The organism is Succiniclasticum sp., from assembly GCF_056977735.1.
Genome location: NZ_DBMCWA010000002.1, coordinates 1 through 57,053 on the forward strand (window position 1 = coordinate 1; position 57,053 = coordinate 57,053).

Genomic DNA, 57,053 nt, shown 5'->3' on the forward strand with positions numbered 1-57,053 from the left:
TTAAGAAACGGTATGAAAGAATATGAAGCGGGTCGAGTTGGAAATGCTGTCTTTGAGTGGAAACTTAGTTTTAACTCTCATTGGGGTCAGCATGTCGTGGATGCTCTCAGGGCATTGCATGCTGTCAGATGTCGATAAATTAAAATTTAGCTCAGAGGGATTCATATACGATTCTTCTTGAAGGGAGAAAAGCGAGCATGATCGTCCGGCAGACAACTAAAGAATTACTGGCGGCTTCCATTATAGAGCTTGCCAGGAATAAAACTGTAGAAAAGATTACGGTGAAAGAGATTGTGCAGAACTGCGGTCTGACATCCACCACCTTTTATCATTATTTTCAGGATAAGTATCAGCTGCTGGCCTGGATATATAATCGTAAAGCGGAGGCGTTATTTGCGGAAAAGAACATTATCTATACATGGCCTCAGCTTTTGAGGGCTCTTTGTACACCGTTACTGGAACATCCTTCGTTTTATGCAAATGTGTTTAAAAATACCGCAGGACAGGATTCTTTCAGCAATAAAACGATGGAGTACGCGCTTGCATTGATGAAAAACCGGCTTCGGGAAGACAATGGGGGGATGGAACTTCCATCGGACATCCAGTTTTGTTTACGGTTTTATTTCCGGGCGATAGCACGAACCGTTAACGAATGGTTTGTGGAAGGAGAACCGATTCCTTTGGATGAGTTTGTCGGTTTAATGGATGCTGCCATGCCAGGTCCCCTTGAAGCGTATTTGAGAAGATAGAAGTTTATAAAAACCGAAATTCGTAAACATTGTTTATAAATTTCGGTTTTTGTTATTTTTCGTAATTAATATTATTTGATATAATAAAAACACAGTATTAGACAAAACATGCAAAATTAGATAAGCCAAAAGTTAATATTCATGAACGGTGAGAAGCAAGTACAGGCATACGAAACCTGGAGATTTTTAGCGACGAGCAGCTATATTGATACCCGCATCAAAAGTCTTGAGGAACAATCCAGCCATTTAAACGAATTGGAAGAAAGGATTTTCGGAGGTAAAAAAGTAAAAGCTGTTCAAGGAATTAGCAGGGAATTAATGCAAGATTTGCAAAACGATATTAAAGAGAATATTGATAAGTTATTGGGACAAAAACGTGACCTTTTATGCTTGATGAAAATGATGCCGAATTCTGAAATGAGAACTGTGTTAAGTTTAAGATATCTGAATTCAGAGAGATGGGAAGATGTAGCAAAAACAATGAACCGCCCATTGTGGGATGTGTTTGGAATCCATTCGAAAATAATAGAATTCCTGGAAAACAAATTTTCATATTAAAAATATAGGAAACGGGGAGCAAATATTAAATCCATAAAACGCGTTCTGGCAATCAGCTTTGTCAGAACGCTTTTTTTGTCTCGTTTTTGACAGGCCGTGATATAATGAAGTGTAGTCAAAAACGAGAGGGTGATAAGATGGACACGCCGAAGGTAAAAAGGATTGCTAAGATTCCGGAATGGTTGAAAGAGCTGAAACTCCAGAAAGCGGGGAGGATAAAGATCGTGGTGGTGAAAAGCATCCAGCGTTTCGGCAGGAACACTGTGACCGTAATGAGCGCCATAAATGACATCCGGCATGTCCCATGATTTTGCGCTGCTTCTTCCCGAAATGCAGGACAGCATTGATTCACTGGATGAAATTGCTGATTTCGCAAGCCGGTATATGAAATAAAATTGATTCAGATTTCGAATTAAATACATCGCAAAAATGAAAGGAGCGGAAAAATGAAAAAGATAATGTTAGCATTGGCAATGACGGCAGCTTTGGGCTTTGGCATGACGGTCTGTGCCGGCGCGTCGGAGGCAAAAACGGCAGCGCCCGCCGACACGGGGAAAGTGACCGACTATTCGCAGAAGGACTGCTGGTATCAGATCCCCGAAATTACCAGGGATGTGGATACGTTCTACGTCTACGCAACGGAATACATCATGGGGAGTCTGGCAGAGGGCGTTCCCGATTACGCGACGCTGGACAACGCCGAGATGCGGGAGGGCGTTGCGACCGAATATCTGCTGCACGCAACCGCGTATGCAGATTCTACCAACGTGTTCGTTCCCTACTATCGCCAGGCCGGTATGCAGTACGCGGGGGACGTCTGGAAGAAGAACGGGAACATTGACGCAGCGCTTTCCGGGATGCCCTACGAAGACATCACCTCTGCGCTCAACTACTACTTCGAGCACTTCAACAACGGCCGCCCTTTCATCATCGCGGGACACAGCCAGGGTTCGGCCATCATTCGCCTTGTGCTGAAGAAATACTTCAAGGAGCACCCCGACTATTATAAGCGCATGATTGCGGCTTACGTCATAGGCTACTCCATTACGAAGGACGACCTGAAAGCCAACCCGCACATGAAATTTGCGGCGGGCGAGACCGACACGGGGGTCATTGTCAGCTGGAACACCGAGGGCAGGAAGAATATGGAACAAAATGCAAAGACCGCCGTGCTGCTGCCGAACGCAATCAGTATCAATCCGCTGAACTGGAAGCTGGACAACACATACGCACCAACGAGCATGAATCTGGGTTCGTATATGCCGAACGAGAAAACCGGCCAGCTGGAGATTGGTGATTTCGGCGCGGACGCGCAAGTGTTTCCCGAACGTGGCGTGGTGGTGACGAACGCCAAACCCGAGGAAATGCCCGAGGACGTCGCCAAGGTGGCAGCCATATACTTTGGGCCGGACGGTCGGCACGCAGACGACTACTCGTTCTACTTCAACAACATCAAGGACAACGTGGCAAAGCGCATCGCTGCTTACAAGGCAAATCGATAGAGGCAGATACGAAAACGGGCCTCTCTTTGACGTTATTAGAGACTGATGAAACAAAATTCCATTTTTCCAACAGCCGTAGATTTTTCTGCGGCTGTTTTGTTATAATTAAATAAATCAAAGTTAATTATACAAATCGGAGTTTGTCAGGCTGATTTATTAAGCATTTGCAACGTACAAATTCTGGTTTATGAGAGATTGCTATGGATATTGTAAAAACAGAGAATTATTATAAAAAACTAAATAAAAACAGTCTTTGTTCCTGTGATTATTGCAGAAACTATTGTTTAGAGATTAAGAAAACATATCCTATACTGTCAGATTATTTAACAGGGATGGGAGTCGATATTGAAAAACCATTTGAAACAATGCCTCTTGACCCATATGAAGGAATTATTGAATATATTGCTGTCCAATATATAGTCATGGGAAATCACTCCGATTTTAAAGCCGCAGTTGTTTCTGGTGTTGATATCGACATGGCTGATTCGCATCCTGTGACTAGTATAGAGGAGGAACATTTCGAGCTCCCATAAACTGGATTCATTGAGGCCAATCAGCCACGGGCTCGGTCTCAATCCCTTTGAAAGTTTTGCAGCGCTTCTTATTGTGGTTTGCTCGGTCCTTCTGGCGGCGTATTGCATTTACCGGTTCGACCTATTCATTTTAAAACGCGCCGGGCTGTCAGAAGAACAGGGCCGCAAATCGGCTTTGTGGCTGGCAGTAGTGACAGCTCCCTATTTGTTCCTGCTTCCGTCGGAACTGCTGTTCCGGTGGATGTGAGGGGGAAAAGCATATAAAATAATATAAGAACAGCGCTGCCATGTTTCAGGCAGGTTGCGAATTGTCAGTTCTGTCATTTATGCTGTAAATAAAAAACTACAGCCGCGTTCCGGTACAAAGACTACTGGAAAGCGGCTGATTTTTTGTTGGAATCTTGTGGGTAAATGATTGTAGCGCGTTTTTTCCGGGCAGACAAAGAAAGGATGAGAACCCCTCTGTTTTAAAACACATTTTGCGACTATTTTTAGTTGCGTTTTTATCCTTTGTGTGATACAGTATAAGCAGGGAGGTAACTCAGTTTGGGACAAAAGGAAAAGCTTATTGCAAAATTGAAAGCAAACCCGAAGTCGTTTACATTTAATGAAGCAGAAACTTTGCTTGGTTATTTTTCATACTACAGAAGCAATAAAGGAAAACAAGTGGATCACGCATCATGTTTGTGAGCGATATTTATAAAACAAAAATTTTGCTTCATAAACCACACCCGCGCAAAGAACTTTTAGAGTATCAGATAAAACAACTTATCGAGCAGTTGGAACAGGAGGGCTTGTTATGAAAAACACGATGGAATACAAGGGTTATGTAGGCAGCATAGAATTTTCCGAGAACGACAGGGTGTTTTTTGGAAAGGTGCAGGGAATCCGCTCTCTGATTTCTTATGAAGGAACTAACGCAGCTGAATTAATTGCCGATTTTCATGGCGCTGTTGATGATTACCTTGACTTTTGCGAAAAAGAGGGTCAGGCCCCGGAAGCTGCATATAAGGGAAGCCTGAATGTCCGCCTTGGCAGCGAACTTCATAAACGTGCTGCCATTTATGCTATTTCCCAACAACAAAGTTTGAACAGTTTTATTGAAGAAGCTGTAAGAGAGAAATTGATTGCGGTTAATGCGTAAACGAATAAAAGAGAAGCCTAAATGAAATATCGTTGATGTAATGAATATTTCATTACATAGTCGATACAACTGGCGTTAACTTTTAATTCAGGAGGTATTGAAAAAGTATGTCAGTTCCTCGATGAAGCTCATGTGTACTATCTTGCAACGGTGGAGGGGGACCAGCCCCGTTGCCGCCCCTTCGGTACTTCGCTGCTGTATGGCGGCAAACTCTATATCCAGACCGGCAAGGTAAAGGATGTTTCCAAACAGATTGCTGCGAATCCGAAAGTGGAGATCTGCGCGTTCAACGGCGGGAAATGGCTCCGCGTCGCCGGCGAGCTGGTGAATGATGACAGCCGCGATGTGAAAGCTGCCATGCTGGAGAAGTTCCCCACTCTGAAAAATATGTACAGCGCTGACGACGACAACACCCAGGTGCTGTATTTCAAAAATGCGGTGGCAACGTTCTCTTCCTTTACGGAAAAACCGGAAGTCATTACGTTTTAAGCAGCAGTTCTTTAGTTAACTCTGCATTATAGCGGTAACTTTGAATAGTTGGCCGAAAGTTACCGCTTTTATTTTGTAAAAAATCAGCACAAAAAAACAGGGCCGCTTTCGTTTTACAACGGCAGCGTGCCCTGATTTTTTATGTTGTGACAGTAATTTTTGCGAACTCCAACGCGCTGTGGATTAGAAGTGGCCGCCGTTCGCCAGCCAGCGGTTGGCAGTTTCTTCGGAAAGGTAAGCGGCTTCGATATCAATGTAGTTGTCGGCAGAGTGGGTGTATTCGTCCAGAATCCTTACTTTGCCGGTATCGGTGAGGAATCCGTTAACCGCTTCGATGGCGTTGCTGGCTTCCATGGGTTTGTCGGCCACAAATTCCAGAACGCTTGCCACGGAGTAACCTTCCTGGGTGAAGATGACCATTTTCAGACCATCCCTGGTGTTGCGCATTTTAGTAATGCTGCCGACCTGCACGGCGCCGAACTGTCCTTTGTTTGACAGCCAGCGGTTGGCGGCTTCTTCCGTCAGATGGGTGTATTCGATATCAATGTAGTTATCGGCGGAGTGGGTGTGTTCGTCCAGAATCCGCACTCTGCCGGGCTGTGTGAGATAGCCGTTGATGGATTCGATTACGTTGCGTTCTTCCATGGGTTTATTGGCCACAAATTCCACAACGCTTGCCACAGAGTAACCTTCCTGGGTGAAGATAACGATTTTCTGACCGTCACTGGTGTTGCGCAGCCTGGTAATGCTGCCGCCGGAAACGTCGGCAAAAGCGGAGCCGCAAAAGAGCATCAGGAACAGGGTAACGAGTGCAATCAGACGTGTTTTCATAATAAAGAACCTCCTGGATAAAAAATGATTGAATCTGCACCGGGCAGAGTGATTGCCTGTATTAATTATATAGGAAATTCCGTGAAATGAAAAGAAAATTTGCCGTAAAAATATTTAACTATGCTGGGAAAGTATTACCGTAAAAAGTTCTGCCGTGATAATGAGCTGCTGACGGAAAAAAACAATTTAATTTTCCCGAAATTTCTTTTATAATTAGGATAAGCGGTAAATATTTGTTAACAGGAAAGGATGACTGATATTATGAAAAAAGATTTAGGCGTGATGGAAGCAGTATTCCCGATGCCGGTGCTGATAATCGCGACGTATGATGAGAACGGCACGGTGGATGTGATGAACGCGGCCTGGGGGCAGATCTGTGATTATAAAAAGATTGCGCTCTTTTTGGACGAAGGCCACAAGACTTCGGAGAACATTTTGAAAACGAAAGCGTTCACCGTAGCGCTGGCAGATCAGGCCCATATGGTCGGGGCGGATTACTTTGGCACGGTCTCCGGCCACAAGGTGCCGGACAAATTTGCCCGTTCGGGTTATACCGCGGTGAAGAGCAAACATGTCAACGCGCCTGTTATTGAAGAGTTCCCGCTGGTCATGGAGTGCGAGCTGGCCGATGTGCTGAAGAAGGATAGTTTTTTCTGCGTGGTCGGGCAGATCGTGAATACGGCGGCGGACGAGCGGATCCTGGATGAAAACGGTAAAGTGGATGTGACGAAACTGAACGCGCTGATCTATGACACGTTCCGGCACGGGTATTATGTGTGCGGTGAGAAAGTGGGCCAGGCCTTTAAGGAAGGCGCGGCGTTGGCGAAAAAATAAAATCTTCCAACGTTATGTCAGAGAGAGCTGTTAAAAGTCTGAAAGAAGCAAATGTAAAGGAAACGACATGAGCCATAACAAAGCATTGGACGATCTGACGCGGGAACAGCTGACCGAACTTTTGGAGATTTATTCCAAAAACTGGCTGGCTGCGGACGGCATCTGGTTCCAGTCCGTGGAGAAGAAGCACGGCATGGAAGAGGCCATGTACCACGATGTGGAAATCTGGAAGAAGTTTACGGTCGTGGAAGCCCTGAAACTGAAAAAGTTTTTGCGCCTGCCGGAACGGCCCGGTCTGGAGGGGCTGGCAAAGGCGTTGTCCCTCCGGTTCTATGCCAACATTAACGACGACGAGATCCGCATCGAAGGGAACACGTTGTTGTACCGCATGGTGGACTGCCGCGTGCAGACGGCGAGGAAACGCAAGGGCATGGAGTTCCATCCCTGTAAGGCCGTGGGGATCGTGGAATACGGGGAATTCGCCCGGGCTATTGACGACCGCATCACCTGCGAGTGTGTCAGCTGTTACCCGGAGATTACGGACGAAACCTGCTGCTGCAGCTGGAAATTTACGTTGAAAGAGTAAGGAATTTTCGCTGACGGAGTAGAGCGGAACGGAATCCCGCTGAGTTGTTTGTCAGGCAATCGATCAATCTGAATATTTTATTGTGAACCGAAGGAGGATACCATTATGGCAAACGCAAATCGCGATTTTATTGTGGAGAAAGTGAAAGAAGTGTTGGCGGCGCCCAGCTGCTGCCCGGAATTAAAAGACGCGGCGCAAAAATATCTGGCGGCGCTGGATACAGCGGACGAAAAAGATGCAGGGAAAAATTTAATTGCTGAACTGGAAGAAGACGTACAGAGCATAGATAATACGCTGGCGTTTTTCAGCTCTGATGCGGCAAAAGAAATTTTTGGCGCAGAGACTGCGGCGAACATGGCGGAAACCGCGAGAAAAGTTAAGGCAGAAGGGGGCAAGATCTGCTTTTGCCCGGCCTGCACTGCAGGCAAAGCCATTCTGGATAACAAGGAAGTGCTTTTGTAACGATGCGGTGGATCACAGCCGGGACGTTATGGGGAAGCAGGAGATAAAAATTAACAGCGCCTGTCGCATTGAAAGGCGCTGTGTTTTTATGAGGTGGGGTAAGACCGTTACGTGGCCTTTTTGCCGCGGCGGGTATAGTTTTCCCTCCTGTCTGAGAAGCGATGTCCGGGCCGGGTGGATTCCACCGGTGGTTCGCTTTCGCAGGAGAAGGGCCGGACCATGGCAGGCGCTTCCCCGTTTACTGTCTGCCGGGTAATAAGTACCCGCTGGTTTGTCTTGCCGGAAAGTTCGTAGTAAATCGGGTAGGCGATGTCCCCGATGATGTTGCGAAGGCCACGGACACCTGTCCGGAGTTTTTCCGCCTGTTTTGCGATTTCCATGAGGGCGTTGTTGGTATATTCAAGGTTGTTTTGGGTCCGGCGGAACATTTTCTGGAATTCTTTAGACGGGGAGATGTCGGAATCCCGGAGGATGTTGTAGAGGATTTCCGCGGTGATGGGGTTGTACCGGCAGCGGAGGGTGATGCGGCCTACCAGTTCGGGGATGTACCCGAATTCGATGAGGTCTTCCGTTGCCGGGATAAGGTCTGAGGGCGGTTGTGGTTTTTATACAGTGAGCCTTTGCCCCTGCCCGTCGATACGGCTGCCGGGCTTTTTGGGGGACAAAAAACTCCGGATCAGGCTGCGCCGGCAAACTCCAAACTTACATCTCTGACAGGAATGGTCGAATTAAAACTATCGGTTGCGTATCCACCCGGACCGTTGCCGGGTGCAGAAACATAATTTGAAGCGTTCGGTGTAACCTGATCCGAAGTCTTCCAGTTGGCTTTTTGGGTTCGAACACATTGGTATTGTACCACAATGCCACGAACCCGTCAAGCACTTATTTTATTTTTACGCAAAAATATTCAATTGCCGAATTATCATTCTCTTAATACCGCACTTTATTACGCGATTTTATATAAAGGCGATAAATTTAGATAGTTTCTCTTAACGGACGGCTGCCACTAAAGAGGGGGAATATTTTTTAAATATGAATTGGTTATGTGATATAATTTAAATAGCCGTTATAGAAAGACTGAATTTATTAAGAGAAGTTAAATTATGGAACGCTGGTTAAGAAAAGAATTGCTGGACCGGCAAAGAGACGATGACATAATTAGAAACACTGATTAAACAAATCTTTGAGATTCACAGGAGGTGTATGGAATGAAAAAACTTACCGGTATCCTCGTCGTGTTATTTCTGATGATCTGCAGCATGGCAGCGGCTGCCCAGCCGGAATTCCGGTCTGACGTAAGCGCTTCCAAATGGCTGCGGGTGAAAGACAGCGTCATTGATGTGACGGATAAGGACGGGCTTATACTGAAGGTCCAGTGGCCTGTCTTTTCTTCCAAAGACGATTCCCATGGGCACCTGATCGCATCGCTCAAAAAAGAGAGTGACCAGCTCCGCTCCTTCTTCGATAAGGACATGCGGGAATCGAAAGAGCTCGCCGCCAAAGGGCACCGGGACATCCGCAACAGCCGCTGGCTCGTTTTCGTGAAGCTGCAACGCGATGACGCAAGGGTGCTGAGTCTTCTGGAACAGTCGTTCCACCTGGATCTTGCCGGAGAACGATGGGGCTATGAAGGCCTGAACTATGATGCAAAAACAGGAAAAAAATTAAGCAGCCTGGACGTGTTCAAACTCTCGAAGGAAGAACTGGCCGATACGCTGTTGGCAAGGCTGACAAAGAAATACGGCAGAAGAGTCCTGGGTGACAGGCCGAAAAGAATGATTCTGAGCAAGATCAATGAAGATGCGGACATGGAATTCCTGCCCTGGGTCATGACCACGGAGGGCGTGACGGTTCATTTCCGGAGCGGGGACTTCCATGACGGTTCCAGACCGCTGCCGGTCGATATCTCCTTCCGTGATGAACCGGAACTTTTCAATAAAAAATACATGCTGACGTATTGAGACGGAGAGAAAATTCCACCCAATTTGTAGTATAATATACATGCAGTGAGAACTGCCAAAACTTTAATATGAAATCCGGAAACGGATACCAATTGACCATAGAGAGTGCGCGAGAGACAAGCTCGGTGACCGCACAGCAACCTGGCCGGAAGGGCTAAGGTGCTAAAGCTTGTATGATGGGAAGTTGAAATAACAGCCCATCATGCCGATGGGCTTTTTCTTTTGCCTCTTTATGATCGCAGACAGGAGGCGAAAGAAAATGAAATCTATCAAACTTGTTTCGGCAGCGTTACAAAAATGTAAAACCTGCTTGCCCGCGTTTGGAAAAACAGCGGAACAGCCGCGGGTCATCGTCCACATTCCCCACAGCAGTACGAACATCCCAAAAATCTTTCAACAGGAGTTTTTGCCGGAAAAAGAAAAACTGCACAGTGAACTGCTGTGCATGACCGACTGGTACACGGATGAACTGTTTGGCTGCCCGGGCTGCCTTGCTATCGTTCATCAATTCAGCCGGCTGGTGTGCGACCCGGAACGGTTCCTCGATCCGGAAGAGGAAATGATGTGGCAGCAAGGCATGGGCATGTATTACACGCGTATGTCAGACGGCAGCTTGCTAAAACGCAGTCCGCTTTCTTCATCGGCAGGGTTACGGGCTTACGGCAAAGCGCTGAAAATCTATCAGCAGCACCACAGCAAGTTGGCAGATGCTGTGCAGCGCCAGCTCACACTTTTTAACAAGGCGCTGCTTATTGACGGACATTCCTTTTCGGCATCGGCGCTGCCGTATGAGAAAAACGAAAGCCTGAGACGAAAACGTCCGGAGATATGCCTGGGATCAGATCCTGTTTTTACCCCGGACGATCTGCTGGATATAATTTTTTACTAAAGCCGGATTCGATGTGGCCGTGAACACGCCCTTTGCCGGAACCATGGTACCGGAACCTTTCTATTCCTTACAGGACAAGCGGGTGCAGAGCCTGATGGTTGAAGTGAACCGCAGCCTGTACATGGATGAAAATAATGGAAAGAAGAGAGAAACCTTTGAAGAAGTTAAATACTGTCTGCAGGAATTTTTGAAAGTTGCGGAAGGCAGATTGAAGTGAAAACCTAAATGATAAAGTTATTGCAGCAAAAATTCATGCAAGACAGTTGTTTCAGTTGTCGCCCGGCAAGCGACCATTTTTTGTGAAATTGATATATAATATATAATATAAGTAAAAGAAATGGAGGTATACTACTATGTTAGGCGCCATTATCGGTGATATTGCAGGCTCCCGGTTTGAATGGGACAATATAAAATCAAAACAATTCGAATTGTTCAACGAAGACTGTCATCCCACAGACGACAGTATCATGACACTGGCAATCGCCAGGGCAATTTTGGCCAGCAATGGTGATTTAGCAAAACTGGAGCAGGAAACCGTAACATGTATGCAGAAACTTGGCCGACGCTACCCGCTAGCCGGATACGGCGGAAATTTTTACGACTGGCTTTTTGAAAAGAATCCGAAACCGTATCACAGTTTTGGCAACGGCGCAGCCATGCGGGTCAGTCCCTGCGGGTATGCGGCCAAAACGATGGAAGAAGCAATTTCCATGTCACGGGCCGTTACCAAAGTCACCCATAACCATAGGGAAGGGATGAAAGCAGCTGAAGCTGTGACAGTGGCGATCTTTATGGCAAGGAGCGGCAAAAGTTTGGCAGCGATCAGGGAACACATTGAAAATAAATATTACAAAATCAATTTTACCTTAGACCAAATCCGGCCAACCTACCAGTTTGACGTAACATGCCAGGGCAGCGTGCCTCAGGCCTTTGAAGCGTTTTACGAGTCCACCGGTTTTGAAGATGCGATCCGCAATGCCATTTCCATTGGCGGGGACAGCGATACCATAGGATCCATTACCGGCAGTATGGCTGAAGCGTATTATGGCATACCGTCTACTATTTTGGAACGTGCGTTAGCATTTTTGGATGATGACCTTCTGAAGATTGTGCATGAATTTGAAAAGAAATACGGAACGGTTCAAAAATAGAAAGTATCATCGCGTAACGCAGGGCGTTATGATGATGAAATTGCATGCAGGTGACAAAGTAACATCAATAGCCGCCGTGAAAGCATGTAAAGTAGGTTCAATGAGGCGTAAGTATCGCGATGATGTACGTGGGGATTGTGATGGTATGCCATGGGGGCAGAAGGTAAAAGTGACACTGATGGCGAATATAAATGGGTCTGGTTACTGTAGATTTACATGGCAGCTTTCGAGTAACGAATGAAAGACTTATGATTTTTGTAATTTTGTCCGAAATATGAAACAGGAAAACTAAGGAGAGACATTTGTGATGAACAACATAGAAGCGCTTGTGCGGATTCTCAGTGAAAGCAGGAACCTCGTCTTTTTCGGTGGCGCAGGGATGTCCACGGAGTCCGGGGTGCCGGATTTTCGAAGCGCGAACGGAATATACAGCCAACGGTTGCATCAGGAATTCCGCCCGGAGGAGATGGCATCCCACAGTTTCTTCGTGAACCATACGGAAGCGTTTTTCGATTTTTACCGGGAACACCGTATCATCCGGAATGTTCAGCCCAACGCGGGACATAAAGCGCTTGCCGAGCTGGAACGGCGCGGCATCCTGAAAGCGGTTGTTACGCAGAACATTGATGGGCTGCATCAGATGGCAGGCTCAAAAACAGTGTACGAGCTTCATGGATCCATCCTCCGGTGGCCGTGCATACAGTGCGGCAAGATTTATTCCGTAGATTACGTTCTGCGGGATGAAAAAAAACCGATTCCATATTGCGAGGATTGCGGCGGGATCGTCCGTCCGGGCGTGGTCCTTTACGAGGAAGGCCTGGATTCCGAAGTTATGTATAATGCGATTCACGCTATCAAAGAGGCGGATACCCTGATTGTCGGCGGAACCTCGCTGGTGGTCTATCCGGCTGCGGGGCTGATCGATTATTTCCGGGGAGGGCACCTCGTCCTCATCAATAAAACGGAAACAAGGGCGGATGCAAGGGCTGAGCTTGTCATACGCGACGCGATCGGTAAAGTGTTATCGGCAGCGGTAGCCGAACAGACGGTAAGCTTTATGTAATAATGTGTTTCCATAGCTAATCGGCGTTTCATTTATTCGGAAAACGGGGTAATAATTTTGTTTGGACTTTTGGAATGGAATTGCATTATTCCAGGTAAAGAGATTGAAAATGTAAAACAAGACCATAAAAACAGCAAGCGGATTGAACGCTATGAGGTTTCAGGGAACGCGATTTACTTTGAAGGGAAGTATCTTCCAATTTCCCAAATCAAAAGTGTGCGCAGCCAGCCGTCGGCATATAGGCCGCACGGATGCTGTGGTATAGGCATCCCGGTTTTTAAAATCAGGGTGGATTATGGCGCAGAGAGACCTTTGGTTTTGGTTATAGAGCGGGAAGAGAAGGCGGAAGAACTGCTTAACATGGTTTGCGCATCCAACCCGGGTATCGCATTGGAATATTACTTAAGCCCTCATACTGGATTGAAGCCTGAAAAGATATCTCCGCCATTGTATTGAGCGTGAAAAACACTGGTATGATTATTTATGGATAGCAGAATATATGCTTTGGTGTAACACTGATGAAGGATGCAGGACCGGACTTGATGAAGAAATTGTCAAAAATATAATGAAGAGGATGTAAAGAAACCATGAATTACTTTGTCATTGACTTTGAATTTACATTTTACAAAAAACCGGTGGGAAGGCCCCGGGGCTTTTTCAATGAAATCATAGAGGCCGGCGCTGTTTTGCTTGATTCCACCGGAACCGAGACCGGCAGGATGCATGCGTTTGTAAAACCGCATTTTTATCCGAAACAGGCGAAAGACGCCTATGAATTTTGCATGATTACGGAAAAAGAAATGAAGAGCGCAATTGAATTCCCGGAAATGGTCGCGCAGATTTCCGCTTTATTCACACCGGGGAACTGCTATTTCGTTACCTGGGGCAACGAAGATTTCAGAGTCCTGGATATCGGCTGCCAGCGTCACGGCATTGAGAACCCCGTGCGCCGGGAGGACTGCCTTGATCTGGCGCTGGCCTACAGACTCTGGAAAGATGACAGTTATACCACAGGCCTTAAAGCAGCCGCGGAAGCATTGGAGACCGACTCGGAAGGACTTTGGCATACTGCGTATGACGATGCATGCAACACCGGCAAGGTCCTCTTCAAAATGTTGGATAAAGGCTGGAATCTTGAAGATTTCCTGGCAGCGCAGGCGTTGAAAAACCAATAGACCACACAATCCTTTCGCAGCGTCTGCCGAAACAAAGGCAGGCGCTTTTTATGTGTAAAAAATGCGCATCGGTTTCAGTATAATTTAGGCAGCACAAAAGTTTTGTTTTAATTTCCGATGAAAACGACATTGCGATGTTGATTTCATCGGAAGATTTCCGGGGCGGCATGCCGGATATTGTAACCGGCGTATCAAATCGGGAGGTCTAGCGGAATACTTTGGTACGACTACCGGTAATTTGAACAGGGCTATGAAGCGTAATATAAAACGTTTTCCTGAATCTTTCTGTTTTCAGCTTACTGCTGATGAAATATTGAGATACCAAATTGGAATCCCGATGCAAAAACGTGGTCTTAAAGGTGGCAGAACATATTTACCCTATGTTTACACAGAGCAAGGCGCTTTTTTTATTTCTCTTCATCAAAACTTCATAGAATGCACCTGTAAACTATGCTATAATACAGTTGCGGAAGGATCGTGCCGGTCGGAAAGACAGGTGCCAATTTGAAAGACTTTGAAATAATTGATTGGGATTCTTTGACCTTCGCCAACAATTACGTATTCCTGGAGGTAATGAACAACAAAAGACGTTGCCAGTATCTGATAGAAAAGGTTTTGCACATACCCATTAAGAAAATCTTGCAAATTGTCGCGGAACGCCATACAAGCAGTCCGCGGATCAGCAGCAAAAGTATACGGCTTGATGTGTATGTGGAAGTTCTTGACGGAACGGTTATCGATCTGGAAATGCAAGTGACAGGAAAGGGCAGCACGATTTACCGGGATAAAGATGAAGAAAAGGTAGAACGTTCACTACCGCTGCGTACCCGGTATTACCAGAGCCTGATCAGCATGGACATGCTGCGCAGGGGGATGGATTATACGGAACTACGCAAGTCCTACATAGTATTTATCTGTACATTTGACCCATATGGGAAAGGTTTACCGGTTTATCATTTTACGAATCGATGCAGGGAAGATGAATCACTGGAGATGGGAGATTTGACAGAGAACATTTTCCTGAACGCGAAGGCTGCGGAAAAGACGGACGATACGGAACTGGCGGCGTTTTTGCAGTATGTGAACAGCGGTCAGATCCAAAATGAATTTACGCAGGAAATCGATAACGAGATGAAACGTGTGAGACGGGATACAGATTGGAGGGAGCGCGTCGTGACTTGGGAAATGGATTTACGTATTTTGAAAAAGGAAGCCCGGGAGGAAGGAAAGCAAGAAGGTAAGAGGGAAGGCATGGCCCTTGCCAAGCAGGAAATTGCGGAAGCGTTGCGCAAAAAGGGAATGTCTGAAGCCGAAATTGCTGAGGTGACAGGTTTGCCCGAAAAGAAAAAAACGCGGAAATAGCAGATCGCTTTTTGATTAGCCATTTTTAAATTTGAATTTATAGTTTTACTCAGAAAGTTTATTGCATAAAAATAACAGACCACACAATCCTTTCGCAGCGTTTGCCGAAATAAAGGCAGGCGCTTTTTATGTGTAAAAAAATGTACATAGACTTGTATATAATTTACGCAGAACTGAAGGATAACAAAGAGAGGTGAGTCGAGATGACGGCAAATAATAAACCGGAACCGGAAAACTATGATTTTCCGGAATCATTCTTCGATGATGAATTTGATATGGGATGGGATGATCTAACCTATCTGCACAAAGCGGCGGAATGCGAAAGATGGGCAGAACGGGCAAGAAGCTGCGGCAGGGATGATCTGGCGATACTGTATGAAATCAAAGCTGAAGAATGGTTCTCTGCGTACAAAGAGTCAGAGGAATAGAAATTATTTAATTGCAAGCAGGAAGAAAAAACAAGCTTGACGAAAAACTAATAAAATAATTGTGAGAGGAAAAGATCATGTTTGCAACCGGAAACAAAAAAATGCTGAATATGCTGATCCTGGATATTCTGGAACAGTATTCCGATGAGGATCATCACCTGACCCAGCAGGAAATCATCCGGCATCTGCGGGCGCAGTACGGAATGGAATGCGACCGGCGCTCCGTGAAGAACAACATCGACGCGCTGAAAGAGCTGGGCTTCGATATTGTGACGAACAACAAGGGCGCGTTCCTGGCGGAGCGGAAGTTCGATAACGCGGAACTTCGCCTGCTGATCGACAGCGTGTTGTTTTCCAAAGGCATCTCCCAAAAACGGGCCAGGGACTTGATTAACAAACTGAAAGACTTTGGCGGGCGGCATTTTTCGGCGAAGGTGAAGCATGTGTGCAACCTGCCGGAACTGCAGCACACCGACAACAAGCAGACCATGTACGCCCTGGATGCCCTGAACGATGCTATCGACAAAAGGAAGAAGGTCAGCTTCGTTTATAATACCTACGGAACGGACTTTCAGCTGCATCCCAAGAGGAAAGAAGCGTACATCGTGAACCCGTATCAGATCGTGGCCAACAACGGACGCTATTACCTGATCGGCAACTACGACAAGTATGATAATGTTGCGCATTTCCGGATTGACCGCATGACTTCCGTGTGCATACTGGACGAAAGACGCAAACCAGTATCCCAGGTGACGGATTTCAAAAACGGCTTCTCGCTTCCGAAACATATGGCGGAACACATCTACATGTTTAGCGGAAAAAGCGTGAACGTGCGCATGATGGCGAAGAAGCACCTGATGGATGAGCTGGTGGACTGGTTTGGCAAAGACTTCAAGATCCGCAAAGAGTTTGAAGAGGAAATGCTGGTTGACGTGAAGTGCAACAAATCCGCTATGAAATTTTGGGCGCTGCAGTACGGACCCTATGTGGAAGTGCTGGAACCGGCGGAGTTGAGGGAAGAGATTAAGGAATGTGTTAAGGGGATGTGGGAAAAATATTGTGATTAGTTAAACATAAAGTAAATAGTTGAATTAATGCTTTAAACTAATTGTTTATGATTAAGGGGGTCATTGGTTATGAATCTATATCGTATTCATTTAAAAACAGATGCTAATATAAGAGAAAAATTAATTGATTTCTGTTTGCATACAGAATCGCCTAAAATTGCCATAGGGTGGTCTTACTTACATAGTAAGTTTTCTGATTTGAAGAATGGATATGATTTAAGTGAAGCGTATAAACAAGATAAAGAAAAGAATCCAAAAGGTAAGACAAAAAGGCCCTTGGCCTGTTTTGCAAGGTTGAAGAAGGATGATCTTGTTTGGACTAGAGATTTGAATGGGATTTATTATTTGTGCAGGGTAACTTCAGAACCCAAGGCAGAATGCAATGTTGCTTTAGATATTGGTGCAACGGCTACTGTAGAGTTAATTAAAGTTGATACAAGTATTCCTGGAGGTATCATTGCGAGATTTACAAGACCCCTTAGCCCTACAATTGAAACTATTTTGGACACTAACTGCATAGAATACTCAAAGTTCCTTTATAACAAGTTAACAGGAACCAAGAAATATGAAACCACCCCATCTTTTGAATTCAACTTAATAAAAATGCTTCCGCCTGCTGATATGGAAGAACTGGTGATGGATTACATTCAGATTAAATATGATTATTATTTATCCAAGAATTCTGTTGCACCATCAAGTACAACTGTTAAAATTGAATGTGAATTCTTCCCACGTAAAGAAGGTTTACCACCAGCGGTTTGTCAGGTATCTTATCAAGGTAGTGGTGAAAAATTCACATCGGAATATTATCAGGATTACGTTAATGCAGGAAAACGTGTATTCTTGTTTTTTGCTGAACACGAATATGATGAGCCGAGGGAAGGAATTACCTACATCACTAAATCAGAAATAGTTAAATTCGCGCATCAATACGAAAAAATATTACCACCTTCGATTAAGATTTGGATAGAAATGTGCAAGCAGTAAAGGGTGCTTTATGAAAAACGAAAAAGTATTAAAATTTGCACAAAGAAGTGGTTATGCTACGGTTAACTACTTAGGAAAATATAAAGAATTTGATTTATATAAACCGCTTTATGACGATCCTGATATAGCAACTGGCCTTCCTGTTTATATCATTGTTAAGGACGGAAAACCGGAATTCGTCAGGGGCAAAGCAGGTCTGGAAATTCAAAAATATAGAGTTCAACAGAAAAATACAGTACAATAATTATGTCAAACAATTGCTAAGGAGAGATTTATCATGACAGAGGAAGACAAAAAATTTATGGAAGAGCAATTTAATGCCATCCAAAAACGCTTGGATTCCATTGAAAAAGAGATGAAGGCGCTTAAAAAAGTTGCAAAATCAACTGAAAGCAAAGTAGATAATTAACAAAAAGTAGTAAAGGAACTGGAGGGGAATTTTGAATTAATTGAAGCAGATATTGCGAACGCAGAAGCCAGTATCATGGATACTATTGATGAATGCACACGCTCTTAAAACTTAAAACATATAACTGAAAAATATGTACGTCCCCGGCGCCTGCCAATTTAACCGGGCAGGCGCTATTTTTATGTGTAAAATAATGCACATCGCTTTCTGTATAATGCATTTAGAAACTGAGCTGCAAAAGCAGGAACAACAACAAAATGTACATTACAGAGAGGAGTATTACGTATGAGTAAGTTTGACAAGGTAGTAGGATATGAAGACATTAAAGCGGAACTGATCCGCATATGCGACGTGGTGAAAAACCCTGAAAAGTATGCCAGGCTGGGCGTCCATATGCCAAGAGGTATTCTGCTGTGGGGCGAACCGGGCCTGGGGAAGTCGCTCATGGCACAGTGTTTCATTGAGGAAAGCGGATGCAAATCATTCACGGTAAGAAAAGATAAACCGGATGGCGAGCTGGTCAGGGTAATCTGTGATGTTTTTGCCGAAGCAAAAGCAGAAGACCGGGCGATTGTTTTTCTGGATGATCTGGACAAATTTGCCAATGAAGACAGCCAGCATCCGGATGCGGAGGAATACGTAGCCGTACAGGCCGGTATTGATGCCTGCAGGGACTCGGACGTATTTGTCATTGCCACGGCAAATGACAGGGACTGCTTTCCGGAATCCCTGCTCCGTTCCGGCCGCTTCGACAAGGTTATCGAACTGAACTGCCCGAAAGGGGAAGAGGCTGTAAAAGTGGTCAGGCATTACCTATCCCGGAAAGAGAGCGTGGGTGATGTGGACGCAGTTGAAATTGCAAAGATCATGGATGGGAACTCCTGCGCAGCGCTGGAAGCGGTAGTGAATGAAGCAGGTATTTTTGCCGGCTATGACGGAAGAGACAAAATCAGTCACCGGGATATGCTGCGGGCCTGCCTGCGCATGCTGTTCGACGGGCCGGAGTGTGTTGCACAGGAAGAATATCAATTTGTTAAGGACTATGCTGTTCACGAAGCCGGCCATGCTGTTGTTGCCGAAGAACTGGAACCGGGAAGCGTTATTCTCGTGTCCGTTCTGGGTTACGCGGGTAAATGCCGCGGGATTACGAAAGTCTGCAGAAAGAACGAGCGTGAATATTCGAAAACACGGATGGAACATGATGTGTTATGCAAACTGGCAGGAAAAGCCGCGACGGAATTGGTTTTTGGAAAGACAGATGTTGGCTGCACGAATGATTTGGGCAGGGCGTTTCATATCATCGACAGGCTTGTGGATGACTTATGCGCTTTTGGCTTTGATACTTACACAGGGCCCGACTCTTCAGAATCTGTAAAGGGAAAAAAGGAACAGATTTTATCAATAGAAATGAACAAGTATTACCAACAAGCCAAGAAGATTCTGGCAGAGAACCGTGTATTTTTGGACAAACTGACAACAGCATTAGTGGAGAAAAAACTGCTGACCCGGAAAGAGATACAAGAGATTAGGGAAGTCAGTTTGCTGAATAACGTCCGACGAGCTTGAAATAATTTTTTGTGTTATATGATTATCTGGTCAATAAAAAACGTGCTCAATAAAAAGAGTCAGCAAACTTTCTGAGTCAGCTATTCGCAAACTTGCCAGGTCTATTGGCGTAGCAGTACGTTAAGTCATAATCTTCTCACCGGAAGTATAACAACGTCCGGCTTTTTTAAAGTTTTCCATGAAACTTTTGATTTACCGCAAAACGCTAATACAATACGGCGAAAATGCAGCCTCGTATCAAATTACAAAAAACAGCATTCGTTTTCATCCGAATGCTGTTTTACTTTTTTCCCATCTCATTCATCCCGCCATCGCTTCATCGAGCCCGATGAACTTAGTGCAGTCGCTTTTAAAGAACAGATCGATCTTGCCGGTGGGGCCGTTGCGGTGTTTGGCGATGATCAGCTCCGTGGGCTGGATGCTTCCGCCGCCCGCGTGTTTGTAATAGTCCTCCCGGTACAAAAACATCACGATGTCCGCGTCCTGTTCCAGCGAACCGGATTCGCGCAGGTCGCTGAGCATTGGGCGTTTTTCCTGCCTGTTCTCCACGCTGCGGCTTAACTGGGAAAGGGCCAGCAGCGGCACGTTCAGCTCACGGGCCAACGCTTTCAGCCCCCGGCTGATGGCCGATACTTCATGCTGGCGGTTTTCAAAGCCGTTGCGCCGGAAGGGGCCGCGCATTAGCTGCAGGTAGTCGATGACGATCAAATCCAGCCCGCCTTCGGCTTTCAGCTTGCGCGTTTTGGAACGCAGCTCCTGCAGCGTCAGGCCGGGCGTGTCGTCAATGAACACGCTGGCGCCGGCCAGTTTGTCCGAAGCCAGCCACAATCGGTTCAGCACATCCATTTTGTCCTCCGCATCCACGTCCGCTTCGGTGCGCAGCATGCGCTGCACCAGCTGGTTACAGTTCATCTCCAGGCTGAACAGGGCCACCCGTTTTGGCGCCTCTCCCTCTTTGGCCCCGCGAAGGGCCACGTTCTCCGTAATGTTCAGGCCCAGGGACGTTTTGCCCATGGAAGGGCGGGCCGCCAGGATAATAAAATCCGACGGCTGCAGGCCCCCGGTCAGGGCATCCAGCTGGGGGAACCCGGTGGCCAGCCCGGTAACCGTTTCGTTTTCTTCCAGCTGGCGGCTCAGGTTGTCCATGTTGATGCTGACCGCGTCATGCAGGGGCACAAAACTTCTGTCAGCATTGTGCGTGGCGATGCGAAGCACGCGCTGCTCCATAAGATCCAGCAGCTGCCGCGTATCCTCGCCGTTTTCTTCATAAGCCATCGCGGCGATTTCGGTGCAGCTTTCCGCCATCTGCCGCCGCATCGCCTTGTCCGCCACGATCTGGGCGTGCCATTTCACATTGGCTGCCGTGGGAGCGATGGAAGCCAGCAAAGTGACAAAGCCCACGCCGCCCACATCGTCCAGCTTGTTCCGTCGTTTCAGTTCTTCCAGCACGGTGACCAGATCCACCGGCTCCTCTCTGGCGCGCAGCGACAGCATGGCCCGGTACATCGTCTGGTGGGCGATGCGGTAAAAATCTTCCGGCCTCAGGATCTCCGAAACCGTGTCTACGGCCCTCCGGTCGATCAGCATGGCGCTGAGCACATTTTGCTCCGCTTCAATATTCTGGGGAATCAGTCGGTCCTGCATCAAGTCAGCTCCTTTACTTTCATTTGGCATATCTTTTTGCACATATTTTGACATATAATCTGGCATATCATTTAACATACGTTTTAAATTCAGTTAATAAATATGGCACAACACAAAACGCCGTAACGGTTTTTAATCGTTGCGGCGTTTTTTTTGCGAAAGCGTAACGGAAACCGTTTGCCCTCATGCTGTCGGAAACGGAAAAAAATTTTGCAAAAATAATAAAAAAAAGTGGTTTCAGATTTTTAATTTTTGCGGATATAGAAATGTAAGGGGAACACAGAAAAACGAAAAGGAGTGATTGTTTATGTTAGTGGAAAACCCCGTTGTGATTACCGAAGCAAAAATCAAAAAGCTGGCGAAGCAGGCGAGAGGCCGCATCACCACCATCTACCTGCACTGGACGGCAGGCCGTTACGGCCAGGTGTTTGACGACTACCACCTGTGCATCGATCAGGACGGCACGGTGTACGTCACCTGCGACGACTTCTGCGAGCGAAAGTCGCACACGTGGCGCCGCAACACCGGCACCATCGGCATCGCGCTGTGCTGCGGTTACGATGCGGACTGCGAACTGCCCACCGCCATTCATGCGAAGGCGGCATGGAGCGCGGTGAGCCCCGGCGACTACCGGGACCCGTACGAAGCGTTGATGGACTACGGCAGCGCGCCGCCCACGGAAAAACAGATCGAAGCACTGGCGAAGGTGGTGGCCATCCTCTGCAACGAGCTGAACCTCACCAACAGCTCCGACCGGGTGATGACCCACTGCGAGATCGCCTTCCGGGACGGCTACGGCCCCGGCAGCGGAGACCCGGAAACGAAATGGGACCTGTGGTTTCTGCCGGACAGCGCCCGGAACGGACGGCTGGAACCCGGCGGCTGTGTGATCCGCGGCAAGGCGGCCTACTACCTGTGGGATATGAAGCACCGGAAGAAGGCAGCGTAATGTACGAAGGACGGCAACGCAGCGGGCGCATCCGTGACCAACCGGATGCGCCGGGAAAACGGTTTGACCTGCGGTGAAAGGCAATTTGCTGAATAACCGCAGCGCAAATACAGCGGGCGCGCGATCCGGCATGCGGCAGAATCGTATGGCCTGCAGATGTAAGCCGGCTGAACGGTAAGCCCCGCAACCAATTATCCGAAGAAGGGAGGTGAAAGTATGGCAGCCATCATGAACGTGATCAAGCGATCCTTATCCATTGCCATTTCCCGCGGCGAAGACGCGGACGGCAACGCGGTATCCAAAAGCTACGTCTATTCCAACGTGAAGCCGGACGCGGAACCGTCTAAGCTTCTGGCCGTAGGCAAAGCGCTGGGCGGTCTGTTCGACAACGACGTTACCGGGCTGGTAGTGGTAGAACGGGCCGCGCTGACGGAAGAGTGAGGACACGAAAAAAGGGCGGACGGCGGTGACAGCCTCCGCCCACTGAACCGGTAAGAAAAAATTTGTAAAGAGTAAGGAGGGAGATAGTTATGAGTTCTGATACGGATCTGGACCTGGTCTTCAAAAACGCCGCAGGCAAAAAGGTGACCCTCAACATCGAGGAACCCAAAACAGGCATTACCAAGGCGGAAATCGACGCCGCCATGCAGGTAGTGGTGGACAACAATGTGTTCAACACCAGCGGCGGCGACATCGTGGAAGCCGTGGAAGGCCGGCTGCGCACCGTAACGCTTGACACCGTCGTTGCGTAAGGGAACGGGGTGGCAGTATGGAGACTACGGAAGTGTTCAGCTTTATTAAAGACTTCGGCTTCCCTGTAGTGCTGAGCTGGTTTCTGCTGGTGCGTATGGAAAACAAACTGGCAGGCCTGACGGACGTAATCAGGGAACTGAGCTGCAACATCGCCGCCATGCGGGGCGACGTTGTGAAAAAATGAAAACGGCGCGCTGAAACAGAACAGCACACCGCATTTTGAGAGACACCGGGCGTGTAACAGCGTCCGGTGTTTTTTATATTTGTCGCCTGGGAAACGACCGCAATTTTGCAAAATGTATTATAATAGTATTATAAAAGATTCCTGAACCAGGGAGGGCAGAGCGTGCGCAACTTTTTTCCGTTTATGACGACAAACCCGGAAATCACCGGCATACGCGCGGATCTCATTTACGCAAACTATATCATTGCGTGCCTGCTGCCGCTGTTTGTCATTTTCCTGTGCATCCGCATGGTAAGCAGCACAAAAAAAGCCGGCGCAGTAACCGTTCTGCTGACGGTTGTATTTGTGCTGTTTAACCGGGAAGAAATGATTACCGTATTTACCAATTTCATACACAGCATTACATCCGGCCCTCTGGCGATCCCGGGTACGATTCTGGGATGCGCGGGGGCTTTTGGCTTATTCAAAGGATTGTACGATGAAGAACAGAGCGAGGAATATGTTCACAAGCGGGCGTATTGGTATGGGATCATCGCGATGATATACGTGGGGATTGTAATGGCGTGTCATGGGAGCGGGTGAGTAGGTTAGCGGTGAAGAGTATGATGATTAAAAAAAGAAATCTCCCGGCTGTCGGATGCTGAAAGATTGAAATGAAAAACCGTCATTTTTGTCAATGACAGTTTTCCAAAACGAATTGCCAAGCGTGCAATAACGCGTCTGGCGATTTTTTGCGTAAAAAAAATGCAAGACTTCCAAAACCAGCACAGGGACTGGCGCGCGGTTCTTCTCCAAGTACGTACAAATGGACTGGCAAAATATTACAATATAAGTAGGCCGGGCTTTAAATGAAAAACTTATTGCAACAAAAATCTTTCTTTTTTGATAAAACTGTTGCAATAAGTTTTGCAAAGAATGAAGAATACAAGGAGACCAGCTATGAAAAGAACCTACGCCTGGCTTCATCCATCGCATTATTTGTTGTGTTCTATTTATGGAAATATCAGTAAAGCGGGGAGCCGATTATGAAACTTTTTTCTGTGACATGTCGGGCATGGGTGATGGTAATAATCTAATTCAAATTATTTAAAATGACAAAAGGGTTTTGCAGCTTGCTTAAAGAATTATTATGCGAAAAGAAAAAGCTGAACGGAATGTGGCTAAGTGTTAAGGAAAGGACTTTCAATGGTTTGTGATTGCGTTTGAAAGGCTTGCAGACTTGGCAACCGAAAGGTATGAAGAGTAGGGGGCAATTATGGCTGAACAGAACGTTACAGAAAACCTGGAAAAAATAGTAGCGATACTGGATGTGCTGTTGTATCGTGTCCGGAAACTGAAGAGGGCCTGTGAGAATGACGCAACGCTGGAAGCGGATGCCAAAGAGCTAATCATCAAATCGGTTGACGGTATTATCAGCATGATAGAATTGGAACGTAACCACTTTGAGGACGGAACCCAAACTGTACCGGCAGACTACCCGGAAGACAGGGCGGTAGGTTATGCGGAATATATCTTGCAAATGGGAAGGCAGACATTATCTGAAACGCCCGGAATGCCAGAGTGCAACCGGACGAAGGTATTAGACGTATTTGCTGCGGTAGAAAAGCTGATAGCAGACCTAAAGAAAGAACGTGGACTGGAAGATGTATTGATAACGCAAAAAGAAAATACTGTGGCAGGAACGGTCCGATTCAGTATCAACGACTTTGAAATTCCGAACATACCCATGTCTTATGATGACTGCGTGGGCAAAATTGCGCAGATCGAATGGATTGTTTCCCATTACGAGGGGATAGGATACGAAAAACAGTACCTTACAGAACGGTTACCGGAATGGTATAAGTTGAAGGAACGACTAAAACAGTAGGCTGACGGTAAGCAAGAAGTTTTACTTTTAACCTGTAAATATGACGAGGTGTTCCAATGACAGTTTTGCAGCTGTTTCTTGTGCTCGCTATAATTTGCGTCTTTTTCTGTATTTCGCCATTAATATGTACTGTTTTTATTTTTGGTGGGATGTTTCTTTACGCAGTCTTTCGGCCTGAAGAAAAAGAAGAACATAATTTAGTAGAAGTACAACTGCCGCCAGAAGAAGATGAAATAATACCACCATCGCTGGATGATGAAGATGATTTCCCGGAGCCGGATTTAAGTTTTCCCGGTATGGTTCCCGATCCTCATACCTGCCTGGCCTATGTCGCAGAATATGAAGATTTGGCAGAGCGCGCCCGCAATCGTGGCCTTGATGATTTGGCGGATCGGTATGACGAAGCCGCGGCGCATTGGCATAATCTATATGAAGAAGCCGAGGATGAGGAAATGGAATGGTAAAATACTATTTGAAGACGTATGGAAAAATTAAACGAGAATAGAACATGACAGGATATAATCATGAAATTAGTTAGTATTACATGCCCGCATTGCGGCGCAAAATTACAGGCTACCCCAAATGCAAAAATGCTTACCTGCGATTACTGTAATGGTGATTTTATGATCGATGATGAAGTGAAGCGTATTCGCTTGCAAGACGCGGAGCAGGCAGGGTATGAATTTGAAATGGGCAGACAGCGGGCGCTGAAAGAACTGCGCGAAGATGAAGAGATGATAAAAAATATAGGGCCGTTATCTTAGCCCAATGGTAATTTTATTATGAAAGGAGAGCTTGATTTATGAAGAGGATTTTATTAATGGCGGTTATGTTACTGGTTATGGTATTGCCAGCCCAGGCAAGGATCATAGTAGAAACCGATAACTTTGCTGATACCATAAGTTACAGGACATACAAAAACATGGGCGTGTATGGAATCCGCGAGTATTCATTTATTAAGCAGATTGACCGGGATGAAAATGAAAAATATTTTTTGCGCCTGATTATTAATTTTACCAATCATTCCAGCGCTTCTTCCCGTTACCTGTTGGAGAAGGAAGCGGACTTTACAGTGGACGGAATAACCTATAAAGCACCGAAAGCAGTGAATACGCAACTGCCGCGCTCGTTTCAGCGGATCAACATGTTTGACATGTGCTACTATAGCATTCCTGCAGAATGCATTCAGGCTATTGCGAACGCAAAAAAATCGGTCAGCTTTACAATTTATGTGCCGAATCGGAAGCCAGATACAATTACATTCAGCGAAGAAAAACTGCCGGAGATTAAAAATATAATTGTAAACGGACACTTTGCAAATTATTTGGAAGATCTTAATAAAGAAAAGGAAAGATGAAAACAGCAAAATAAACATAGCGCAGCTTAACATATTTTGTGTTTTGGCTGCGCCTTTTTTATGAGCAGATATATAAAAAATGTGATATAATTTAAGGATATAATAGGTAAAGTATTGCTAAATGTGAAAGCTGCAGTTTAGTATAAAAAGTTATGTGAAAAGCAAAAGCCATGTAACTGGTTGTATTACAAATAAACACAGGAAGTGTCAAAATGGGACAAGACTTGAAAAGAACTGAGCAAGACTTCCTTTTATGGTTGCCTAATAATGTTTCAGCCAATTCGTTAGAAGCGATAAAAAAGTCTTATCAAATTGTAAGTGCGATGCTGCTACAAAAAAAATTGTTGCCAACATTTTTATGTGGTGTAACGCAAATTGAAAAGATTGAAAATGCTTTGCGTGAAGTTAACAATACTTTTGCAAACAAACAATTGCGTTACAATGCCAATATTTTACTCAATGCTTACACAAAATTTCTGAGAGAAAAAGAGGATGTAGAGAAGAAAATTAAAGGTGAACCAAATTCAATTGTTGTTAAACAAGAAAATTGGATACGTTTTGACTTTACTAATGCGAAATCGTTTGAGAGAACTGTGCCGGCTTATTGCAATCTGAATGGAGAAACAATAATTGGAAAAAATTGGGCGCGAATTCTTATTGCTATTGCTGAAAATGAAATTGCAAAACAAAATCCATTGTTAGACGATTTATATAATAACTCTTTGCTGCGAAATCGTAAGGGGAATCCATTCTTTTTGAAAAATAAATTAGAAGGGCTTAATTGTACCGAATTGAAAAATGGCTATTGGATTAACGTAAACCATAGCATACCGCGCTTAATGGATTTAATTGGCGAATTGTGTATTCATTGTGGTTACCAAAAGGGCCAAGTCACTATTTATGGTGTCGCAAAAAGGAAATATGCAGTTGAAGAAAATGGAAGAACTGAAGGAAAGGCATACTCCAATATTGACGATAACGAAGAGATTAAAGTTCCCTATAAGACAGTTGTTAATACCGATTTACAAAAGGATGTTGAAAAATTAATTCTTGAAGCAGACCTTGAGGGGATTACGTTGGAAAGTTTAGCAGAAAAACTTCCCTTGGCATCAATAAAAAGTTTAAAGATTATCAGGGATAGTTCTGAAAATATTATTGCTTTTTACGGTTATATGCTTCATAAGGATGCGATAGTAGATTTGGAAGAAGCTGCTGAAAAATTCCATGTAATAATTGAGAGCTTGTTAACAAAAAATGATGGTTACGTGTCATCGGCGCAGTTGTTTGACTTTGCTCGTGTTAAGATGCAAATGTTTCTTAACGATAATAATATTTTTGATGAGCAGAAAGTTTTTTGTGTTCTTAAATTTCTATTTGATAAAATTAACTGGCATGGATATCATTATAACTTTTCATCTGGCAGGCATATTACACGATGCGGTAGTGAAACAATCAAGTCAAACATGGATGTCTTTGAAAAGTTTGCACGAGATCAAGGTGGGGTTTTTCAATGGAACGACCTGCTAAAGTATCTTGAAAAAGTTGGTATAAAGCCTAACAATCTACGAGTGCAGATGGAGATTGGTAACAAACCTATTTTCTTCTACTGCACTTCTGAGGTGTTAATTACTGCTGAAAGTATGCAGATTGACAATGAATGGATAGAAAAGGCCAAAAGAGCTTTGAATAATCTTTTTAGTGATGTTGGCGATCATATAGTGATACGCGATATTGACTCATATTGGTATGAACAACTGCCGGAATTACCCAAACGGATAGGATGGACACCATTATTATTGCAATATGTCATTCGTTTTTATGGCGCTAAATTAGGGGCGCGAACAATTCGTTCTGATTTGGCAAAGCAATATGATTCAATAGACACTTTTTTAGTTAGAGAAAATTGCGAGCTACAGACATTTGGTGATGCAATAATTGCCTATATGATAGATAACAATATTGGGGCACGTTGTTTACAGGCAGAACAACTAAGGCAGATTTTGGTCGATGGGAAATTACTCGGAGAATACGAATTGATAGGAAATTTACCTCGCGCTATCGGTAACGATCCTCGCTTTGCATGGGATGCAATAGGCGAGAATGTTAATATACGAATCTAAGGACGGGTGTGTGCCATGTATGGATATGAGTGGACAGAAGAATATGGCATTTTCCGTTTGAAAATTGATGCCAACATACAAAAGGAAATTAGACCTGTTTTTCACGAGGAATTAGACTTTTTCGGCATGGATCAGTATTGGGATTATCCTAAAGATACAGAGGCACCACTTCTTTGGGCAGAAGGAATTAGGCGTTATGTATTTAACGGGACGTGTATTGCAGAGGCAAAGGGCGGCGGCTTTTATTCAAAACCGGTAATTCAACGTACAACAGAGAACCATATTTGCTTGAAACCTATTGATATTGAAAGGCTTTATGAGATAAATAGACCATTGCTATTATCTTTAGAGCAAAAGGCGATACACTTTATACAGGAACAATATGAGAAATATTCAGTGTCAGGATTTTCATTTGTTTGTGCATTTTCTGGGGGGAAAGATTCTCTAGTTTTACTAGATTTATGTGCTAAGGCTTTGTCCCCGGATGATTTCTATGTTGTGTTTAGTAATACAGGTATGGAACTTTCTGACACTATTAAGGCAGTTGAGCATGCTAAGTTGCTTTGGCCACAACTTCGGTTTGTAGAAGCTAAATGCCATATGGCACCATTGGAAACTTGGGATATATTTGGTCCGCCTGGAAGACGTATGAGATGGTGTTGTACAGTACATAAATCTGTACCAACTCTTTTAAAGCTTAGAGAAATTCTTGGCAAAAGTAATGCAAAGGCTGTGGTTTACGATGGCGTTAGAGCGGAAGAAAGTTCACGACGTGCTAAATATGGAGATGTAAGCGAAGGCGCGAAAAATATTAGCCAAGTAAACGTTAGCCCAATCCATAAATGGAACACAGCCGAAATTTACTGTTATCTCTTACATAATGGTTTATTGTTGAATGCTGCGTATAGAATAGGTTTATTCCGGGTTGGCTGTATGGTTTGTCCTATGTCATCTGAGTGGTGGAATGGCATTACAAATAATTATTATTCAGAAGAAATGAAACCACTTCTTAAAAAAGTTGAGCAATATGCAGAGAGAACGAAGCCGCCTAAAGAAGTTAAAAAATATATAGAGGAGAGCGGATGGACTGCGCGCATGGGTGGTAGAGGACTATGTAACGGTGGTAACCGTGTTGAAGAGCAAGTCCAGGGTGATACGATTACTTTTTCTATAACACCGCATACACAAAAATGGGAAGATGTTGCACAGATTCTTGGTATAATTACTGAAGATAGTGGTAAAAGTGGCGTACAAAAAATAGCGGGAACTAATTATGAATATAAAATTATTGAAGAGGCAGGACTGCTAAAAGTAACATATAAACCTTTTCATTTAATGGACAGATTTGTAATTAGCCATCTTCGGGGAATTGCATTTAAAACTGCTTTTTGTAAAGGTTGTAAAGCTTGTGAAGTACAATGTCCCACAGGTGCTTTTGTGATTCTTCCTGACGGGAAAATACATATACGGCAGACAAAATGTATACATTGTTCTAACTGCTTAACATTTTGTGATAAAAGTTGTTTGGTGGCTAAATCGCTTAGCATTACTGGTGGGGGAGGAAATCGCATGGATATGAAAGGAATAAATCCGTATCAGCACTTTGGTCTACGTCAAGCTTGGCTCGAACATTTTATGAATGAGGGAATTGATTGTTTCAGTCAAAATATTTTAGGGAATCGGCAATATGATGCCTTAAAAGTGTGGCTTAAGGAAAGTCAGGTGATAACTGTAGATAAAGATAAGACACTGAAAATAACTGCTTTAGGAAATAAACTTATCAAATTAGGACCTTATAATCCATTGACGTGGGCAATTATATGGGCGAACCTTTCATATAATTCGGTTATTTCAAGATGGTACTGTATTAATGCTGAAATTGGTGCGACATATGAAAAAGGTGATCTGGTAATGATGCTTGGCGAAAATTATACAAAATCTACACGTGATAATGCGATTACAGCTTTGACTGAACTATTGAGGCATTCACCAGTTGGCGCGGCTATACAACAAGGAATACCTTTAGAACTTACCAAAAGTTCATATGCATATTTAAGAGCAGGATGGGAAATACCACATGCAAGTGTCTTGCTCTATTCATTGTACTTATACGCAGAGCATACCGGAAAACGTTCGTTTACATTCAGTGAATTAGTTAATGTCCGTAATAATCCGGATGCAAAAGGAATGTCCCCATCCGATATCTTTGGTATTGACGTGAAGGCATTCCGTGAACAAGTACAAGGGCTTGCGATTAGTTTTCCGAAGTTTATAAGAGTGTCTTTCATTTCAAATTTGGACAATATAATCCTGGAAGACTATACTTCTTTGGATGTTCTTGATCTTATAGAAGAGTAACTAAGGGGGGAAAGAATCATGCAACAGAAGTATTCAAGTTATATTGATGTTAATCCGCTGTTTGAGTCCGTGGTTGATATCGATGCTGACCAAAGAAATCCGAAACTGTGGCAGGAATATATTGTTGGCAAGGACATGGAAAATTTGATAGATTTTCTATGTCAGTCTTTAGGAAACGAAACAGTTGACGGTAGGCGGTCATTTTGGGTACATGGCTCTTATGGAACCGGCAAGAGTTATGCAGCTATTTTTGTGAAGCACTTACTGGAAGAAAAAGCGGAAGTCATTGATACCTTTATGGCAAATCACCAGATGCTGTCAAAGTATCGCAAACGTTTTAACAAGTGCCGTTGCAACGGTGATTACCTTGTGATTTGGAAAACCGGTTGTACTGGCATACGGACTGGCGACATGATGCTTCTGGAAATGGAGAAGGCTGTCAGAGATGCATTAATAAAAAAGTTTGGCGACAAAGCGGATTTGGGCTCTGGTTCACTACAGGATGCAATCAGCGCCAAGCTTAACGATAATATGATCAACTGGAATAACGTGCTGGATAGTACAATTCTGGGTGATGATTATAATTCTATTGATGAACTAAGGGACAAGGTAAATAATGGGGACATAAAGGCTCTCCAACGCACCGCAACAGTTATTCGGCAACAAGGGTGGGGCCTTTTAGATAATCTTGATACTTTTAAAGCCTGGATTTCTGAAATCATAGAGGCTAATGGCCTTGGCAAAAGCGGAATATTTTTTATATGGGATGAGTTTACCGAGTATGTGAATCATTCGGATGATCATACTGTTATGCAACAGATATCTGAATTCTGCAAAGTCAAACCATTTTTCATGCTTTATGTGGTACATCGGTCAGATGAGATGGTTTCCAGTATGGGAGAAGACCGGTACCAGTTAATTACGCATCGTTTTCATACTGCGGAATTCCATATTAGCGTAGACGCAGCATATGATTTGATTGCCGGATCATTTGGACCGCGAACCGGCATGGATGAACATTGGAAAGAGGAACGTAGACAAGTAGTTAAAACAATAAAAAAATTTATTCCCGATATGGAAGGATTGGATGATAAAATCAGCGAAAAAATTGAGCTGCTATGTCCTATGCACCCCATGACAATAAAACTGCTGACCAGAGTGGCAGAAAGTTATGCGGCTGCGCAGCGTACATTGTTCCGTTTTATGAAGGATACGGTGCAAGAGTTGGGGTTTGTGGGCTTTATACATAAATATGGTCCTGATGAAGAGATTTGCTGGCTTACACCGGAATGGTTGTGGGATTACTTCTTTACCCGTGAAAGTGATTTTAGTGACAAAGACACTAAGGCTGCTGAGTTTATCCGCCACTTTGAAGAGAACCGCCATTTAGTAGAAGGCGACGAAAATACTTTCCGAGTATTCAAAGTCGCAATGCTGTTACTAACAGTTATGTCTTCGACAAAAGGTATTTATGGCGGTGTTCGTTCACAGGGAGGTATTTCGGCAACTGTTGAATGTCTTGAGAGTTGTCTGGCTGGAACAATGTCGCAGCAGCTGATACAGGATAAGTTAGATATTCTTGAAGATGACAAAATCCTTAATAGAGATGCGCATGGGGGCGTTACCCGTCTGCAGTTACCGTTCAAAGCTGTGACAGGCGATGAATTTGCGAATCGCTTTAAAGATAATGATAAAAAATATAGCCGTTATCAAATGTTTGCTAAGGATGGCATTTTTTCAACAGCATTTGAAAAGCGTGCCTTGGACGAAAATAATGCGTCAAGTAAACGTATAAAAGTTGCGGTATGTTGTGCAGAGACACTTTCAATTAAAAACAGGCATGCAGAAATACAGAAGGAACTGGAACGCTATCCGTTCAAATTGGGACTTTTGCTAGTTACGGTGAAAGATGATACACAAGCATTATCGATTCATGGCGATCTCGAGAAGTTGGCAAGAGAAGGTGACGAACGTTTAATAGTAGCATTAGTAAAAACGGCATTTACAGACGAAAAGCGAAAAGAATGGCTGACCCGCCTCACAAAAAATGAATTGGCGTCAGACAATCAGCAAACTGCATCTGCAAATAGTTTCAAGATTGAAATGGAACAGATTGTTGCTACATGGGTAAACCAGGCAGTTGCTGGAAGCAGAATAACTGCATGGAATGGCACGCAGGTATTTAATAATCAATATGGAATGGCGCAGTTAAGGAAAACTATTGAAACAAACGTGTTACAAAAGCTTTTCCCGTATGCACCAGAAACGATTGTAGTTACCGGTACAGCATTTAAGGGTTGTAACGATCCGGCGCCGTTGGCTGGTATCACAAAAACAAGCAATAATTCACAGCTAAGATCAGTTCTCGATGGGATTAAAGCTGCTGAAATAATGGACGCACAAACACTTTCTGAGCTGTCTCAAAAAGATGGAACAAAAGGCGCAAAATCCATTGCTGCTGTTGCGCGTCTTGTCAAGGAACAAATGGAGACCGGCCAAAGAGTCATAATAAGCGAACTTTGGGAAAAGCTACAAAACAAACCTTATGGTTATTATGACACGATTGCTTGCGGAGTTCTTCTTGGCTTTGTATTTTCATTTTACAAGAACAGCGCCTTTAGCTGGACAGATAATGCCCAGAGTACACATGTCCTTGGCGAGTCAACTTTAAAAAAGATGGTATATAACATGTGCAAAGGCAAAATGTCTACAGATTATCTTTCGGCCGGCACTGTTACGTTCCAGAATTTCCGTGATTATGCCAAACTTATCTTTGGTTTGGCTGATGTTCAAGTTGCAAATGAGACGGAATGTTGGAGAAATATCCGTGAAGCCATTACAAAGAGCGGTTCCCCATTGTGGGCTATGAAGTATTTAGAAGACAGAGCTTACATTAACCTTAGCTTTAAAGAAACTACAATGCAGTTAATTGATAAGCTTCAAGAATTTGTTATGCGTGAGGGTGACCGTGAAACAATCATGAGTGACTTCTTATCGCTTATGACTGGTCACGGAAAGTGTCGTCTTATACTCCAGAAGGCTTTCCAGGATAAAACAGTTCTCACATCAGCATTCCGCAGATTTCTGTTCGGTTCTTCACCGGACTTAGAGGCAATAGCAACAAAACTCAGTTTGCAGCCGGAGCCTTTAAGCGATAAGCTGCATCAGGTTATGCAAGGCGCTATCTATACTTGGACTGAGGAACAGGTAAAAGAAAAACTTGTAAATGTAGTGCAAGAGTATTTATATTTGGATACGCTTAATGAAGTAATTGGGAAAAAATGTCACAGTGTTGAAGAAGCGCAGAAAGAGATTGAGAATCTTTTCAAATTCTTCCGTATATCTTCGGTGGCTGTGGAAAAACTGAATCCGTCATGGTATCCGGCTATGAAAATTATGCATAAAGTCTCTGCTGCTGGAGTAATGCATATGGCTGCTGATGAACAAACGGCTGACATAGTTATTCTTAAACAGACTGGTAAGGATGCTATGGGCGCACTGGCAGATGCAAAGCCTGTGCTTGGACAGCTACTTGAAGCAAGAGGCTTAGAATATACGCCTGGAGAACTTGACAATATTTATTTGGGCCTAAAAGATTTAACTTATGAGACTAGCATAAATCAATTTGAGTCAATATTAAAAAATCAAATAACAAAAATCAGCCAAGCTAGAAATAGAAGAATGCTCCTGGCAAGATGGAATAACTTAACAGGAGAAGATACAGTTAAAGCATGGTGCGTAACGCACAAAGTACCTATACGGTGGGTTATACCCAAGAAATATGAGAAAGCAATTGTTACATTGATAGAGGTACAGCAAGATAAACGAGTCTTGGATCAGCATGTAGTCGAAGCCATTAATGTACTCAATACGATAGATGTTGCTTTGATATGTGATGATCGTGTGATTGAAGAAGAATTGCTCTCCTCAATTGGTAAAGAGAATAGGGAAGTGTGGCGGGAAGAAAAGGAAGTATTTCTTTCAAAAGCGCGGCAGAAATTAGGCGCGGATATGTCTGAGTGGGGGATTCATGAATTGAATACCGTGCGGGAAATGCTTAGTGAAAAAGTAAAAGAAAAAGCTAAAAAAGAAAAATTGGATGCGGCGAAAATAAGTGTCCGGAATATGGCTGAAACAGCATTGAAGAATCGTATTAACGACTTCCTAGAGCGGCATCCTGAGTATTGTGATGTTTTCATGGAATAAGGTGTGTTACTATGACGGTACAGGAAGTTATTGAAAAAATTAAGAATGAAAAGCAGCAACAAGTGCCAGCTCGTTTTCATTGCCGTGCGATTATGGTACGGGATGTTCAACAATATAAAGAATTACTTGCGAAGTTAAAAAGCTTGCCCGACACTAAGGTTGTACCTATTGATATTCTCTTTTCAGGCGCTGACGTATTGCCGAATTATGAAACTCTTGTAAATAAAGATTATCAAGACGAATGGTTAATTCTTCCTGGTGTTAGCGAGTATTTACGCTTATTTCATGCAAGCGAGGAAAATAATCAGCGGTTTGGTTCATTGTGGCATCACCAATTCGATTCACTTTCCAAAGGGCGGATAATTATTCCATTATGGGGTTGTAAAACGCTTTGGTTTGATAATGCATTACACTTGAATGATGATATGCGGCAGGCTGACGATTTTTTTGATTGCAGCGATGGCGCTGAGACGGCACAGAAGATGAAGATACAGGTTTTTTCTGACGTCTTTCTGCAATATGCAGATCAATTTATACCAAGGCGCAAAAGTGTTTTCCGTGGGATAAGAGAATGGTACTGGGCTTGGTATAATCCACCGGCTGATATTGAGGAACAAATACTATTAACACGAAGGTACGCAAGTGTGAAAGCTACCGAAGGTGATATTTGTATCCATGTCATACCAGACATATTATCTTTCGTACAGGATAAGTTTTATACTGACGCACAACTTACACATGATAATTGTCCAACGGATGCACAAAAATATTTATTTAAGGAAGCTCTAAAGGATATAACTCTTGATAAGGCGATATTGAACGCACTTAACGTCTTAGAAATCAAACCAATAGATGTTATGAGCAAATGGACAAGTCTGTCAGTTGGCCAAAAACAGATTGTGTTCTTATGGTATCGTCAGCATTCTGACGATACCTATTTAAGCCATTGTGTTGCATTATCAAAAACTATTGAAGATTTACCGAACCGTCTTTTGATGGCTATTTTTCAAGTGCACAATAGGAAACCAAACTGGGTAGCGGAATCACAAGCCCTTGTTGATGCAATACCGTTGCAGAGAACGGACGAATATTATCAGGCATTAGAGGAAATTCCATCTTATGAAGAAAGGTTAAATTATCTTTCTGGAAAAGACAGCAAAGAAAGAATTTACATTTTACATCTTGTAGGGTTGTGGTTGCGTGAGGAACCAGACGCTGTTCGTCAATGTGAGAGACTTCATGATATATACCCTTCTCTTTTAGCATATTTAAAAAACGACTATCCTGATGAAGCTCTTAATGCTTATTTTAGTAAGTATCGTCTTTATAAGCTCTCAAATACTTTGCCGGTTGATTTGGAATTGTACTTTAACGATTTTGATGTTGAGGAGTATAAATACCGCTATCCGGTTATAGCAGAAATGGCAAACGATCAGACTTATGTGGTGTGGGTTGATGCGCTGGGAGCAGAATGGGTACCGCTTTTAAAATGGGCATTAACTAAATGCTGTGACGGAGATATTATTGGAACAGAGATAGTTCAGGCGCAGTTGCCTTCTGAAACTTGCTTTAATGAACAGTGGAAACAAATGAATTTGCCCTATGTCAAATATGATAGATTAGATAAATTGGCGCATAAAGGTGTAATAGATAACAAAGACTATTACGCATGTATTGAAGAACAACTTAGATTTGTATTTACCATAGCTGAAAAAGTAAACAGCCTTTTAAAAGAATATCCAAGGGTAATTGTTGCGGGAGACCATGGGACAAGTCGCCTGGCAGCGCGTTTCTTCCATAAAAATGAAGGCCTGGATGTTCCAAAGCAAGCAACGGTTGGAAGTCACGGGCGTTATTGTAAAGTTAGTAAAGATTGCAATTATGTTTTGTCTACACAAAAGGCGTTAAAAGAAAATGATGAAACATATGTCGTTTTTGAAAATTATGATCACTATAAACAGCCGGGATTTGCAGCAGGAGCGGATGATGACGTTCCTACTTATGGAGAAATACATGGCGGTGCATCACCGGAAGAAACGTTGATACCTGTAATTACCATAAACAGTCGGCATGAAATACCGCTTACAGGAAAATGGGACATGGCAAACAACACAACTAAGATTACTAATAGGCGCGTTAAATGCAAGATTCAGTTTTCGAAGCCCGTAACTTCTGTACAGGCTAAGATAGAATCGTATATAGCTGATTGTGATGCCGATGTAAAACCTTCAAAAAATTGGATTCTGGTGTTTAGCGGCATTAGACTGGAGAAATCAAAAACATTTGATGTAACGGTAATTGCTGAAGGTAGGTTGATTAATATGGACCGCATAACTATAATACCAGCATTAGGAGGCTGTGATCCATTTTGAGGAAAAGCAAAGTATGTTGTGATTGCGGAAAAACGCTCAGCAAGGATGAAGTGGCTCTTTCTAAAAAATTAATAGACACTGAAACAGAAGAATTTTATTGTCTATCTTGTATGGCAGTGAGCTTCGGCTGCACAGAAGAAGATTTGCTAATTAAAATACAAGAGTTTAAGGAGCAGGGATGTACACTGTTTCTTTAAAGGAGATTTGCTATGGAAGAACAAAAACTCAGAGAAGTATTTGCAGATATGATAGTCTTAAAAAATCCGCAATGTACAGGCTTTTTTAAAGACTTAAAGATGCCTTCGTTCATGCGCGACTGGGTTGTTATGAAATTTTCTGATGATGAAGGCAATATTGAACAGGAACGTGTACAGAATTATGTAAAAAGATATGTTCCAAGCAAAGAAGATTTTGAGCAACTTAAATTTCAACTTACCAATGGCGAAACAGTAAATATTCTTACTCGTATACGCGTATCTGTTGATATAAAAAGTGGTGAAACATTGTTTGAGATGCCAGATTTTGGAGATGCAAAATCTGGGGCGGGGGGTATTGTAGAAAAACAGGTCGTTGAGCAGTGGCAGGATACCTTACTTAAAGAAAGTGAAAACTGGGGAATTGTAGAATTGGTATGGATGCAAGACTTTACAAAGCGAAAGTCAAATGGGTTTATAAAAATGACTGATTATAAACCATTTTGCCCCTATACGGTTGATTTAGAAGATTATAAAGAGGGAAGGAAAAGCTTTACGACTGAAGAATGGATTAATGTTCTTATTTCTGCGGCGGATTATAATTACCGTGGCTTTGATGATTATGCGCAGAGATTAACATTCTTGCAGAGGCTTTTACCCTTTGTAGAAAAAAATCTGAACATTATTGAGCTTGCGCCTCCGGGAACGGGGAAATCATATTTGTTTGGCCAGATTAGCCGTTTTGGATGGCTTGTTTCTGGTAAATCAACACGTGCGCAACTTATCTACAATAAAATGAACAAAAGAGAGGGCGTTGTAGCTTATAAAGATTATGTTGCGTTAGACGAAATACGTGAAGCTGACTATATGAAAGATACTGAAATGCACTCATCACTACAGCAAATTATGGAAAATGGAAGTTTCAAAGCTGATGATGGGCACCAAGTTAATGTTGATGCAGCTATGGTATTTCTCGGAAATATTACCGGCTCAAACATGAATGAGAATAAATTTATGTTTGCCGAATTACCAGAACCCTTTCATAGAGCGCCGTTTCTGGATCGTCTCCATGGCTTTATAAAAGGTTGGGAGCTTCCCAGAATGAATGATGATATGAAAGCAAATGGGTGGGCACTTAATTCTGAATACTTTTCCTCTATTTTGCATGAACTTAGAGATGACACTTCTTATCGCAGTATTGTTGAAGAAATGCTTTATATTCCGCCAAAACCAGATGCACGTGATGCAGAAGCAATTAGGAAAATTTGTACTGCATTTACTAAATTGATATTCCCGCATGCGACAAAGCCTGAGGATATCACACCGGAAGATTTTGATACTTATTGCCTACAGCCGGCAAAAAATATGAGAAGTATTATTCGTGAGCAAATGGGATTTGCTGATACCAAAGAAGCTGGTAAAACTGTACCGGATATTAGAACTATTGGTTTAGGGGAGTAAATAGCTAATAGATGAAACATTTTATCTATGCTGATCACGCAGCAACAACCAAATTAGATATTGAAGCATTTGAAGCAATGAAACCGTACTTACTTGGCGAGTACGGTAATGCTTCACAATTGTATTCGTTTGCCAGAAATCCTAAAAAGGCGTTGCTGGAAGCCAGAGAAAAAATAGCTGCTTGTATTAACGCCGAGCCGGAAGAGATTTATTTTACCTCTTGCGGAACGGAAAGCGACAACTGGGCACTAAAGGGAACCATGTTTGTGCGGGATTTTGCAGGGTACTTAATTACTACTGAGGTGGAGCATCATGCAATCTTGCACAGTGCTGCAGCGCTTGAAAGGATGCGGTATCCGGTTCGTTATCTTCGGGTTGATGAAACTTGTACAGTGCAACCAACAGACCTTGAGTTGATTATGAAAGGCATCGAAACAAAATTAGTTTCTGTAATGTTTGCCAATAATGAAGTTGGTTCAGTGCAACCAATAAAAGAACTGGCCAGGATTGCGCACAAGCATCAAGCGTTATTCCACACGGATGCGGTGCAGGCTGTCGGCCATTTGGAAATTGATGTCAAAGAGTTGGGCGTTGATATGCTTTCGTCGTCAGCCCATAAATATAACGGTCCAAAAGGAATTGGCTTTTTATATGTAAAAAAAGGTGTGCAACTTAATTCGTTTATGGACGGCGGCGCACAGGAATTTGGCAAACGCGCTGGCACAGAAAACGTAGCGTTAATTGTTGGTATGGCTGTTGCGTTGGAAAATAACTGCAAAAAAATCAATGAACACAGAAATCATTTGTTGCATTTGGAAAATGTTTTGCGTGGTGAATTGCGTCAGTCTGATATTGATTTCATTCGTAATGGTTCTGAAAATCACGTGCCGGGCAATATCAGTTTATCGTTTAAGAATTGTGAAGGCGAAATGTTATTGCATCGCCTGGACTTAAAAGGAATTTGCGTGTCTACCGGTTCTGCCTGCAACAGTAAGGAAACTAAAATTTCGCATGTGTTGGAGGCCATGCATGTGCCGTACGAATATGTAAGGGGAACAATTCGTATTTCGCTGGGAAAAGATAATACAGAAGAAGAAGTACGGGCGATTGCAGCAGCGCTAAAGGGGATATTGGATAGCAAGTAGAGAGGTAACATAATGGGTTTGCCGACAAATATAAAAACCCTGCTCGCCGGTAACGTGGTAGAGTGGGCGAGAAACGAATTACCTCCATTTTTGTGCATGAGGCGTTCCGGGTGATGGGGAATGACACTGTAAATGATATTGTAAATGGCACTGTAAATGATACTGTATATAAAACACTTCCAGTAACATTGGATTTTGCTAAAGTGTTAGCACGTATGTCAAAACAAAATGAAGCAATTTTCGATAAGGCATATGATTTTAGATTTTTTATGTAAAGTGTTTATGCGTTTTATTATAACAGCATAAAGGACCACCACCATGCAGCTTCCAAAATCAGAACAACTGAATATTGCAAGCTTGTCCCGCCTCTTCGATAACAAGGCGGAATGCTACAAGCTGTTCTGGTTTCAGGCGATTTTGAATCATGTCTGCAAGGGGCAGCAGGAGATTCGTTTTGAGGAACTCATCGACGATATGATCGCCAACGCCTGGTACATGGTGACGGAGTATCATCTCAACCTGGGCCCCGGGAGCGGAAGCTGGAGAAGGTGAAAAAATATTGGAAGCTGCTTTCGGAGCTGGCGCCGATTCATGAAATCTACGGGGAGAATCGGCTGGCGCCGGAGAACATTTCCATCGATCACTTTGTGCCCTGGTCCTATGTGGCCCATGATGAGTTTTGGAATCTGCATCCCACGACCCGGGCCATCAACAGCAGCAAGAGCAATCATCTGCCGGAGTGGGAGTTGTATTTCCCGCGCTTTGCCGGTCTGGAATATTTGTCGTATCAGATGATCTGGAAGTATGAGGCGGTGCGGAACGAGTTCAAAAAGTGCGCCAGGGAGCATCTGAACAATCCGGAGATTGAGCACCGGCTGTATCGTGAGGGGCTGGGCGCGGAGGATTCGCTGCCCTCGGGCCGGGAGCAGAAGTGGCTGAATGTGGTGTTGGGGAAGAGGTAGTAGCAAAAGAGGTTTATCCATGAAGGATTTTAAAATTTCCATTCGTTTTTTTGATGACGCGCCGGTCCGCTCGGTCTGGGATGATGCAAGCGCAAAATGGTGGCTTTGCGCAGTGGATGTGGTGGCGGCTATAGCGGATACTACAAATCCGCGGATATACTGGTATACGGTGAAAAGAAGAAATAATCAGTTGCTTGCAAATTGCAAGCAACTGAAATTGCCGGCCAGTGATGGGAAAAAATATAAAACAGATGTGATTGATGAAACAACGCTGAATTCATTAATGGCGGTAATTCGCAGCAACAAAAAAGGCGTTTTTATCAAATGGCTCACATCTGTTAATAATTCAGTTGATGAAAAAAGTAAACAGAAAGCCTATATGTTATTTGAGAGTGGCCTGATCCAATCTGTTGAAGTGGGTACGGTTCGCGGCTTGCAGCAAATTCATGCAGCGTTGTTTGACGGACTGTATGATTTTGCCGGGCAGATTCGGTCAAAGAACATCAGTAAAGGCGGGTTTGAATTTGCCAATGCTCAATTCTTATGGGAGACTCTTCATAAGATTGAACAAATGCCTGAAGAAACGCTGCAGGAAATCGTTGCCAAATATGTTGAAATGAATATTGCTCATCCCTTTATGGAAGGCAATGGACGCAGCATGCGCATCTGGCTCGACTTGATTTTGAAAAAGAATCTGTCTTGTTGTGTGGACTGGAGTAAAATCAACAAAAAGGATTATCTGGCAGCGATGGAAAAGAGCGTGCTGGATGAAATGCCTGTTTTGGATTTGATACAGGACGCGTTAACTGACCGGATTGATGATAGGGAAATGTTTATGAAGGGAATTGACTATTCCTATTATTACGAGACGGAAGAATAGATAATCTTGCATAGAGGTAAAGGTTCTTATTTTGTTTTTGTCCAGCATTTTTCTTTCAGGAATTTAGTAATGGAAGTTGCGTCATTGGTTTCGTAAAAAGTTACCAGCAGTTTTTTAAATTCCGGTGACGGCGAAAAATTTGTAGGGAACTTTCTTGAACAAATTATACAAAAAAGTTCCCTACAAAACAGGAGAAAAATTTGTTGAGCTGTTGATTCGTTTAAAACATAACTGTTTGAAATAGATATGCAAACAGAGCTATGATAGCTTGCGAAACCAGTGGACACCGGGTGTTGGACGATTTTCCTGAGGTCAGGAAAATCGTGGAAGCTGGGGCAAGGGAGTGAGGGATTGTTGGATCTCGGAGTGTATCTTTCCGGTCTGCCGGCCCATGCAGGACCGATGGCATGCGTCTTTCTGGCAGCGTTTCTCCAGTCAATCACCGGCTTCGGTCTGGTCATGGTTGCGGCGCCGCTCCTGATGTTTTTTTATGAACCGAAGCTGACGATTGTGATTATGTTCTTTTTGGCAACCTGCGGAAACAGTACGCAGCTTCTGCTGGTTTGGAAGCAGGTCCACTGGCAGCGGATTTTGGAGCTTGGCTGCGGGGCGCTTGTTGGCATACCGTTGGGGTTAGTGGTATTTCGCCATCTGCCGGGCGATGGATTGAAGATTGTTGTCAGTGTGGTCATTCTTTTTACGCTTACCGTCATGGAATGGAAACGCAAGCGGTTTGAGGAAACCCGGAGAAATACGGTTCTGACGGGTGTGCTTGCAGGTATCATGGCGATGACGACAGGTATGGCGGGTCCGCCGCTGGTTCTGTATTTTGCTTACTCGTCTATGCCGCAGCCTGTATTCCGGGCTACTTGCATTAGTTATTTCTTTTTCAGTAATCTGTGTTCTCTGGCCGCTTTGTGGATGACAGGCGTTTATCTGGGTGATGCGGCAGGGGAATTTGTTTATCTGTTGCCGGGGCTTGCCTGTGGAATTGCATTGGGACACAGGGTGTATTCTTTTATGCCTCAACTGTTGATACGGAAAGTGATTATTATTCTGTTATATGCGGTTTGTTTTTATAATATCTGGAAAGCGGTGTGACTGCGATGGCGGAGTGACGGGTGGCGGAGGATTCGCTGCCCTCGGCCCGGGAGCAGAAGTGGCTGAATGTGGTGTTGGGGAAGAGGTAAGTTGCAAACAGAGCTGGGAGAGTGAAGATGGATAAAGATAAAAATGTTGTAAAAGATAATAATAACGTACCCGCAAAGAATGGAGTGCTGCTTGCGGATATGGATGTTTTGTATATTGCGGAAGAAGAAGGCTTGTAAATTTGAAAACAGGTAAGATGGAGTGTTGAAGTCTTACGTTCGGAGGAAACCATGAAACAGGAAACCATAGACAGAATCCGGAAATTTACGGAAGACCGGGACTGGGATCAGTTCCACACGCCCGCCAATCTGGCTAAGTCTATCTCCATTGAGGCCAATGAGCTGCTGGAATGTTTCCAGTGGAGCGATACGGAGTATGATTTGGCCCATGTAAAAGAGGAACTGGCGGACGTGCTGGTGTATTGCAGAAATATGCTGGATAAACTGGATTTGGATGAAGATGAAATCGTCAACGAAAAGATGAGTAAGAACGAGTCTAAGTACCCGGTGGATAAGGCCAGAGGAAAAGCGGATAAGTATGACAGGCTGTGAGTAGATATAATACCCGCCTTATGCTTCTTTGTAATGCTATGGTGAATCTGTACATGAGTAATACCAATTCAATGAGTATGAAGATGTAACAGAACCGGTAAGTGGAAATGAATGCCGAAGTAAAGAGGCTGTAAAAAATGTTGGGGGAAATCTGATGGAATTAAAAGCAAAGGAATACAAAAAGTTTGAGGATATAAAGAAGGTTCGGGAAGATGGGTCTGAATATTGGAGCGCCCGCGAGTTGGCTAATGCGCTTGATTATACGCAGTGGAGAAATTTCCAAAAAGTAATTAACAGAGCTATGATAGCTTGCGAAACCAGTGGACACCGGGTGTTGGACGATTTTGCTGAGGTCGGCAAAATCGTGGAAGCTGGGGCAACGAATAAAACAATCAAAGATTATGAACTGTCGCGCTATGCCTGTTATCTTATCGTACAGAACGGTGATCCGAGAAAAGAAGTGATCGCGCTCGGGCAGACGTATTTTGCCATTCAGACATATCGTCAGGAAGTTGCAGACCGGTTTAATCAGCTTGATGAAGACAGGCGTAGGCTTGTAGTCCGGGGAGACATTAAGCAATGGAATCAGCTTTTGGCGGAGACGGCACATGAAGCCGGCGTGATAACGAATGAAGAATTTGCAATTTTCCAAAATGCGGGGTATATGGGTTTGTATGGTGGACTTGATGTAGAAGATATTCATGCAAAGAAACAACTTGAGGTGGGACAAAAAATTCTTGACTATATGGGTAGTACGGAGTTGATTGCCAATCTGTTCAGAATATCCCAGACTGAAGAGAAAATCCGCAAAGATAAGGTGCATGGTGCAGAAGCTGCAACGAGCGTTCATTATAATGTTGGCAAAGAGGTCAGATCTGCTATTGCGAATATTGGCGGTACAATGCCGGAGGATTTACCAACGCCGGAGAAAAGCATACAGCAGATTGAAAAAGAACAGATGGCAAGGCTTAAAGCAAAAGCGAAAAAAGGGAAGATTATGTTAGATGAATGACCAAGCCAAACAAACCCATAAGTAAGTGAAAGTATAAAGCTTTAATGATAAAAGCATATAGGAAAAGTGGAAAGAAGAAATACTTTGAATATAGTTGTAGCTAAATAGAGGTGTTTCAGCATCATGAATGGAAATGAGTTGATAGCTTTATTATCAAACAGTTTGCCTGTTATTAATTCTTGTGTAGGAACAATTACGGGTGCGTTGATAGCAGCTTTCTTTTTGAGAAGGAATACTGAAGTTCAAGAGTTTGAAAAACTTAAGGCAGGTAAATTTTCAGAAGTAGTTAATGATCTTCTTGATTCTGGTAAAATGACATATTAAGTCTATCGAGTAACTTTCGAGTAGCTTTCGAGTAGATAACGGGTAGCTCATTTGAGGGAGGCAAATTGAAGGCTTTGCAGTGAAACAATGAAACGCCACAGGTAAAGTAACTAATTCGCCAATTAGGCTGGCGAGTTTTATGCAACTGCTTATACAATTAAAATTACGGAAACAGTTGAGGAAAGTCTTGCATTAGTTGAGGATTCGGTTGAGTAAATTGCAAGTTTGTTGCAAGTTTTGTTGCAAGTTGATATCGAAAAGCCGCATGGTTGACATGTTTTCAATATGTTGCAATAATTGATTTAGTTGCAAGTTTGTTGCAAGTCATTCTTCAAACATGGTCACAAGATGATAGTTGTCGGTTTAATAAGTCAACAACGGAAAGGGTTAACTAAAATATATGGAAGATATCAAACAAACGCCTAACAACGTACCCAAGCACCATAGAGGTCGATATGGAACTTTTGGCGGCACGAACAAGAGTGGTGACTTTAACCGCTATCTGTTTCTTGCCAAAACCCATGATTATGTTCTGTTCTTTACCAATAAAGGACAGGCCTATATGCTGCGGGGGTATCAGATTCCGGAAGCCGGCCGCAAGGCAAAGGGGAGCGCCGTAATTAATCTGTTGCAGCTGGGTCCGGACGAAAAGATTACGGCGGTAATCAATATTCCTGGATTTGAAGATAAGAAATATCTGTTTATGGCTACCAACAAAGGAACGGTAAAACGCTGTAAGCTGACGGATTTTTCTTCTGTCAGAAAGAACGGGCTGAAGGCTATTGTATTGAACGATGGCGAAGAACTGATCAGTGTAAAAATAACGGACGGAAGCAACTCCATACTGTTGGCAACCCACGATGGCATGGCGATACATTTTGACGAGCAGGATGTTCGCTGCATGAGCCGGGCTGCCCATGGAGTGAAAGGCATCAGTCTGCATGACGGCGATTATGTCGTTGCCATGGACGTGGTTTACGATGAATCCCTTGATGTGCTGTCGGTAACGGAAAACGGGATCGGCAAGCGGACGAAAATTTCCGAATACAAAAAGCAAAGCCGGGGCGGGAAGGGACGGATCAGTTACAGGCTGTCCACGAAAACCGGTTCTGTTGCGGGTATGTGCATTGTGCATCCTGACGATGAGCTGTTCCTGTTTACCGCGAAAGGCTATGTTCTCTGCGTGGATGCGGATGAACTGAAGAATTGTGGCCGCTTTGCCCGGGGCGTAATTGCGATGAGATTGCACGATGGGGATAAGGTTACGGCGATTTGCAAGACGAGTAAATAAATTATGTGAATTGCAACCGTGATTATGACTTTTTTCAACTGATTGAGGTATTCGCATATGGATATTTATGAATACGGCAATCCGGATTCTTCCACTATTTTGCTGCAGATGGTGGATGACCATGATCTTGCTGTGATAGAAAATGAAGTGGCGGCCATCCGGAATACGGCGGATGATGGACCGAATATGTTGGAAAAGCGGATGGCGATCCGGCCCCGTCATCTTGAGAACCTTTCCCATGTGAAGGGCAAGATTCTCTGTGCCGGAGGGATCCTGAATGCGGAAGGAAAGATGAAGGGATCGGTACTGATCATTGATTTCGCCAGCCGTGAGTGCTTGGATGAGTATCTGAAAACGGAACCCTATATCATGGAAAATGTCTGGGATAAGGTGGAAGCGGAACCCATGAACGTGGTAGTCCTGAATGGGGAAAAGGTCGGGAAGTAGGAAGCATGGGTGTTGTCAGCGTATAAAGCAACGACGGAAAGGAATCATCTGCAAGGAAAGAGGCGCACTTTGGAAAATCAAATTGTTATCTAATTCAGTTGTTGCAAATTTTGCACATACTGCCGATGATAGCAATTCCTAAAAGTATCTTTCGGAGGAAACCATGAAGCAGGAAACCATAGACAGGATCCGGAAATTTACGGAAGACCGGGACTGGGATCAGTTCCATACGCCCGCCAATCTGGCCAAGTCCATCTCTATTGAGGCCAATGAGCTACTGGAATGTTTTCAGTGGAGCGATACGGAGTATGATTTGGCTCATGTAAAAGAGGAGCTGGCGGACGTGCTGGTGTATTGCCGGAATATGCTGGACAAACTGGACCTGGACGAAGATGAAATCGTCAATGAAAAAATGAGCAGGAACGAAGCCAAGTACCCGGTAGAGAAGGCCAGGGGAAAAGCAGACAAGTATGACAGGTTGTAACAAGTCTGAGACAGCTTCAGCAAATAATAATTCATTCAAGGGAAGCCGGGCTTTTCGGTGAAAACCCGGGGGTTTACGTTTCATAATATTTTATAGGGGCGTGACGATGAACGTAAAAAACGCCGCCACAGGAGGGGGGCAATAGGATATGGATAGTATGAAGATGTATCAGGTTTCAACACTGCAGGCTCTGATGCTTGGATATTCAAGGGCTGTTATATCCGTTTCGGAATTGCTTAGCCACGGTAATATCGGGCTTGGCACATTCAAAGACGTAGATGGCGAAATGATCGTACTTGACGGTTCCTGTTACAGAGCTATGGAAAACGGTGATGTTGCAGAGGCAGAACCAGACCGCGGCGTTCCGTTTTCTACTGTTTGCGTAATGAAAGAGAGTACCCCTATCGAATTTGGTTGTATGAATAACATAGAAGAACTGAAGACAGCGCTTAATTATATTATTGATTCCCACTTTGGCCTTAACAGCATGCATATGGCCCGGATTGACGGAGAATTTGATATGGTTGATGCCAGGTCGGAATCAGGCTATGAGTCCGTGCATGTGGGCCTGAAAACAATACTTGGAAATACCCAGAAAGCTTTTAAATTTGAAAAAATAAAAGGTACTCTTGTCTGTGTCTATTTTCCTGACTATATGGACGGAATCAATGCCTTCGGATGGCATTTGCATTTTATATCCGATGACAGAGCGCATGGCGGGCATGTGTTTGACATTATCATGAAATCCGGAAAAGGACAGATTTCAAAAATCAGCTCGTTAGAAATTAAACTCCCGGAAGGGCCGATGTTTGACACTTACGCCTTAAAAGAGGCGTCAGAAGAGGAAATAAAGGCTGTTGAACAGGGGAACGGCGCTGTATGACAGTGTATTGCTTTTCCCAACCGGGCCTGGTGAAGGCGGAGAGAGTTTGATTGGGGAGAGGTTGCCTTTGTGAGCGCCTACAAAGGAATGTGCGCTCATTACCTGCTGCGAGGAAGAGGACATGAGTGTTATGGACGGCGTTCGTATTCCTGTTGAACGTACCGCGGCGCTGATCAAATGGAATATGGTCGGAGAGGTTCTCGTTCCCGGGGTGTTTGAAGCAGGAACCATCGAAAAAACGGATGGATGCGCACAGGCAGCAGCCCTTGCTGAAAAGATCTAAATTCACAGCCGGTGTGGTGCAGGAATGCTGCTGGAAATACCTGGTGGATGCGATCCCCGAGAACTTCCTGAACATGGGACCCCAACAGCCCAGGACAATCGCTGCGTTGCGGGCAATCAATCCGAAATTTGTAGCCGTGGGACACGGACCGTGCTTTATCTGTAAGTAAAACAAAATAACAATTCTATCGATGACCGGTCGGCAGACGAATGCCGTATCCCAAAAGCAGAGCAAATCATTTTGGAGAATGCTTTTTGACAACAGAAATAAAGTTTTGGCGTTTTACGAATACAAATCGGAGTTTGTCAGGCTGATTTATTAAGCATTTGCAACGTACAAATTCCTGTTTTTCTGACAGCCGTAGATTTTTCTGCGGCTGTTTTGTTGTAGTATGGCAAATCAGGGTTTTTATTATTTAATCATGCAATGCCGTTGTTTTTTTTGTAGCTTACTATACATAGTTGTGGTATAATGTTATGTATTTTATTCTTCAGAATTTATGATCACAAGGAGTTCGCTATGATTCGCACATTATCGTTAACCTGTTCGCACTGCGGAAAACCCTTCAGTGCACAGGATCATCTGTATTATCAGGACGACTTTTCCGTTCAGAGCTTTAAAGATATTAAACTGGTTTGTGATGACTGTATCCGGGTCTGGAAAGAAAAATGGCAGATTGCCAATGCGGAGTACCACGAACATGATTACGTGCTGACCGTTACCATCACCCTGCAAGATGGAACGGTGTACAATAATATGGACTGCACCCCCAACGAGGATACGGAATCTGTTATTACCGGGGAAGATATCCCGCCCGAAGCGCAGCATACATTGTATGAGTATTATGCAGCCTTTGCGCAGCAGCGTGAGGCCCAGCAGCTGAAAGACTGTTTCTTTACCAAAGGGGAAGACGGGAAGATGTTTGCCGATATTACCACGAACGGAGGAGAACAGTTCGAAAAGCTGGCCTTTACCGTAGAGGAAGGTTATTTAAAAACGGAGCAGGACGTACCTGAATATATTTTGGAAGGCCTTCTCAATGCGTACAAATCGTACCTGGCCCAGGAGCAGATGCTTTCCACTTCTACGCAGCCGGCGCCCCGTCCGTCCCAACGCAGGACTATGCCGGAAACCCAGTGGCCCACTGGCGGCACCTTCGGAAGCGGAAATTTTGATGGCGGATTTGGCCGAAACCGAAAGAATCCTTTTGGGGGATTTTAAAGAGGAGATACCATGAGCGAATTAAAAGAAAAAATAGAGAAACGGCGTACTTTTGCCATCATTTCGCATCCGGACGCCGGTAAAACCACCTTAACCGAAAAGCTGCTGTTATACGGTGGCGCCATTCACCTGGCTGGCAGTGTAAAAGCCAGGAAAGCCAATAAGCACGCTGTTTCCGACTGGATGGAAATTGAAAAACAGCGCGGTATCTCCGTTACTTCTTCCGTGCTGCAGTTCGATTACCAGGGCTACCGTGTCAACATTCTGGATACGCCGGGCCATCAGGACTTTTCGGAAGACACATACCGCACCCTGATGGCGGCCGACAGCGCCGTCATGCTGATCGATGCGGCCAAAGGCGTCGAACCCCAGACCAAAAAGCTGTTCTGGGTCTGCCACCGCCGCCACCTGCCGATCTTTACTTTCATCAATAAGCTTGACCGCTTTGGCCGGGAACCGTTGGATCTGATGGAAGAGGTAGAAAAGATCCTCCAGATAAAAGTGTATCCCATTACCTGGCCTGTTGGACTGGATGGAAAGTATAAAGGCGTGTACAACCGTCTGACAAAAGAAGTTTCCTTATTTAAGACAGATGCCAGCCACGGCAGCAAACAGCTGGAAGAATTTTCCGCAAACATTGATGATCCCCGCATTAAAGAAATGATTGGGGACGAACTGTTCGAAGCGCTGCAGGGCGATATCGAACTGCTGGATATGGCAGGGGAAGAGTTTCATATCGAAGATGTCCTTAAGGGCGAACTGACACCTATGTTTTTCGGCAGCGCCATGACCAACTTCGGTGTGCAGAAGTTTCTGGAAAAGTTTCTCGAGATGTCTCCGGAGCCCCAGCCCCGCACACTGCTGGACGGGGATGTGATCCAGCCGGATAACCCGCTGTTCAGCGCGTTTGTTTTCAAAATCCAGGCTAACATGAACCCGGCCCACCGGGACCGCATCGCTTTCATGCGCATCTGCTCCGGTGAGTTTGACAAAGGGATGACCGTGTATCATGCCCAGAGCGGCAAGCCGGTAAAACTGGCGCAGCCCCAGCAATTTTTGGCGCAGGAACGCACGATTGTGGAAAAAGCGTACCCCGGCGACATCATCGGCCTGTTTGATCCGGGTATCTTTGGGATCGGCGACAGCCTCAGTGACGAAAAGCTGAAACTTCGGTTTGAAGATTTCCCTGTGTTCCCGCCGGAAATTTTTGCCCGGGTACAGCCCAAGGATTCACTGAAGCGCAAACAGTTTGAAAAAGGCATCCTGCAGCTTTCCCAGGAAGGCGCTGTCCAGGTATTCCTGCAGAAGCATGTAGGTCTGGAAAGCTTTATCGTCGGTGTGGTAGGGCAGCTGCAGCTCGAAGTATTGGAATACCGTCTTAAGAACGAATACAATGCCCAGCTGGTCATGACGCAGCTTCCTTTTACCGTCGCCCGCTGGGTCTATGCAGATAATCCGGAAGACATTGAAAAGCTGCGGGGCCTTGACAACGGTATGCTTGTATATGACAAGAAGGACCGTCCGGTCATTTTGGTCAATAATGAATGGGCGCTGAACTGGATTTTGCAGCGTAATCCGGGCTTAGAGTTTTTGGCAGTACCTTCGGATAAGGCGAGAGTGTAAAGGCAGTACCATCCGAAGATAATTGGAAATAATTTAGTAAAAGGTTTTAATTACATGAAAGAAATTGCACGAATTTTAGGTGTTCCCGTAGTGCCTTATACGATGGACGAAGCGGTTGAGAAACTGACAGCGGATACGGCAGCTAAGAAAAATAATTTTGTCGTCACTGCTAACGCGGAAATCATTATGATGGCCCAGGAGGACGCTGAATATAAGACGCTGCTCTCAGAAACAGCCGATTTGATCCTCCCTGACGGAGCCGGAACAGTCTGGGCCGGAAATTATCTGGGGTACACCATCCCGGAACGGGTGGCGGGATACGATCTGTATCTGCGACTTCTGGAAGAAGCTGCAAAAAGAAAAATCCCTGTTTACTTTTTCGGTGGCAAGCCCGGTATCGCAGAGGAAGCCGCGGAAGAAGGAAGGCGCCGCTGGCCCGGCCTGAACGTGGCCGGCTGCCGGAACGGTTATTTTTCTGCAGAAGAAGAACCGGCCATCATCGAAGATATCAACCGCAGCGGGGCGATGATGCTGTTTGCTGCGTTAGGCGCTCCCAAGCAGGAAAAATGGCTGGCAAAATACAGGAAGTCATTGCATCCTCATCTGCTTATGGGAATTGGCGGCAGCTTCGATGTACTGGCCGGGAAAGTACAGCGGGCGCCCAAATGGATGCAGGATGCCAGGCTGGAATGGTTTTTCCGTCTGGTGAAACAGCCCAGCCGTTTTATGCGGATGCTGGCGCTGCCAAAATTTGTGTTTGCGGTACGCAGTGAAAAAAGAAAGAAAAAATAACTAAATATTGTAGACAAATTCATTTTTACATACTATAATGTACAAGTTAATGTAAGTTTAGACCGACGATAACGTAGTACTTAAACTTAAGCCTACGCTGACCGACGATAACGTAGTACAGGGGAATACAGATTATTACGCAGGATAAATTTTCCTGTACAAGGCAGAGGAGGGAAAGCGTAGTTAAACCTACGCTGACCGACGATAACGAAGTACAGGGAAATTTAGACAAGTAAGAAGGAAGGAGGCCGCTCATGCATATCGTACGACAGGGATACCCCTTTATTGCCGCATCACTGGTGCTGGCAGTTGTCTGCTTTTTTGCATTTGGGATTCACATTGCCGTAATCCCCCTGGTGCTGGCCTGCTATTTTGCCTATTTCTTCCGTAATCCGGAACGGACTGTCATTCCGGACGACTCTTTGTTATATTCCCCGGCTGACGGTACGGTTATGGACGTGTCGGAATTCTATGACGATGAGTTCCTGAATGCAAAAGCCAAAAAGGTGACGATTTTCCTTTCCGTATTTAATGTGCATGTAAACCGGAGCCCTGCGGAAGGTACGATCAAATTTCAGCGTTATACCGTAGGCGAATTTCTGCCGGCTTTTAACCAGAAAGCTGCTTTTGAAAATGAACGTTTCGCAATGGGAATTGAAAATGAACGTATGAAAATCCTGGTCATCCAGATTGCCGGAATTCTGGCACGCCGTATTGACAATTGGGTAAATTTGGGAAACCACCTGGATCAGGGGGAAGTATACGGTATGATCAAATTCGGTTCCTGTACGGAGCTGGTTGTGCCGGAAAAGGTAGAAATCCTCTGTAAAAAAGGGGATAAGGTCAAAGGCGGCATTACGGTATTGGGGAGGATATAAGCGTGAATTACAAACGCATCGTGCCTAACACCATCAGCGGTATCAGCTTAGTGTTGGGGGTTTTTTCCATTTTTTATACACAGGAGCAGAACTATTTTATGGCGGCCATCTGCATCATCCTGTCCGTCGTCGCCGATTCGTTAGACGGAAGAGCTGCCCGGGCGCTGGGTGTTCAGGGTCCGTTCGGAGTAGAAATGGATTCCCTTTGTGACCTGGGAGCCTTTGGCGTTGCGCCTGCCATTTTGATTTACCAGTTTGCCTTGACAGACCTGGGGTGGTGGGGTAAAATAATCGCCGGATTGTACACGTTCTTCGGGGCCATGCGTCTGGCGCGTTTTAACGTGAACACTTCTGTGGTTCACGGGTACTTCCAGGGAATGCCTATTCCCGCAGGTGCCTGCTGTATTGCAACCTACGTACTGTCCGGTTTTACTTTTACGCCCTTTGTTGCGGGAGTTATGACACTGGCTGTGACCATCATTCTGTACAGCAATGTAAAGTTTCCGGACTTTAAAGGAAAAGGCAATCCCATGTACCGGTATCCGGTTATATTAGCGGTTTTAATCGGTGCGTACCTGTTATGGCAGCGGCCTTCCGGCTGGCCGTTTGTATGTATGTTTACCTATTTTATCGCCGGTGTCATAAATGCAGTTTATTGTATGTTGTTTGTAAAAGAATAATAGATCAGTCTGTTACACTTTATGCAGAATCGTGTTCTGCATAACATTCTCACAGAGAAACGACGGTCCCACCTGCCGGGTGCGGTCTTTGGTTTCTTCTTGTAACTTTAAGGAAAGGACAGGGTGCATAGGTCCAAATGCATTTTAATTACGATGTGGTGATGATCCCACTGCAATTGATCATCGTATTCTTTACCATCTATTATTTTGTGGTTTCCTGGTTCGGCCTCTTCGGCAAAATGAAAGAGACGAAACAGTTTGCGGAAAAGAGCACGTTTGCATTGGTTGTCTGCGCCCATAACGAGCAGCAGGTCATCGCACAGCTGGTTGAAAATCTGAAACAGCTGAACTATTCGGATAAGCTGTACGATATTTTCGTAGTAGCGGACAATTGCGTGGATAAAACGGCAGAAGTCGCACGTAACGCCGGCGCCATCGTTTACGAACGGTTCAGCGAAACAGGAAAGGGCAAAGGCTTTGCCATGGACTGGATGTTCCAGCGCCTGTTCGGACTGGAGCGCCAGTATGACGCAGTCTGCATATTCGATGCCGATAATCTGGTGCATCCCGACTTCCTGAAGATCATGAACAATCATCTGTGCAGCGGGGAACGCCTCATTCAGGGTTATATGGATTCCAAAAATCCTACCGATACCTGGGTATCCGGCATGTTTTCCATTTCTTTCTGGATCGTAAACCACATCTGGCATCTGGCAAAATATAACATCGGTCTGTCCTGCGTGTTAGGGGGCACCGGCATGTGCATCGATACCAGACTGCTGAAGCAGTACGGCTGGGGCGCTACCTGCCTGACCGAAGACATGGAGTTCACCATGAAGGCCCTGATGGAAAACATTCCTACTACCTGGGCCCATGACGCAGTCATCTATGATGAAAAACCTCTGACCTTCAAAGCGGCCTGGAACCAGCGCAAACGTTGGGCGCAGGGTCATTTTGACGTAGCCAACCGTTACATCCCGAAAATGTTGTGGAAGGGGATTACCGAGCACAACATCGTGGTGCTGGACGGTATGATCAATCTGGTACAGCCGTATTTCCTGCTGCTGTCCACCTTCTTTGTCATCTGCACGTACATTTACAATCTGGTTCCTTTCTACACAAACGTATTGTATGAAGTGCTTCCCATCCAGGTTTGGCAGATCATCGGCGTAGGGCAGTACATCTTCCCGGTCGCGGTGCTCTGGAAGATTCGCGCTTCCTTTAAATCCTGGCTGTATCTTCTGGCATATCCCATCTTCATTTACAGCTGGATCCCCATCGTGATGCTCGGTTTCCTGCATCGGAACGAACACGAATGGTGCCACACTTTACACACCCGCAGCATCAGCTTCGACGATGTGATCATCCCGGATGACGTGGTAAACGTAGGCCCGAAGCAGGTCGCGTTTAAGAAAAAATAATGGAGTTTCCGTATAATCTTTAATTAAAACCAAAACTATCCGGCGCAAACTGAAACGTTTTCCCCTTTTCTGAAAACAGAAGGGGAATTTTTTTTTGTGTTTTTTTGGTTTACCAATTGGCTATTAAAATCACATTTTTGAAACCGCAGGCAAAAATAATAAAAAAGGCGCTTGACAATTTATACAGGATTAAGTAGAATTAAGAATATAAAGCTAATTAATATTAATTTCTAATTAATGTTTAATTACGTTTTGCTTTATGTACCTTGTCAAATACACAGAGGGGTAATAGAGGCCGCAAGGCCAAGTGGGGAATCCGGTGGGAATCCGGAACTGCTACCGCAACTGTATGGGGAGTTTTGTTATCGCAGTCCTCTCACAAAGGGATAACAGAATGATGAACTCAGCCAGAGTGCCACCTATTATCGACTACCCTGAAACCTTGCGAGTACAAGCTGGGGTATATCTGATTCGGAAGGACTGTCGCAGTGTAACTGTATGACATGCTTTTGGAGCAGTGTGTTTCGTATTGACAAAAACGGGACTCATTGTCTTTGTATCGGAAATGACAGGCGATATGTGTGTCCTTTTCACGTACCGTCTTGTTAAGTATACCCAAATTCGCATATTACTGTTAACTACCGGTTCTTCTTAATCAACAGAGGAATCGGTTTTTTGTTTTTCTGATACTGGTTATACCTGCCAGCCGGTACTTAAAAGGAGGGATGCCTGTGAGCGTGAGCCAGGGTGGAATGAAAACTGTATGATGAAAAGCTTCGTTGTGAAACGGCTAATTGAAGCCGGTTAATGTTAAAGTTATGGCGTTTAAAGTAAAGGAGGACTAAACATGGCTACTGCTACAAAATTTGTCTTTGGTGTTGTTAATTCTGCTTATACGAAAGGCGCAATCGGAACCTGCCTGTCCAACGGGACACAGAAAACGGTGGCTCTGAAAAAATATGGTGGATCAAGTAATGATTTTGGTGGAGACCCTCATGTATTGGCACTGAATACGAACTTAACGGTTAACTCTTTTGGTACTATTCCTGCAGGAACGGTACAAACAGTTCTTCGGCCTCATCTGACACGTGAAGAAATCGAGGCCATGCGCAAAGAGTAAAAATCTTTAGTTATTGATAAAACTTTTATAATAGGGGATATCGTTGGCAAGGTAACTTGTCAACGATATCCTAAATAATTATTTTAAGAAGGGGAAAAATATGAAACGCCACTACTCAAAAAGGAAATATTTTTATAATCTTGAAAAAAGAATAAAACATTTCCTTCGGGCAGGATGTATTATACCAATCTGTTTTATTACAGCTGTTCCCTATGTACATGCCGAAACATTAACCGAAACGAAAGGAAATGCCAGCTATTACATGGAACCAGGGGATATACCTTATGCTAAAGACATGTACAGGTTGAGCTATAATAAAAGTTATAATGTCCTCAAATCCGCAGATGCAGATTTGTTAAAAGTATTAGATTACAATCCGGAATATTCATTGAATCCCATATATGGCGGTAAAGATTTTACATATGGTATTGATTATGCGTATGATTTATCAGATAGTACTGATGACGATTTACCTAATTCTGTGGTAGCAAGATATTATAATCCTGACAAGCAAAAAAATGAATATAAAGTACTGGTTATCCAAAGCAACTCGGGTCCTCTTTGGAATAAAAATCTTGCAAATGAGTATATATTTCATAACCCGGTTTATGCACAGGAGTTATATCGGTTGATACACGAAGAAGATACGGAAGGCATCAGCACATATATGAAAAAATATTTGCCAAAATATTATGT

General features: G+C 44.3%; 67 protein-coding genes, 1 pseudogene and 2 riboswitches. Of the genes and pseudogenes, 65 read left to right on the forward strand and 3 right to left on the reverse strand.

Annotation, left to right across the window (positions count from 1 at the left end; all coding sequences use genetic code 11):
* Positions 1-12 precede the first annotated feature (12 nt).
* From ACZOWY_RS01160 to ACZOWY_RS01210, 11 genes are all read left to right on the forward strand, one after another.
* Positions 13-138, forward strand: coding sequence for a DUF5063 domain-containing protein (locus ACZOWY_RS01160; protein WP_484392538.1), 126 nt, complete (start codon positions 13-15; stop codon positions 136-138).
* Positions 139-197: 59 nt separating this feature from the next.
* Positions 198-749 (forward strand): TetR/AcrR family transcriptional regulator C-terminal domain-containing protein, encoded by a 552-nt coding sequence (locus ACZOWY_RS01165; protein ID WP_484391984.1) that lies wholly within the window; start codon positions 198-200, stop codon positions 747-749.
* Positions 750-890: 141 nt separating this feature from the next.
* Positions 891-1,307, forward strand: coding sequence for a hypothetical protein (locus tag ACZOWY_RS01170; RefSeq protein ID WP_484391989.1), 417 nt, complete (start codon positions 891-893; stop codon positions 1,305-1,307).
* Between the two features lie 137 nt (positions 1,308-1,444).
* Complete coding sequence (locus ACZOWY_RS01175) at positions 1,445-1,615, forward strand: recombinase family protein (protein ID WP_484391992.1); 171 nt, start codon at positions 1,445-1,447, stop codon at positions 1,613-1,615.
* 138 nt (positions 1,616-1,753) lie between these two features.
* Complete coding sequence (locus ACZOWY_RS01180; RefSeq protein ID WP_484391997.1) at positions 1,754-2,809, forward strand: DUF3089 domain-containing protein; 1,056 nt, start codon at positions 1,754-1,756, stop codon at positions 2,807-2,809.
* A 200-nt stretch (positions 2,810-3,009) separates the two neighbouring features.
* Positions 3,010-3,342, forward strand: coding sequence for a hypothetical protein (locus ACZOWY_RS01185; protein WP_484392001.1), 333 nt, complete (start codon positions 3,010-3,012; stop codon positions 3,340-3,342).
* Positions 3,343-3,352: 10 nt separating this feature from the next.
* Positions 3,353-3,589, forward strand: a complete 237-nt coding sequence (locus ACZOWY_RS01190) for a hypothetical protein (RefSeq protein ID WP_484392005.1) — start codon at positions 3,353-3,355, stop codon at positions 3,587-3,589.
* A gap of 299 nt (positions 3,590-3,888) precedes the next feature.
* Complete coding sequence (locus ACZOWY_RS01195) at positions 3,889-4,032, forward strand: hypothetical protein (RefSeq protein WP_484392010.1); 144 nt, start codon at positions 3,889-3,891, stop codon at positions 4,030-4,032.
* Complete coding sequence (locus ACZOWY_RS01200) at positions 4,023-4,145, forward strand: type II toxin-antitoxin system HicA family toxin (RefSeq protein WP_484392014.1); 123 nt, start codon at positions 4,023-4,025, stop codon at positions 4,143-4,145. Before ACZOWY_RS01195 ends, ACZOWY_RS01200 begins: the two co-directional genes overlap by 10 nt.
* Positions 4,142-4,486, forward strand: a complete 345-nt coding sequence (locus tag ACZOWY_RS01205) for a type II toxin-antitoxin system HicB family antitoxin (RefSeq protein WP_484392019.1) — start codon at positions 4,142-4,144, stop codon at positions 4,484-4,486. The genes ACZOWY_RS01200 and ACZOWY_RS01205 overlap by 4 nt, the downstream gene beginning before the upstream one ends.
* A gap of 96 nt (positions 4,487-4,582) precedes the next feature.
* Positions 4,583-4,975 carry a pyridoxamine 5'-phosphate oxidase family protein gene (locus ACZOWY_RS01210; protein WP_484392539.1) on the forward strand — a complete coding sequence of 131 codons (393 nt, stop codon included), beginning with the start codon at positions 4,583-4,585 and terminating at the stop codon, positions 4,973-4,975.
* Positions 4,976-5,158: 183 nt separating this feature from the next.
* On the opposite strand, the gene ACZOWY_RS01215 is transcribed toward ACZOWY_RS01210, so the two are convergent.
* On the reverse strand, positions 5,159-5,806 hold the full coding sequence (locus ACZOWY_RS01215) for a hypothetical protein (protein ID WP_484392023.1): 648 nt from the start codon (positions 5,804-5,806) through the stop codon (positions 5,159-5,161).
* A gap of 261 nt (positions 5,807-6,067) precedes the next feature.
* On the opposite strand from ACZOWY_RS01215, the gene ACZOWY_RS01220 reads away from it, so the two are divergent.
* The 3 genes from ACZOWY_RS01220 to ACZOWY_RS01230 all read left to right on the forward strand — a co-directional run bounded on the left by ACZOWY_RS01220 (position 6,068) and on the right by ACZOWY_RS01230 (position 7,688).
* Entirely contained in the window at positions 6,068-6,640 is a 573-nt protein-coding gene (locus tag ACZOWY_RS01220) for a flavin reductase family protein (RefSeq protein WP_484392028.1), read from the forward strand.
* 67 nt (positions 6,641-6,707) lie between these two features.
* Positions 6,708-7,226 (forward strand): DUF6125 family protein, encoded by a 519-nt coding sequence (locus ACZOWY_RS01225; protein WP_484392032.1) that lies wholly within the window; start codon positions 6,708-6,710, stop codon positions 7,224-7,226.
* Between the two features lie 105 nt (positions 7,227-7,331).
* Positions 7,332-7,688 carry a heat-shock protein Hsp90 gene (locus tag ACZOWY_RS01230; protein ID WP_484392037.1) on the forward strand — a complete coding sequence of 119 codons (357 nt, stop codon included), beginning with the start codon at positions 7,332-7,334 and terminating at the stop codon, positions 7,686-7,688.
* Between the two features lie 107 nt (positions 7,689-7,795).
* Here ACZOWY_RS01230 and ACZOWY_RS01235 read toward each other — a convergent pair whose 3' ends face one another.
* A complete protein-coding gene (locus tag ACZOWY_RS01235; RefSeq protein ID WP_484392042.1) occupies positions 7,796-8,116 on the reverse strand; it encodes a hypothetical protein in 321 nt (106 codons plus the stop codon).
* A gap of 780 nt (positions 8,117-8,896) precedes the next feature.
* On the opposite strand from ACZOWY_RS01235, the gene ACZOWY_RS01240 reads away from it, so the two are divergent.
* From ACZOWY_RS01240 to ACZOWY_RS01310, 15 genes are all read left to right on the forward strand, one after another.
* The gene (locus ACZOWY_RS01240) at positions 8,897-9,649 is read left to right on the forward strand and encodes a hypothetical protein (RefSeq protein WP_484392046.1); all 753 of its coding nucleotides are present in this window, start codon (positions 8,897-8,899) and stop codon (positions 9,647-9,649) included.
* Positions 9,650-9,742: 93 nt separating this feature from the next.
* Positions 9,743-9,832, forward strand: a riboswitch (SAM riboswitch).
* A gap of 76 nt (positions 9,833-9,908) precedes the next feature.
* A complete protein-coding gene (locus tag ACZOWY_RS01245; RefSeq protein WP_484392050.1) occupies positions 9,909-10,538 on the forward strand; it encodes an N-formylglutamate amidohydrolase in 630 nt (209 codons plus the stop codon).
* A 13-nt stretch (positions 10,539-10,551) separates the two neighbouring features.
* Complete coding sequence (locus tag ACZOWY_RS01250) at positions 10,552-10,755, forward strand: hypothetical protein (RefSeq protein ID WP_484392055.1); 204 nt, start codon at positions 10,552-10,554, stop codon at positions 10,753-10,755.
* A 136-nt stretch (positions 10,756-10,891) separates the two neighbouring features.
* Positions 10,892-11,689 carry an ADP-ribosylglycohydrolase family protein gene (locus tag ACZOWY_RS01255; RefSeq protein WP_484392059.1) on the forward strand — a complete coding sequence of 266 codons (798 nt, stop codon included), beginning with the start codon at positions 10,892-10,894 and terminating at the stop codon, positions 11,687-11,689.
* A gap of 307 nt (positions 11,690-11,996) precedes the next feature.
* Entirely contained in the window at positions 11,997-12,752 is a 756-nt protein-coding gene (locus ACZOWY_RS01260) for an NAD-dependent protein deacylase (RefSeq protein WP_484392062.1), read from the forward strand.
* A gap of 57 nt (positions 12,753-12,809) precedes the next feature.
* Entirely contained in the window at positions 12,810-13,208 is a 399-nt protein-coding gene (locus ACZOWY_RS01265; RefSeq protein WP_484392067.1) for a hypothetical protein, read from the forward strand.
* Between the two features lie 131 nt (positions 13,209-13,339).
* Positions 13,340-13,927 carry a 3'-5' exonuclease gene (locus ACZOWY_RS01270; protein WP_484392071.1) on the forward strand — a complete coding sequence of 196 codons (588 nt, stop codon included), beginning with the start codon at positions 13,340-13,342 and terminating at the stop codon, positions 13,925-13,927.
* A 190-nt stretch (positions 13,928-14,117) separates the two neighbouring features.
* Positions 14,118-14,435: an ORF6N domain-containing protein gene (locus ACZOWY_RS01275; protein WP_484392540.1), complete on the forward strand. Its 318-nt coding sequence runs from the start codon at positions 14,118-14,120 to the stop codon at positions 14,433-14,435.
* Positions 14,405-15,289: an Rpn family recombination-promoting nuclease/putative transposase gene (locus ACZOWY_RS01280; RefSeq protein ID WP_484392075.1), complete on the forward strand. Its 885-nt coding sequence runs from the start codon at positions 14,405-14,407 to the stop codon at positions 15,287-15,289. The genes ACZOWY_RS01275 and ACZOWY_RS01280 overlap by 31 nt, the downstream gene beginning before the upstream one ends.
* A gap of 203 nt (positions 15,290-15,492) precedes the next feature.
* Entirely contained in the window at positions 15,493-15,717 is a 225-nt protein-coding gene (locus ACZOWY_RS01285) for a hypothetical protein (RefSeq protein ID WP_484392080.1), read from the forward strand.
* Between the two features lie 77 nt (positions 15,718-15,794).
* Positions 15,795-16,784, forward strand: coding sequence for a helix-turn-helix transcriptional regulator (locus tag ACZOWY_RS01290; protein ID WP_484392084.1), 990 nt, complete (start codon positions 15,795-15,797; stop codon positions 16,782-16,784).
* 69 nt (positions 16,785-16,853) lie between these two features.
* Positions 16,854-17,771, forward strand: coding sequence for a ribonuclease D (locus ACZOWY_RS01295; protein WP_484392088.1), 918 nt, complete (start codon positions 16,854-16,856; stop codon positions 17,769-17,771).
* A 10-nt stretch (positions 17,772-17,781) separates the two neighbouring features.
* A complete protein-coding gene (locus ACZOWY_RS01300) occupies positions 17,782-18,015 on the forward strand; it encodes a hypothetical protein (RefSeq protein ID WP_484392092.1) in 234 nt (77 codons plus the stop codon).
* 33 nt (positions 18,016-18,048) lie between these two features.
* The gene (locus ACZOWY_RS01305) at positions 18,049-18,180 is read left to right on the forward strand and encodes a hypothetical protein (RefSeq protein WP_484392097.1); all 132 of its coding nucleotides are present in this window, start codon (positions 18,049-18,051) and stop codon (positions 18,178-18,180) included.
* Between the two features lie 285 nt (positions 18,181-18,465).
* The gene (locus ACZOWY_RS01310) at positions 18,466-19,746 is read left to right on the forward strand and encodes an AAA family ATPase (protein WP_484392101.1); all 1,281 of its coding nucleotides are present in this window, start codon (positions 18,466-18,468) and stop codon (positions 19,744-19,746) included.
* Positions 19,747-20,046: 300 nt separating this feature from the next.
* Here ACZOWY_RS01310 and dnaB read toward each other — a convergent pair whose 3' ends face one another.
* A complete protein-coding gene (gene dnaB / locus ACZOWY_RS01315) occupies positions 20,047-21,390 on the reverse strand; it encodes a replicative DNA helicase (protein WP_484392541.1) in 1,344 nt (447 codons plus the stop codon).
* Positions 21,391-21,697: 307 nt separating this feature from the next.
* Here dnaB and ACZOWY_RS01320 point away from each other — a divergent pair, with 307 nt between their 5' ends.
* The 36 genes and pseudogenes from ACZOWY_RS01320 (at position 21,698) to ACZOWY_RS01495 (ending at position 56,357) form a co-directional block, all read left to right on the forward strand.
* Complete coding sequence (locus tag ACZOWY_RS01320; RefSeq protein ID WP_484392105.1) at positions 21,698-22,339, forward strand: peptidoglycan recognition protein family protein; 642 nt, start codon at positions 21,698-21,700, stop codon at positions 22,337-22,339.
* A 216-nt stretch (positions 22,340-22,555) separates the two neighbouring features.
* Positions 22,556-22,780 (forward strand): DUF1659 domain-containing protein, encoded by a 225-nt coding sequence (locus tag ACZOWY_RS01325; RefSeq protein ID WP_484392108.1) that lies wholly within the window; start codon positions 22,556-22,558, stop codon positions 22,778-22,780.
* An 89-nt stretch (positions 22,781-22,869) separates the two neighbouring features.
* Entirely contained in the window at positions 22,870-23,091 is a 222-nt protein-coding gene (locus ACZOWY_RS01330; RefSeq protein ID WP_484392113.1) for a DUF2922 domain-containing protein, read from the forward strand.
* Positions 23,092-23,108: 17 nt separating this feature from the next.
* The gene (locus tag ACZOWY_RS01335) at positions 23,109-23,276 is read left to right on the forward strand and encodes a YvrJ family protein (protein WP_484392117.1); all 168 of its coding nucleotides are present in this window, start codon (positions 23,109-23,111) and stop codon (positions 23,274-23,276) included.
* Between the two features lie 162 nt (positions 23,277-23,438).
* Entirely contained in the window at positions 23,439-23,858 is a 420-nt protein-coding gene (locus tag ACZOWY_RS01340; RefSeq protein ID WP_484392119.1) for a hypothetical protein, read from the forward strand.
* Between the two features lie 673 nt (positions 23,859-24,531).
* Positions 24,532-25,143 carry a hypothetical protein gene (locus tag ACZOWY_RS01345; RefSeq protein ID WP_484392123.1) on the forward strand — a complete coding sequence of 204 codons (612 nt, stop codon included), beginning with the start codon at positions 24,532-24,534 and terminating at the stop codon, positions 25,141-25,143.
* Between the two features lie 56 nt (positions 25,144-25,199).
* Positions 25,200-25,607, forward strand: a complete 408-nt coding sequence (locus tag ACZOWY_RS01350) for a hypothetical protein (RefSeq protein ID WP_484392127.1) — start codon at positions 25,200-25,202, stop codon at positions 25,605-25,607.
* 60 nt (positions 25,608-25,667) lie between these two features.
* Positions 25,668-25,907: a hypothetical protein gene (locus ACZOWY_RS01355; protein ID WP_484392130.1), complete on the forward strand. Its 240-nt coding sequence runs from the start codon at positions 25,668-25,670 to the stop codon at positions 25,905-25,907.
* Between the two features lie 38 nt (positions 25,908-25,945).
* Positions 25,946-26,500: a hypothetical protein gene (locus tag ACZOWY_RS01360; protein WP_484392134.1), complete on the forward strand. Its 555-nt coding sequence runs from the start codon at positions 25,946-25,948 to the stop codon at positions 26,498-26,500.
* 212 nt (positions 26,501-26,712) lie between these two features.
* Entirely contained in the window at positions 26,713-28,620 is a 1,908-nt protein-coding gene (locus ACZOWY_RS01365) for a hypothetical protein (RefSeq protein WP_484392138.1), read from the forward strand.
* Between the two features lie 15 nt (positions 28,621-28,635).
* Complete coding sequence (locus ACZOWY_RS01370) at positions 28,636-30,978, forward strand: phosphoadenosine phosphosulfate reductase domain-containing protein (RefSeq protein ID WP_484392142.1); 2,343 nt, start codon at positions 28,636-28,638, stop codon at positions 30,976-30,978.
* Between the two features lie 18 nt (positions 30,979-30,996).
* Entirely contained in the window at positions 30,997-35,184 is a 4,188-nt protein-coding gene (locus ACZOWY_RS01375; RefSeq protein WP_484392146.1) for a hypothetical protein, read from the forward strand.
* A gap of 11 nt (positions 35,185-35,195) precedes the next feature.
* Positions 35,196-37,556, forward strand: coding sequence for a BREX-4 system phosphatase PglZ (gene pglZ / locus ACZOWY_RS01380; protein WP_484392150.1), 2,361 nt, complete (start codon positions 35,196-35,198; stop codon positions 37,554-37,556).
* Between the two features lie 209 nt (positions 37,557-37,765).
* Positions 37,766-39,211 (forward strand): BREX system Lon protease-like protein BrxL, encoded by a 1,446-nt coding sequence (gene brxL / locus ACZOWY_RS01385; RefSeq protein WP_484392154.1) that lies wholly within the window; start codon positions 37,766-37,768, stop codon positions 39,209-39,211.
* Between the two features lie 11 nt (positions 39,212-39,222).
* Positions 39,223-40,356, forward strand: a complete 1,134-nt coding sequence (locus ACZOWY_RS01390) for a cysteine desulfurase family protein (protein ID WP_484392157.1) — start codon at positions 39,223-39,225, stop codon at positions 40,354-40,356.
* Positions 40,357-40,418: 62 nt separating this feature from the next.
* Positions 40,419-40,631: a hypothetical protein gene (locus ACZOWY_RS01395; protein WP_484392162.1), complete on the forward strand. Its 213-nt coding sequence runs from the start codon at positions 40,419-40,421 to the stop codon at positions 40,629-40,631.
* A 43-nt stretch (positions 40,632-40,674) separates the two neighbouring features.
* Positions 40,675-40,908 (forward strand): hypothetical protein, encoded by a 234-nt coding sequence (locus tag ACZOWY_RS01400; RefSeq protein WP_484392168.1) that lies wholly within the window; start codon positions 40,675-40,677, stop codon positions 40,906-40,908.
* Positions 40,905-41,318: an HNH endonuclease domain-containing protein gene (locus tag ACZOWY_RS01405; protein ID WP_484392171.1), complete on the forward strand. Its 414-nt coding sequence runs from the start codon at positions 40,905-40,907 to the stop codon at positions 41,316-41,318. Before ACZOWY_RS01400 ends, ACZOWY_RS01405 begins: the two co-directional genes overlap by 4 nt.
* Positions 41,319-41,337: 19 nt before the next feature.
* Positions 41,338-42,198, forward strand: a complete 861-nt coding sequence (fic, locus tag ACZOWY_RS01410; RefSeq protein WP_484392173.1) for a protein adenylyltransferase Fic — start codon at positions 41,338-41,340, stop codon at positions 42,196-42,198.
* 351 nt (positions 42,199-42,549) lie between these two features.
* Positions 42,550-43,299: a sulfite exporter TauE/SafE family protein gene (locus ACZOWY_RS01415; protein ID WP_484392176.1), complete on the forward strand. Its 750-nt coding sequence runs from the start codon at positions 42,550-42,552 to the stop codon at positions 43,297-43,299.
* A 278-nt stretch (positions 43,300-43,577) separates the two neighbouring features.
* Positions 43,578-43,898: a nucleotide pyrophosphohydrolase gene (locus tag ACZOWY_RS01420; protein WP_484392180.1), complete on the forward strand. Its 321-nt coding sequence runs from the start codon at positions 43,578-43,580 to the stop codon at positions 43,896-43,898.
* 151 nt (positions 43,899-44,049) lie between these two features.
* A complete protein-coding gene (dinD, locus tag ACZOWY_RS01425; RefSeq protein ID WP_484392542.1) occupies positions 44,050-44,910 on the forward strand; it encodes a DNA damage-inducible protein D in 861 nt (286 codons plus the stop codon).
* A gap of 123 nt (positions 44,911-45,033) precedes the next feature.
* The gene (locus ACZOWY_RS01430) at positions 45,034-45,234 is read left to right on the forward strand and encodes a hypothetical protein (RefSeq protein WP_484392183.1); all 201 of its coding nucleotides are present in this window, start codon (positions 45,034-45,036) and stop codon (positions 45,232-45,234) included.
* Positions 45,235-45,634: 400 nt separating this feature from the next.
* Positions 45,635-46,525: a DNA gyrase C-terminal beta-propeller domain-containing protein gene (locus ACZOWY_RS01435; protein ID WP_484392188.1), complete on the forward strand. Its 891-nt coding sequence runs from the start codon at positions 45,635-45,637 to the stop codon at positions 46,523-46,525.
* 57 nt (positions 46,526-46,582) lie between these two features.
* The gene (locus ACZOWY_RS01440; protein ID WP_484392194.1) at positions 46,583-46,972 is read left to right on the forward strand and encodes a YciI family protein; all 390 of its coding nucleotides are present in this window, start codon (positions 46,583-46,585) and stop codon (positions 46,970-46,972) included.
* A gap of 163 nt (positions 46,973-47,135) precedes the next feature.
* Positions 47,136-47,456, forward strand: a complete 321-nt coding sequence (locus ACZOWY_RS01445) for a nucleotide pyrophosphohydrolase (RefSeq protein WP_484392198.1) — start codon at positions 47,136-47,138, stop codon at positions 47,454-47,456.
* A gap of 148 nt (positions 47,457-47,604) precedes the next feature.
* The gene (locus tag ACZOWY_RS01450) at positions 47,605-48,339 is read left to right on the forward strand and encodes an acetolactate decarboxylase (protein WP_484392201.1); all 735 of its coding nucleotides are present in this window, start codon (positions 47,605-47,607) and stop codon (positions 48,337-48,339) included.
* An 82-nt stretch (positions 48,340-48,421) separates the two neighbouring features.
* Positions 48,422-48,622, forward strand: a pseudogene (locus tag ACZOWY_RS01455) (flavodoxin family protein); the annotation flags it as partial.
* Entirely contained in the window at positions 48,606-48,791 is a 186-nt protein-coding gene (locus ACZOWY_RS01460; protein ID WP_484392205.1) for a hypothetical protein, read from the forward strand. The pseudogene ACZOWY_RS01455 and the gene ACZOWY_RS01460, both read left to right, overlap by 17 nt.
* Positions 48,792-49,141: 350 nt before the next feature.
* Positions 49,142-49,843, forward strand: a complete 702-nt coding sequence (locus tag ACZOWY_RS01465) for a hypothetical protein (RefSeq protein ID WP_484392210.1) — start codon at positions 49,142-49,144, stop codon at positions 49,841-49,843.
* Positions 49,844-49,855: 12 nt separating this feature from the next.
* Complete coding sequence (locus tag ACZOWY_RS01470; protein ID WP_484392214.1) at positions 49,856-51,466, forward strand: peptide chain release factor 3; 1,611 nt, start codon at positions 49,856-49,858, stop codon at positions 51,464-51,466.
* A gap of 54 nt (positions 51,467-51,520) precedes the next feature.
* Positions 51,521-52,258, forward strand: coding sequence for a WecB/TagA/CpsF family glycosyltransferase (locus tag ACZOWY_RS01475; RefSeq protein WP_484392218.1), 738 nt, complete (start codon positions 51,521-51,523; stop codon positions 52,256-52,258).
* Between the two features lie 254 nt (positions 52,259-52,512).
* A complete protein-coding gene (locus ACZOWY_RS01480) occupies positions 52,513-53,136 on the forward strand; it encodes a phosphatidylserine decarboxylase family protein (RefSeq protein ID WP_484392222.1) in 624 nt (207 codons plus the stop codon).
* Positions 53,137-53,138: 2 nt separating this feature from the next.
* On the forward strand, positions 53,139-53,816 hold the full coding sequence (pssA, locus tag ACZOWY_RS01485; protein WP_484392226.1) for a CDP-diacylglycerol--serine O-phosphatidyltransferase: 678 nt from the start codon (positions 53,139-53,141) through the stop codon (positions 53,814-53,816).
* A gap of 137 nt (positions 53,817-53,953) precedes the next feature.
* Positions 53,954-55,237 carry a glycosyltransferase family 2 protein gene (locus ACZOWY_RS01490; RefSeq protein ID WP_484392230.1) on the forward strand — a complete coding sequence of 428 codons (1,284 nt, stop codon included), beginning with the start codon at positions 53,954-53,956 and terminating at the stop codon, positions 55,235-55,237.
* Positions 55,238-55,509: 272 nt separating this feature from the next.
* A riboswitch (cobalamin riboswitch) is annotated at positions 55,510-55,675 on the forward strand.
* Positions 55,676-56,084: 409 nt separating this feature from the next.
* Complete coding sequence (locus ACZOWY_RS01495; protein ID WP_484392235.1) at positions 56,085-56,357, forward strand: hypothetical protein; 273 nt, start codon at positions 56,085-56,087, stop codon at positions 56,355-56,357.
* Positions 56,358-57,053: the final 696 nt, after the last annotated feature.

Coding starts and splice junctions, on each gene's coding strand:
- ACZOWY_RS01470 (WP_484392214.1), top strand. CDS start 49,856: ATGAGCGAATTAAAAGAAAAAATAGAGAAACGGCGTACTTTTGCCATC.
- ACZOWY_RS01255 (WP_484392059.1), top strand. CDS start 10,892: ATGTTAGGCGCCATTATCGGTGATATTGCAGGCTCCCGGTTTGAATGG.
- ACZOWY_RS01165 (WP_484391984.1), top strand. CDS start 198: ATGATCGTCCGGCAGACAACTAAAGAATTACTGGCGGCTTCCATTATA.
- ACZOWY_RS01270 (WP_484392071.1), top strand. CDS start 13,340: ATGAATTACTTTGTCATTGACTTTGAATTTACATTTTACAAAAAACCG.
- ACZOWY_RS01160 (WP_484392538.1), top strand. CDS start 13: ATGAAAGAATATGAAGCGGGTCGAGTTGGAAATGCTGTCTTTGAGTGG.
- ACZOWY_RS01290 (WP_484392084.1), top strand. CDS start 15,795: ATGTTTGCAACCGGAAACAAAAAAATGCTGAATATGCTGATCCTGGAT.
- ACZOWY_RS01225 (WP_484392032.1), top strand. CDS start 6,708: ATGAGCCATAACAAAGCATTGGACGATCTGACGCGGGAACAGCTGACC.
- ACZOWY_RS01360 (WP_484392134.1), top strand. CDS start 25,946: ATGAAGAGGATTTTATTAATGGCGGTTATGTTACTGGTTATGGTATTG.
- ACZOWY_RS01180 (WP_484391997.1), top strand. CDS start 1,754: ATGAAAAAGATAATGTTAGCATTGGCAATGACGGCAGCTTTGGGCTTT.
- ACZOWY_RS01490 (WP_484392230.1), top strand. CDS start 53,954: ATGCATTTTAATTACGATGTGGTGATGATCCCACTGCAATTGATCATC.
- ACZOWY_RS01365 (WP_484392138.1), top strand. CDS start 26,713: ATGGGACAAGACTTGAAAAGAACTGAGCAAGACTTCCTTTTATGGTTG.
- ACZOWY_RS01260 (WP_484392062.1), top strand. CDS start 11,997: ATGAACAACATAGAAGCGCTTGTGCGGATTCTCAGTGAAAGCAGGAAC.
- ACZOWY_RS01420 (WP_484392180.1), top strand. CDS start 43,578: ATGAAACAGGAAACCATAGACAGAATCCGGAAATTTACGGAAGACCGG.
- ACZOWY_RS01480 (WP_484392222.1), top strand. CDS start 52,513: ATGCATATCGTACGACAGGGATACCCCTTTATTGCCGCATCACTGGTG.
- ACZOWY_RS01335 (WP_484392117.1), top strand. CDS start 23,109: ATGGAGACTACGGAAGTGTTCAGCTTTATTAAAGACTTCGGCTTCCCT.
- ACZOWY_RS01220 (WP_484392028.1), top strand. CDS start 6,068: ATGAAAAAAGATTTAGGCGTGATGGAAGCAGTATTCCCGATGCCGGTG.
- ACZOWY_RS01295 (WP_484392088.1), top strand. CDS start 16,854: ATGAATCTATATCGTATTCATTTAAAAACAGATGCTAATATAAGAGAA.
- ACZOWY_RS01235 (WP_484392042.1), bottom strand. CDS start 8,116: ATGTTCCGCCGGACCCAAAACAACCTTGAATATACCAACAACGCCCTC.
- ACZOWY_RS01465 (WP_484392210.1), top strand. CDS start 49,142: ATGATTCGCACATTATCGTTAACCTGTTCGCACTGCGGAAAACCCTTC.
- ACZOWY_RS01370 (WP_484392142.1), top strand. CDS start 28,636: ATGTATGGATATGAGTGGACAGAAGAATATGGCATTTTCCGTTTGAAA.
- ACZOWY_RS01325 (WP_484392108.1), top strand. CDS start 22,556: ATGGCAGCCATCATGAACGTGATCAAGCGATCCTTATCCATTGCCATT.
- ACZOWY_RS01350 (WP_484392127.1), top strand. CDS start 25,200: ATGACAGTTTTGCAGCTGTTTCTTGTGCTCGCTATAATTTGCGTCTTT.
- dnaB (WP_484392541.1), bottom strand. CDS start 21,390: ATGCAGGACCGACTGATTCCCCAGAATATTGAAGCGGAGCAAAATGTG.
- ACZOWY_RS01430 (WP_484392183.1), top strand. CDS start 45,034: ATGAATGGAAATGAGTTGATAGCTTTATTATCAAACAGTTTGCCTGTT.
- ACZOWY_RS01185 (WP_484392001.1), top strand. CDS start 3,010: ATGGATATTGTAAAAACAGAGAATTATTATAAAAAACTAAATAAAAAC.
- ACZOWY_RS01245 (WP_484392050.1), top strand. CDS start 9,909: ATGAAATCTATCAAACTTGTTTCGGCAGCGTTACAAAAATGTAAAACC.
- ACZOWY_RS01300 (WP_484392092.1), top strand. CDS start 17,782: ATGAAAAACGAAAAAGTATTAAAATTTGCACAAAGAAGTGGTTATGCT.
- ACZOWY_RS01475 (WP_484392218.1), top strand. CDS start 51,521: ATGAAAGAAATTGCACGAATTTTAGGTGTTCCCGTAGTGCCTTATACG.
- ACZOWY_RS01200 (WP_484392014.1), top strand. CDS start 4,023: ATGTTTGTGAGCGATATTTATAAAACAAAAATTTTGCTTCATAAACCA.
- ACZOWY_RS01170 (WP_484391989.1), top strand. CDS start 891: ATGAACGGTGAGAAGCAAGTACAGGCATACGAAACCTGGAGATTTTTA.
- ACZOWY_RS01440 (WP_484392194.1), top strand. CDS start 46,583: ATGGATATTTATGAATACGGCAATCCGGATTCTTCCACTATTTTGCTG.
- ACZOWY_RS01305 (WP_484392097.1), top strand. CDS start 18,049: ATGACAGAGGAAGACAAAAAATTTATGGAAGAGCAATTTAATGCCATC.
- ACZOWY_RS01445 (WP_484392198.1), top strand. CDS start 47,136: ATGAAGCAGGAAACCATAGACAGGATCCGGAAATTTACGGAAGACCGG.
- ACZOWY_RS01345 (WP_484392123.1), top strand. CDS start 24,532: ATGGCTGAACAGAACGTTACAGAAAACCTGGAAAAAATAGTAGCGATA.
- ACZOWY_RS01320 (WP_484392105.1), top strand. CDS start 21,698: ATGTTAGTGGAAAACCCCGTTGTGATTACCGAAGCAAAAATCAAAAAG.
- ACZOWY_RS01230 (WP_484392037.1), top strand. CDS start 7,332: ATGGCAAACGCAAATCGCGATTTTATTGTGGAGAAAGTGAAAGAAGTG.
- ACZOWY_RS01330 (WP_484392113.1), top strand. CDS start 22,870: ATGAGTTCTGATACGGATCTGGACCTGGTCTTCAAAAACGCCGCAGGC.
- ACZOWY_RS01390 (WP_484392157.1), top strand. CDS start 39,223: ATGAAACATTTTATCTATGCTGATCACGCAGCAACAACCAAATTAGAT.
- ACZOWY_RS01205 (WP_484392019.1), top strand. CDS start 4,142: ATGAAAAACACGATGGAATACAAGGGTTATGTAGGCAGCATAGAATTT.
- ACZOWY_RS01355 (WP_484392130.1), top strand. CDS start 25,668: ATGAAATTAGTTAGTATTACATGCCCGCATTGCGGCGCAAAATTACAG.
- ACZOWY_RS01175 (WP_484391992.1), top strand. CDS start 1,445: ATGGACACGCCGAAGGTAAAAAGGATTGCTAAGATTCCGGAATGGTTG.
- ACZOWY_RS01215 (WP_484392023.1), bottom strand. CDS start 5,806: ATGAAAACACGTCTGATTGCACTCGTTACCCTGTTCCTGATGCTCTTT.
- ACZOWY_RS01400 (WP_484392168.1), top strand. CDS start 40,675: ATGCAGCTTCCAAAATCAGAACAACTGAATATTGCAAGCTTGTCCCGC.
- pglZ (WP_484392150.1), top strand. CDS start 35,196: ATGACGGTACAGGAAGTTATTGAAAAAATTAAGAATGAAAAGCAGCAA.
- ACZOWY_RS01375 (WP_484392146.1), top strand. CDS start 30,997: ATGCAACAGAAGTATTCAAGTTATATTGATGTTAATCCGCTGTTTGAG.
- ACZOWY_RS01240 (WP_484392046.1), top strand. CDS start 8,897: ATGAAAAAACTTACCGGTATCCTCGTCGTGTTATTTCTGATGATCTGC.
- ACZOWY_RS01310 (WP_484392101.1), top strand. CDS start 18,466: ATGAGTAAGTTTGACAAGGTAGTAGGATATGAAGACATTAAAGCGGAA.
- brxL (WP_484392154.1), top strand. CDS start 37,766: ATGGAAGAACAAAAACTCAGAGAAGTATTTGCAGATATGATAGTCTTA.
- ACZOWY_RS01495 (WP_484392235.1), top strand. CDS start 56,085: ATGGCTACTGCTACAAAATTTGTCTTTGGTGTTGTTAATTCTGCTTAT.
- ACZOWY_RS01450 (WP_484392201.1), top strand. CDS start 47,605: ATGGATAGTATGAAGATGTATCAGGTTTCAACACTGCAGGCTCTGATG.
- fic (WP_484392173.1), top strand. CDS start 41,338: ATGAAGGATTTTAAAATTTCCATTCGTTTTTTTGATGACGCGCCGGTC.
- ACZOWY_RS01435 (WP_484392188.1), top strand. CDS start 45,635: ATGGAAGATATCAAACAAACGCCTAACAACGTACCCAAGCACCATAGA.
- ACZOWY_RS01285 (WP_484392080.1), top strand. CDS start 15,493: ATGACGGCAAATAATAAACCGGAACCGGAAAACTATGATTTTCCGGAA.